Source organism: Kitasatospora sp. NEAU-69 (genome assembly GCF_057158765.1).
The window spans coordinates 56,099-111,836 of the sequence record NZ_JBWXUE010000027.1 but is presented as its reverse complement, the minus strand read 5'-3'; the positions used below and the strand labels follow the sequence as shown (position 1 = coordinate 111,836).

The 55,738-nt window shown below is 70.4% G+C and carries 40 protein-coding genes, 1 rRNA gene and 1 pseudogene (1 of these 42 only partly in view); 15 read left to right on the top strand and 27 right to left on the bottom strand.

The annotated features are described in order from the left end of the window. From AC060L_RS27860 to AC060L_RS27850, 3 genes are all read right to left on the bottom strand, one after another. A 16S ribosomal RNA gene (locus AC060L_RS27860) occupies positions 1-125 on the bottom strand; the annotation flags it as partial. Between the two features lie 630 nt (positions 126-755). After that, positions 756-2,021 carry a tyrosine--tRNA ligase gene (gene tyrS / locus AC060L_RS27855; RefSeq protein ID WP_483801692.1) on the bottom strand — a complete coding sequence of 422 codons (1,266 nt, stop codon included), beginning with the start codon at positions 2,019-2,021 and terminating at the stop codon, positions 756-758. Positions 2,022-2,172: 151 nt separating this feature from the next. After that, positions 2,173-2,772: a DNA-3-methyladenine glycosylase gene (locus tag AC060L_RS27850; RefSeq protein WP_483801700.1), complete on the bottom strand. Its 600-nt coding sequence runs from the start codon at positions 2,770-2,772 to the stop codon at positions 2,173-2,175. Positions 2,773-3,055: 283 nt separating this feature from the next. On the opposite strand from AC060L_RS27850, the gene AC060L_RS27845 reads away from it, so the two are divergent. Then, complete coding sequence (locus tag AC060L_RS27845) at positions 3,056-3,595, top strand: HNH endonuclease (RefSeq protein WP_483801691.1); 540 nt, start codon at positions 3,056-3,058, stop codon at positions 3,593-3,595. Positions 3,596-3,698: 103 nt separating this feature from the next. Here AC060L_RS27845 and AC060L_RS27840 read toward each other — a convergent pair whose 3' ends face one another. The 6 genes from AC060L_RS27840 to AC060L_RS27815 all read right to left on the bottom strand — a co-directional run bounded on the left by AC060L_RS27840 (position 3,699) and on the right by AC060L_RS27815 (position 9,669). Then, a complete protein-coding gene (locus AC060L_RS27840; RefSeq protein WP_483801690.1) occupies positions 3,699-5,675 on the bottom strand; it encodes an outer membrane protein assembly factor BamB family protein in 1,977 nt (658 codons plus the stop codon). Between the two features lie 109 nt (positions 5,676-5,784). After that, positions 5,785-6,084: a 4a-hydroxytetrahydrobiopterin dehydratase gene (locus AC060L_RS27835; RefSeq protein WP_483801689.1), complete on the bottom strand. Its 300-nt coding sequence runs from the start codon at positions 6,082-6,084 to the stop codon at positions 5,785-5,787. A 113-nt stretch (positions 6,085-6,197) separates the two neighbouring features. Further along, positions 6,198-6,956: a sulfite exporter TauE/SafE family protein gene (locus AC060L_RS27830; RefSeq protein WP_483801688.1), complete on the bottom strand. Its 759-nt coding sequence runs from the start codon at positions 6,954-6,956 to the stop codon at positions 6,198-6,200. A 162-nt stretch (positions 6,957-7,118) separates the two neighbouring features. Next, complete coding sequence (locus AC060L_RS27825) at positions 7,119-8,135, bottom strand: SPFH domain-containing protein (RefSeq protein ID WP_483801687.1); 1,017 nt, start codon at positions 8,133-8,135, stop codon at positions 7,119-7,121. 132 nt (positions 8,136-8,267) lie between these two features. Further along, positions 8,268-8,690 carry an NfeD family protein gene (locus tag AC060L_RS27820; protein ID WP_483801686.1) on the bottom strand — a complete coding sequence of 141 codons (423 nt, stop codon included), beginning with the start codon at positions 8,688-8,690 and terminating at the stop codon, positions 8,268-8,270. 187 nt (positions 8,691-8,877) lie between these two features. Further along, a complete protein-coding gene (locus tag AC060L_RS27815) occupies positions 8,878-9,669 on the bottom strand; it encodes an ABC transporter ATP-binding protein (protein WP_483801685.1) in 792 nt (263 codons plus the stop codon). Positions 9,670-9,938: 269 nt separating this feature from the next. Here AC060L_RS27815 and AC060L_RS27810 point away from each other — a divergent pair, with 269 nt between their 5' ends. Next, positions 9,939-10,715, top strand: coding sequence for a hypothetical protein (locus tag AC060L_RS27810; protein ID WP_483801699.1), 777 nt, complete (start codon positions 9,939-9,941; stop codon positions 10,713-10,715). 26 nt (positions 10,716-10,741) lie between these two features. Here the strand turns inward: AC060L_RS27810 and AC060L_RS27805 are convergent, their stop codons facing one another. Beyond that, complete coding sequence (locus AC060L_RS27805) at positions 10,742-11,386, bottom strand: response regulator (RefSeq protein WP_483801698.1); 645 nt, start codon at positions 11,384-11,386, stop codon at positions 10,742-10,744. A 46-nt stretch (positions 11,387-11,432) separates the two neighbouring features. Further along, a complete protein-coding gene (locus tag AC060L_RS27800; protein WP_483801697.1) occupies positions 11,433-12,578 on the bottom strand; it encodes a GAF domain-containing sensor histidine kinase in 1,146 nt (381 codons plus the stop codon). Positions 12,579-12,664: 86 nt separating this feature from the next. On the opposite strand from AC060L_RS27800, the pseudogene AC060L_RS27795 reads away from it, so the two are divergent. Continuing rightward, positions 12,665-13,078 (top strand): annotated as a pseudogene (locus tag AC060L_RS27795) (tyrosine-type recombinase/integrase); the annotation flags it as partial. Between the two features lie 204 nt (positions 13,079-13,282). Here AC060L_RS27795 and AC060L_RS27790 read toward each other — a convergent pair. The 6 genes from AC060L_RS27790 to AC060L_RS27765 all read right to left on the bottom strand — a co-directional run bounded on the left by AC060L_RS27790 (position 13,283) and on the right by AC060L_RS27765 (position 18,148). Then, on the bottom strand, positions 13,283-13,783 hold the full coding sequence (locus AC060L_RS27790) for an SUKH-4 family immunity protein (protein WP_483801684.1): 501 nt from the start codon (positions 13,781-13,783) through the stop codon (positions 13,283-13,285). A 73-nt stretch (positions 13,784-13,856) separates the two neighbouring features. After that, positions 13,857-14,225, bottom strand: coding sequence for a nucleic acid/nucleotide deaminase domain-containing protein (locus AC060L_RS27785; RefSeq protein ID WP_483801683.1), 369 nt, complete (start codon positions 14,223-14,225; stop codon positions 13,857-13,859). Positions 14,226-14,418: 193 nt separating this feature from the next. Then, positions 14,419-14,670, bottom strand: a complete 252-nt coding sequence (locus AC060L_RS27780; protein ID WP_483801682.1) for a DUF7848 domain-containing protein — start codon at positions 14,668-14,670, stop codon at positions 14,419-14,421. Next, positions 14,670-15,077 carry a hypothetical protein gene (locus tag AC060L_RS27775; protein WP_483801681.1) on the bottom strand — a complete coding sequence of 136 codons (408 nt, stop codon included), beginning with the start codon at positions 15,075-15,077 and terminating at the stop codon, positions 14,670-14,672. The genes AC060L_RS27780 and AC060L_RS27775 overlap by 1 nt, the downstream gene beginning before the upstream one ends. A gap of 134 nt (positions 15,078-15,211) precedes the next feature. Further along, positions 15,212-16,453: a helix-turn-helix domain-containing protein gene (locus AC060L_RS27770; RefSeq protein ID WP_483801680.1), complete on the bottom strand. Its 1,242-nt coding sequence runs from the start codon at positions 16,451-16,453 to the stop codon at positions 15,212-15,214. 606 nt (positions 16,454-17,059) lie between these two features. Continuing rightward, complete coding sequence (locus AC060L_RS27765; protein WP_483801679.1) at positions 17,060-18,148, bottom strand: GntR family transcriptional regulator; 1,089 nt, start codon at positions 18,146-18,148, stop codon at positions 17,060-17,062. Between the two features lie 195 nt (positions 18,149-18,343). On the opposite strand from AC060L_RS27765, the gene AC060L_RS27760 reads away from it, so the two are divergent. The 6 genes from AC060L_RS27760 to AC060L_RS27735 all read left to right on the top strand — a co-directional run bounded on the left by AC060L_RS27760 (position 18,344) and on the right by AC060L_RS27735 (position 24,083). Further along, a complete protein-coding gene (locus tag AC060L_RS27760) occupies positions 18,344-18,676 on the top strand; it encodes an SCO3933 family regulatory protein (protein WP_483801678.1) in 333 nt (110 codons plus the stop codon). Between the two features lie 97 nt (positions 18,677-18,773). After that, positions 18,774-20,183 carry a P-loop NTPase family protein gene (locus AC060L_RS27755; protein WP_483801677.1) on the top strand — a complete coding sequence of 470 codons (1,410 nt, stop codon included), beginning with the start codon at positions 18,774-18,776 and terminating at the stop codon, positions 20,181-20,183. Positions 20,184-20,224: 41 nt separating this feature from the next. Next, positions 20,225-20,977, top strand: coding sequence for a DUF2637 domain-containing protein (locus AC060L_RS27750; protein ID WP_483801676.1), 753 nt, complete (start codon positions 20,225-20,227; stop codon positions 20,975-20,977). 141 nt (positions 20,978-21,118) lie between these two features. Then, positions 21,119-22,567: a replication initiator gene (locus AC060L_RS27745; RefSeq protein ID WP_483801675.1), complete on the top strand. Its 1,449-nt coding sequence runs from the start codon at positions 21,119-21,121 to the stop codon at positions 22,565-22,567. Then, positions 22,564-22,773: a helix-turn-helix domain-containing protein gene (locus tag AC060L_RS27740; protein WP_483801674.1), complete on the top strand. Its 210-nt coding sequence runs from the start codon at positions 22,564-22,566 to the stop codon at positions 22,771-22,773. Before AC060L_RS27745 ends, AC060L_RS27740 begins: the two co-directional genes overlap by 4 nt. Further along, positions 22,773-24,083, top strand: a complete 1,311-nt coding sequence (locus tag AC060L_RS27735; protein ID WP_483801673.1) for a tyrosine-type recombinase/integrase — start codon at positions 22,773-22,775, stop codon at positions 24,081-24,083. Before AC060L_RS27740 ends, AC060L_RS27735 begins: the two co-directional genes overlap by 1 nt. A gap of 93 nt (positions 24,084-24,176) precedes the next feature. Here the strand turns inward: AC060L_RS27735 and AC060L_RS27730 are convergent, their stop codons facing one another. Further along, positions 24,177-24,467: a barstar family protein gene (locus AC060L_RS27730; protein WP_483801672.1), complete on the bottom strand. Its 291-nt coding sequence runs from the start codon at positions 24,465-24,467 to the stop codon at positions 24,177-24,179. Positions 24,468-24,470: 3 nt separating this feature from the next. After that, positions 24,471-31,928: an RHS repeat-associated core domain-containing protein gene (locus AC060L_RS27725; RefSeq protein ID WP_483801696.1), complete on the bottom strand. Its 7,458-nt coding sequence runs from the start codon at positions 31,926-31,928 to the stop codon at positions 24,471-24,473. 365 nt (positions 31,929-32,293) lie between these two features. On the opposite strand from AC060L_RS27725, the gene AC060L_RS27720 reads away from it, so the two are divergent. Continuing rightward, a complete protein-coding gene (locus tag AC060L_RS27720; RefSeq protein WP_483801671.1) occupies positions 32,294-37,099 on the top strand; it encodes a ricin-type beta-trefoil lectin domain protein in 4,806 nt (1,601 codons plus the stop codon). A gap of 84 nt (positions 37,100-37,183) precedes the next feature. Here the strand turns inward: AC060L_RS27720 and AC060L_RS27715 are convergent, their stop codons facing one another. Then, positions 37,184-39,964, bottom strand: coding sequence for an AfsR/SARP family transcriptional regulator (locus AC060L_RS27715; protein ID WP_483801670.1), 2,781 nt, complete (start codon positions 39,962-39,964; stop codon positions 37,184-37,186). 392 nt (positions 39,965-40,356) lie between these two features. On the opposite strand from AC060L_RS27715, the gene AC060L_RS27710 reads away from it, so the two are divergent. Then, entirely contained in the window at positions 40,357-43,368 is a 3,012-nt protein-coding gene (locus tag AC060L_RS27710) for an AfsR/SARP family transcriptional regulator (protein ID WP_483801669.1), read from the top strand. A gap of 66 nt (positions 43,369-43,434) precedes the next feature. Here the strand turns inward: AC060L_RS27710 and AC060L_RS27705 are convergent, their stop codons facing one another. Next, positions 43,435-44,127, bottom strand: a complete 693-nt coding sequence (locus tag AC060L_RS27705; RefSeq protein WP_483801668.1) for a sigma-70 family RNA polymerase sigma factor — start codon at positions 44,125-44,127, stop codon at positions 43,435-43,437. 198 nt (positions 44,128-44,325) lie between these two features. Continuing rightward, positions 44,326-44,805, bottom strand: a complete 480-nt coding sequence (locus AC060L_RS27700; protein WP_483801667.1) for a hypothetical protein — start codon at positions 44,803-44,805, stop codon at positions 44,326-44,328. Positions 44,806-45,105: 300 nt separating this feature from the next. Between AC060L_RS27700 and gltX the strand changes: the two genes are divergently transcribed. Then, a complete protein-coding gene (gltX, locus tag AC060L_RS27695; RefSeq protein WP_483801695.1) occupies positions 45,106-46,464 on the top strand; it encodes a glutamate--tRNA ligase in 1,359 nt (452 codons plus the stop codon). A gap of 62 nt (positions 46,465-46,526) precedes the next feature. Here gltX and AC060L_RS27690 read toward each other — a convergent pair whose 3' ends face one another. Then, on the bottom strand, positions 46,527-48,056 hold the full coding sequence (locus tag AC060L_RS27690) for a helix-turn-helix domain-containing protein (protein WP_483801666.1): 1,530 nt from the start codon (positions 48,054-48,056) through the stop codon (positions 46,527-46,529). A gap of 119 nt (positions 48,057-48,175) precedes the next feature. Then, complete coding sequence (locus AC060L_RS27685) at positions 48,176-50,770, bottom strand: FHA domain-containing protein (protein WP_483801665.1); 2,595 nt, start codon at positions 50,768-50,770, stop codon at positions 48,176-48,178. Between the two features lie 276 nt (positions 50,771-51,046). Here AC060L_RS27685 and serB point away from each other — a divergent pair, with 276 nt between their 5' ends. Both serB and AC060L_RS27675 read left to right on the top strand, forming a co-directional pair. Next, a complete protein-coding gene (gene serB, locus AC060L_RS27680) occupies positions 51,047-52,288 on the top strand; it encodes a phosphoserine phosphatase SerB (RefSeq protein WP_483801664.1) in 1,242 nt (413 codons plus the stop codon). A gap of 62 nt (positions 52,289-52,350) precedes the next feature. Beyond that, on the top strand, positions 52,351-52,917 hold the full coding sequence (locus AC060L_RS27675; RefSeq protein WP_483801663.1) for a Uma2 family endonuclease: 567 nt from the start codon (positions 52,351-52,353) through the stop codon (positions 52,915-52,917). 23 nt (positions 52,918-52,940) lie between these two features. On the opposite strand, the gene AC060L_RS27670 is transcribed toward AC060L_RS27675, so the two are convergent. The 3 genes from AC060L_RS27670 to AC060L_RS27660 all read right to left on the bottom strand — a co-directional run bounded on the left by AC060L_RS27670 (position 52,941) and on the right by AC060L_RS27660 (position 55,104). Next, positions 52,941-53,468, bottom strand: a complete 528-nt coding sequence (locus AC060L_RS27670) for a SixA phosphatase family protein (protein WP_483801662.1) — start codon at positions 53,466-53,468, stop codon at positions 52,941-52,943. 104 nt (positions 53,469-53,572) lie between these two features. Further along, positions 53,573-53,695 (bottom strand): SGM_5486 family transporter-associated protein, encoded by a 123-nt coding sequence (locus tag AC060L_RS27665; protein ID WP_483801661.1) that lies wholly within the window; start codon positions 53,693-53,695, stop codon positions 53,573-53,575. Between the two features lie 83 nt (positions 53,696-53,778). After that, positions 53,779-55,104 (bottom strand): CynX/NimT family MFS transporter, encoded by a 1,326-nt coding sequence (locus AC060L_RS27660; RefSeq protein ID WP_483801660.1) that lies wholly within the window; start codon positions 55,102-55,104, stop codon positions 53,779-53,781. Between the two features lie 105 nt (positions 55,105-55,209). On the opposite strand from AC060L_RS27660, the gene AC060L_RS27655 reads away from it, so the two are divergent. Next, a protein-coding gene (locus AC060L_RS27655) for a FadR/GntR family transcriptional regulator (RefSeq protein WP_483801659.1) crosses the window boundary here: on the top strand, positions 55,210-55,738 show its 5' portion. 173 nt of this gene lie beyond the right edge of the window; 529 of the gene's 702 nt are visible here — the first part of the coding sequence; the start codon lies at positions 55,210-55,212; its stop codon lies off the right edge, out of view.

The window sequence follows — 55,738 nt, the reverse complement described above, 5'->3', positions numbered from 1 at the left end:
CAGATTGCCCACGTGTTACTCACCCGTTCGCCACTGATCCACCCCGAAGGGCTTCACCGTTCGACTTGCATGTGTTAAGCACGCCGCCAGCGTTCGTCCTGAGCCAGGATCAAACTCTCCGTGAATGTCTGCTCGTAATCGAGCGAACACCCGCGTTGAGCGGCACGACGATCAGCGGAATAGGCCGACCCCGTGCACTGCGTCCTCGCTAGTGTTTTTACTACTAAAAGGAATCTCCAACCCCAGTCATAAGACCGAGGCCGGGGATGTCAACATATCTGGCGTTGACTTTTGGCACGCTGTTGAGTTCTCAAGGAACGGACGCTACCTTTGAGCTGCTCTCACAGTCTCTCCGGGCGCTTCGTTCTTACTTCGTAAAGCTTATCAGACGTTTTCCGTTCCGTTTCCGGCTCCGGAATTCATTCCGACTTGCTTTTCCGCCTTTCGCGGCGACCGCCACTCTACCGCATTTCCGGACCAGGTCCGGACCATGCCGAATCCATCAGGATTAAGCGAGGTGGTAAATCGGTAAATGTGATGGTCGCTCCGGTCGGAATCGGGCTTGCCTTGCGGCTTCCCTGGTGTCCGTCCGGTTCAGGCGACTCGGTCAACACTAGGCCAGTCGGGCGAGGGCGTCAAACGCCGAGGGGCCAGATCTGACCAGATCTGGCCCCTCGGTGGTGTCTGCCCAGCTCAAGGGCTATTGCGATCAAGCCAACTGACGTCTGTTCAACGTCGGCCGGCGTGAGGCGGCCTCAGTTCGAGGCCAGCTCCACGGCCGCGAGGTTGCGCTTTCCACGGCGCAGCACCAGCCAGCGACCGTGCAGCAGGTCCTCGGCGACCGGCACCGCGTCCTCGTCGGCGACCTTCGCGTTGTTCAGGTACGCGCCGCCCTCCTTGAGGGTCCGGCGGGCAGCCGAACGGCTGGGGGCGAGGCCGACGGCGACCAGCAGGTCGGCCATCGGAGCGAGCTCGGTGACCTCGGCGCGCGGGAGCTCGGCGAGAGCCGAGGCCAGCGTGACGGAGTCCAGCTCGGCCAGGTCGCCCTGGCCGAACAGCGCCTTGGACGCGGCGACGGCGCGCTCGAACTGCTCCGCGCCGTGCACCAGCGTGGTGAGCTCCTCGGCGAGCGCACGCTGGGCGAGCCGGGCCTGCGGGCGCTCGGCGGTCTCCCGCTCCAGCTCCTCGATCTCCGCCTTCGAGCGGAAGCTGAAGATCCGCAGGAAGTTGGAGACGTCCCGGTCGTCCGCGTTCAGCCAGAACTGGTAGAAGGCGTACGGCGTGGTCAGCTCGGGGTCGAGCCAGATCGTGCCGGTCTCCGTCTTGCCGAACTTGGTGCCGTCCGCCTTGACGATCAGCGGGGTGGCGAGCGCGTGCACCGACTTGCCCTCGGCCTTGCGGACCAGGTCGGTGCCGGCCGTCAGGTTGCCCCACTGGTCGCTGCCGCCGGTCTGCAGCGTGCAGCCGTAGCGCCGGTTCAGCTCCAGGAAGTCGTTGCCCTGGAGGATCTGGTAGCTGAACTCGGTGTAGCTGATGCCCGCGTCGGAGTTGAGCCGTCGGGCGACGGCCTCCTTGGCGATCATGTTGTTGACCCGGAAGTACTTGCCGATGTCGCGCAGCAGGCTGATCGCGGACATCTCGGCGGTCCAGTCGAGGTTGTTCACGATCCGCGCCGCGAACTCACCCTCGAAGTCGAGGAACCGCTCGACCTGGCCGCGCACCCGGTTCACCCAGCCGGAGACCGTCTCGGGGTCGTTGAGCACCCGCTCGGCGGTCGGCTTGGGGTCGCCGATCAGACCCGTCGCGCCGCCGACCAGGCCCAGCGGCAGGTGGCCGGCGTCCTGGATCCGGCGCATCGTGAGCAGCTGCACCAGGTTGCCGAGGTGCAGGCTCGGCGCGGTCGGGTCGAAGCCGCAATAGAAGGTGACCGGACCGTCCGCGAACGCCTTGCGCAATGCGTCCTCGTCGGTGGAAAGGGCGATCAGCCCACGCCACCGCAGCTCGTCGACGATGTCCGTCACGGTCACGCTTCTCCTTGGTCGGTCGGGCCGCCGGCCCGAAATGGCTCCTGTCGAGATCCAGCGTGTCTGAGGGTACGCGTTTCGCGCCACGGGGTTTTACCTGCGGCCTGCCCACGGCGCACCACCGGCGATACGACGGCTCCACGACTGCTCACCGGCGGCGCGGGGTGTGGGCACGGTACGGGCTGACGCTGGGCTCGCCCTCGGTCCAGAACCGCCACGGCGTGTCGGCGCCGGTGGACACGCCGGTGCGCGGGCCGCTGCGGATCAGCCCGGCCGGTGGCGGGGTGCCGGGCAGCAGTCGCAGGACCGGGCCGGCCACCAGGTCCGTGCCGTCCTGGCTCCGGTCCACGCCGAGCGCCTGGGCGAGCCGGGCCGGTCCCTGCGCCAGATCGCTGTCGCGGCGGCTGGTCGGCCGGCGCAGCCGGGCCTGCGGCGTCCCCCGGACCACCTCACCCGCTCGCAGCAGCACCCCGCTCGGGTGCTCCCCCGGGCCGCAGACCAGGTTCAGGCACCAGTGCATGCCGTAGGTGAAGTAGACGTACGCGTGGCCCGGCGGGCCGAACATCGCGGCGTTGCGCGTGGTGCGGCCACGGTAGGCGTGCGAGGCGGGGTCGTCCGGGCCCAGGTACGCCTCGACCTCGGTGAGCCGGATCTCGACCGTCCCGGCGGGCAGCGTGCAGCGCAGCACCCGGCCGAGCAGGGCGGGCGCGACCTCGTCGGCCGGGCGGTCGAAGAACGAGCGCGGCAGCGGACGGCCTGCGGCGACCGAGGCCGGACGGTCGGCGGCGGTCGGACGGTCGGCAGCAGCGGTCGGCCGGTCGGCGGCAGCGGCAGCGGCAGCGGCAGCGGCAGCAGTCGAACGGTCGGTGGCCGGAGTCTTCTCAGTGGCGTCGTTCGGCACGGGACCGAGCGTAGCCGCCTGGTCGGACAGCGGCGGGTCCGGCGAAATTCCGTTGTCCGGCCGGACTTTGGCAGCGACAGTGGACGGGTCCGCCATGGCGGCGGCGGTGGCCTGGAAGGTGTCCGGAGAAATGCGCAACACGCTGGTCCTGAACGCGAGCTACGAACCGCTCTCGACCGTTTCGCTGCAGCGAGCCGTGGTCCTGGTACTCCAGGACAAGGCCGTCGTGGAACAGGCGCATCCGCTGCGGGTGGTCCGGGCGAGCGGCCTGTCGCTGCCGGTGCCCCGGGTGATCAGACTCCAGCGGTACGTCCGGGTGCCGTTCCGACAACGGGCGCCGTGGTCGCGGCGGGGCGTGCTGGTCCGTGACCAGCACCTGTGTGCGTACTGCGGGCGGCGGGCCACCACGGTGGACCACCTGCAGCCGAAGTCGCGCGGCGGCGCCGACAGTTGGCTGAACACCGTGGCCGCGTGCGCCGAGGACAACCAGCGCAAGGCCGACCGCACGCCGGAGCAGGCCGGCATGGCGCTGCTGCGCCGGCCGTTCGAGCCGACGCCGGAGGCCTCGCTGATGCTGGCCCTCGGGCTGCGCGCCGGCGAGGTCGGCGAGCTGGCGGACTGGCTGCCGCAACCGGCCGCCCCGACCGGCGCGGCGGTGGCGGTGGCGTAGGCGTAGGCGAGCCCGGCCCGGCCCGTCCGCTCGGCCACATGCGCCGGGACGGCCCGCCCGCGGGGGCAGGCCGTCCCGGCGACGGCTGGTGGGCGGAGGGGGGTCAGCCCTTGGCCGCCTGGTAGGCGGCGGCGGTGCCGAAGACCGTCGAGTGCTGCGGGACGACGACCACCTTGTCACTGCCGATCAGCACCCGGCCGGAGCCGAGCAGCGAGCCGGTGTTCGGCGGGAAGCCGCCGCCGACCGCCTCCTGACCGTTCGCCAGCGCGAACCGGCTGAGGTGCGCGGGCTGGCCGAGCCGCTCGTCGGCGGCCAGCACCAGCGAGCCGTTGTCCAGGCCGACCGCGGTCACCGTGCCCTTCTCGGCGACGACGGTGTGCCAGAGCTGCTTGCCGGTGGTCAGGTCGTAGCCGACCACGGCCGGTGCGGCGCCGGCCGCGCTCGGCTTCAGCATGGTGACCAGCGTGTGGTCCTGGACGAACACGTCGGGCACCGGGTCGAAGCTGCCGTACGTGGTGTCCAGCGTGCCGTCGGGCGTCACCACCGGGATCTCCACGCCCGGGTCACCGCTCGGGCCCCAGGCGAGCAGCTTCTCGTCGGCCGGCTGCTGGCCGGTCACCAGCATCACGGCCGGTTCGGCGGAGAGCACGCTGACGGTCGTCGGGCTGTTCTTCACCTCGCGGTTCCAGAGCACCTTGCCGTCCGCGATGCCGAGCGCCACGGCCTGCTCGCCCGGCGTGCTGTCGGCACAACTGCTGTGCACCAGCACGGTGTTGCCGGTGGCGCTGCCGGAGAGCGTGCAGAACTTGCCCTGCCCGCCGTACTGCCAGGCGTCCGTGCCGTCCGCGGCGGACCAGGCGCTCACCTTGTCGTCGGCGACCGCCACCACCTTGTCGTTGCCGACCGCGACGTGCGCGGCGAACGGCTTGCTCCCGTCGGAGAGGCTCTTGTTCCAGATCCCCTTGCCGGCCTTGGTGTCCACCACGACGAGCGTGTTGCACGGGCTCTTCGGGTCGGCCTGGGTCCGGAACAGCACCCCGCCGATCCCCGCGGCGTTGACCGTCGGGGACGCGCCGCACGGGACGGCCCCCTGCGCGGGCGCGTCGACGCTCCAGGTCGGCTTGCCCGTCGCCAGGTCGTAGGCGTGCACGCCGTTGCTGTCCACCCGGACCAGCGCGCTGGCGGTCAGCCAGCTGCCGACCAGCGTGTCGCCGGCGCCCTGCGCCGTGGCGGCGGCCTGGTCGGCCCAGATCTTGTTGTGCGCGACGGCGAAACCGGCGTCCGAGGAGGGCGCGGGCGCGCTGTCGTGGTGCGTGCTGCCGCCACCGCCACCGCTGGTCGCGACTATGCCGGCGGTGACCAGGACGGCCAGCGCGGCGACACCGGCGCCGCCGCGGACCAGCAGTGCCCGGCGGTCCGGCGTGTGGCCGCCGGCCAGCACCGAGGAGGTGACACCGGTGACGGCGGCCTTGGCGCGGTCGGCGAGCGAGGCGCTGCCACCGTCCTTGCCGTCCTTGCCGCCCTTGGCTTTGCCACCCGCCCGGCGGCCGGTCGGCGCGGCGGACTCGGCCGTCCCGTCGTCCTCGGCCGGCTCCATGGACTCGGCGGACTCCGCGGACCCGTCGGGCTCGCCGGCCGTGCCGGGCTCGTGAGCGAACTCGTGACCGGGCTCGGGCGTCGAGCCGTCAGGAACGTGGCCCGGCTCGGCCGGCGGCTGCGCGTACGGGTCCGGGTACGTCACGGTGCCGTCCGGAGCCTGCTGGTACTCGGTGCCCTGGTACTCGGCGCCCTGGTAGCCGCCGTGCTCCTGCTGGCCGTAGTCCTGGTAGACCGGGTAGCCGGCGGTCTGCGCGTCGTGCAGCGGGACCTGGCCGTTCTCCTGCCACTGCCACGGCTGCTGCTCATGCGGTTGCTGCTGCTCGTACTGCGGCTGCTCGTGCAGCTGCTGCTGCTCGTGCTGCTGCGGGTGCTGCTGCTCGGTCCCGTACCACTGCTGCTGGTAGTCGTACCCGGCGGACTCCTGCCCGCTGTGGTCCTGGGGGTACCCCTGGCCAAAGGCTGGGGGGTTGTCCTGTGCCATGCGATCCGTCCGTCCCGACTGCGTGCAAACGAACGCCAGCATCTCACGACGAACGCACGCCCCTGCGGGCCCAAGGCCGTTCCAGGGTCCGGAACCGGCTGCCGGACGGTCAGGACTCGCGGGCCAGCGCCTCGTCGATCACGGCTGCCAGTCGCAGGTCCAGGCCGGTCAGCCCGCCCGCGCTGTGGGTGGACAGCGCGAACGTGAGCGTGCGCCAGCGGATGTCGATGTCGGGGTGGTGGTCCAGTTGCTCGGCCGCCTCGGCGACCGCCACCACGACCCGGATCGCGGCCGGGAAGTCGGCGGCGTCGGCGGTGCGGGTGATCGTGGCGCCCTGTCGCCGCCACTGCGGCAGCGCGGCCAGTCCGGTGCTGATCTCGGCCTCGGTGAGGAGGGTCCTGTCGGTCATCGGCTGGCTCCCGTGGTGGCTTCAGGGTGCTACGAGGTGGTCTGCGCGGTACGCGGTGGTCCGCGCCGGGGAGCCTACCGGGCCCGCTCCCCCACACCGCCGCTGACAGGCCGTCAGGCGAGGAGCAGCTTCGCCACCGCGATCAGGCCGACCACCACGATCAGCGCGCGCAGCGCTATCGGCGGCAGCCGCCGCCCGACCTTGGCGCCGAGCAGCCCGCCGAGCGCCGAGCCGACCGCGATCAGCAGCGCGGCCGTCCAGTCGATCGTGGTGGTGAAGCAGAAGAAGACCGCGGCGACGCCGTTCACGATCAGCGCCAGCACGTTCTTGACCGCGTTCATCCGCTGTAGCTCGTCGCGCAGCAGCATGCCCATCAGCGCCAGCAGCAGCACGCCCTGGGCGGCACCGAAGTAGCCGCCGTAGACGCCGGTCAGGAAGACGCCGCAGATCAGCGGCCAGCTGCCGTCCGGGTTGCTGGGCCGGCCGCCGCGGGCGGCGACCGCGCGGGCCACCCGGGGCTGGATCACCACCAGGACCAGGGCGAGCAGGATCAGCACCGGGACGATCGCGTCGAACGCGCTGCTCGGCAGCCGGGTGAGCAGTACCGCGCCGAGCAGTCCGCCGAGCAGCGAGGCACTGCCCAGGCGCAGCAGCCGGCCGCGCTGGTCGGCCAGCTCGCGCCGGTATCCGTAGGCGCCGCTGATCGAGCCGGGCACCAGGCCCAGCGTGTTGGAGACGTTGGCGGTGACCGGCGGCAGGCCCAGTGCGAGCAGGACCGGGAACGTGATCAGCGTCCCCGATCCGACGATCACATTGATGGTGCCCGCGCCTGCTCCGGCGGCGAAGACCGCCAGCCCTTCCCAAGGAGTCATGGACTCGTCCCTACTGTTCGCGTGTCCGCCCCCAGAAGGGTGGCGGCGCTCGCGATCATGCCCGAGATCCGGGAGGACGCCTATGGTGTTTTGCTATGAGAGATGCCGGTCTCATGAGTAGAGACCGGCACCTTTTCCTGCAGCTGGATCACTCCAGCTCGATCACTCCGGGTCGATCTTGGGGTACTCGCGGGCCGGGTTCACCCGCGGGCGGGCGGTGCCGTCGGCGGGCGGCGGCACCTGCTTGGTCAGGTCCGGGCCGGCGCTGCCGACCGACGGGCCGGCGCCCGATCCCGCGCCCCCGCCGCCGTTCATGCCGCCGAACGCGCCGCCGAGGCCCTTGAGCGCGTCGCCGACCTCGCTCGGGATGATCCACAGCTTGTTGGAGTCGCCCTGTGCCAGCTGCGGCAGCGTCTGCAGGTACTGGTAGGCGAGCAGCTTCTGGTCGGCGTCGCCGTCGTGGATCGCCTCGAAGACGGTGCGGATCGCGGCCGCCTCACCGTCGGCCTTGAGCACTGCGGCCTGCGCCTCACCCTCGGCGCTGAGCACGGCCGCCTGCTTCTCACCCTCGGCCCGCAGGATCGCCGCCTGCCGCTGGCCCTCGGCGGTGAGGACGGCGGCGCGCTTGTCACGCTCGGCGCGCATCTGCTTCTCCATCGAGTCCTGGATGGAGGTCGGCGGCTCGATCGCCTTGAGCTCGACCCGGTTGACCCGGATGCCCCACTTGCCGGTCGCCTCGTCCAGCACGCCACGCAGACCGGCGTTGATCACCTCGCGCGAGGTGAGCGTGGACTCCAGGTCCATCGAGCCGATGATGTTGCGCAGCGTGGTGACGGTGAGCTGCTCGATCGCCTGGATGAAGCTGGCGACCTCGTACGTCGCGGCCCGGGCGTCGGTCACCTGGTAGTAGATGACGGTGTCGATGTTGACCACCAGGTTGTCCTGGGTGATCACCGGCTGCGGCGGGAACGGGACCACCTGCTCGCGCAGGTCGATCCGGTTGCGGATGGTGTCGATGAACGGGACCACGATGTTGAGGCCGGCGTTCAGGGTGCGGGTGTAGCGGCCGAACCGCTCCACGATCGCAGCGCTCGCCTGCGGGATCACCTGGATCGTCCGGATCAGTGCGATGAACGCCACCACTACCAGAACGATCAGCACGATGAGGACGGGTTCCACGGTGTCTCCCCTGGACAACTGGACGGTATTGAGAATTGGCCGAAAGCTGACTTCACGACGGATCCGGCGGGCGCCGGATCACGACCCCGGATCACGACCTCCGGGTCCTGGACCTCTGACTCCCTGCCCCGGCTACATCACGAGCGCCGTCGCGCCCTTGATCTCGACCACGTCCACCTGCTCACCGGGCTCGTAGCTCTGCTCCGGGTGCAGGGCGCGGGCCGACCAGACCTCGCCGTTGAGCTTGATCCGACCGCCGTGCTGATCCACCCGCTCCTGCACGACGGCGGTCGCCCCCTGGAGTGCGTCGATGCCCATCCGGACCTGCGGGCCACGGTCCAGGCGCCGGTAGGCGATCGGCCGGACCACCGCGAGCATGGCGACCGAGACCACCAGGAACGTGACGAACTGCCAGACCACGTCGAGACCGAGGCCGGCGGCTATCGCGGCCGAGCCGGCGCCGAGTGCGAACAGCCCGAACTCCGGCAGCGCCGTGATAACCAGCGGCACTCCCAGAGCGACGGCGACCAGGAGCCACCAGACCCAGCTGTCCACAGAGCCATCCTAGGGAGGAAACAGGGTGTGGTGTGGTGGGTTCCCGCAGGTCGAGCAGCGGAAACCGGCCGCGTGTACGACCGGTCCCGACCGGCCATCCGGCGGCGGTGCCCAAGCGGCGCCGAAGCAGCGCCGCAGGAGTACCGCAGGAGTACCGAAGCGGTGGCCGTCCCCGTGCCGAGTTGCCTCAGCCGAGCGGCAGGCCCTGCGCCGACCAGCGGTCGCCGTGCCGCTCCAGGGTCAGCGGCAGGCCGAAGCAGAGCGAGAGGTTGCGGGCCGTCAGCTCGGTGTCGATCGGACCGGCGGTGAGCACCTTGCCCTGACGGATCATCAGCACGTGCGTGAAGCCGGGCGCGATCTCCTCGACGTGGTGGGTGACCACGGCCATGGCCGGCGCGTACTCGTCCTGGGCCAGCGCGCCGAGGCGGCGGACCAGGTCCTCGCGGCCGCCGAGGTCCAGGCCGGCGGCCGGCTCGTCCAGCAGCAGCAGCTCGGGGTCGGTCATCAGCGCGCGGGCGATCAGGGTGCGCTTGCGCTCGCCCTCGGAGAGGGTGCCGAACACCCGCTGCTCGTAGCCGCCCATGCCGAGCCGGTCGAGCAGCAGCAGGGCGCGCGACTCGTCGGTGGTCTCGTAGCTCTCCTGCCAGGTGGCGGTCATCCCGTACGCGGCGGTGAGCACGGTCTGCAGGACCGTCTGCTCGCGCGGGATCCGGTCCAGCAGCGAGGCGCCGGCCAGGCCGATCCGCTGGCGCAGCTCGAAGACGTCGACCGCGCCGAGCTTCTCACCGAGCACCGCGACCGTGCCGCTGGTGGGGTGCAGGTAGCTCGCCGCGACCTGGAGCAGGGTGGTCTTGCCCGCGCCGTTGGGGCCGAGGATCACCCAGCGCTCACCCTCCGCAACCGACCAGGAGACCTGGCTGATCAGCGCGCGGCCTTCCCGGACCACGGAAACGTCCACCAGCTCCAGCACGTCGCTCATGCCTAGCCTTCCCCAATGCAGATTCTCGGCCGTCCGGGGCCCTGCGCAGCGGGGTCCTGCGCGAAGGTCCGCGGGGTGCGGGCCACTCGTGTCGACAAGTCGGTGCGGGCGGGCAGCCTACTCCGCCGGCCGGGTGGGCAGGGAGGGAGTACGTCTGCACGAAACAGCACCGGGCCAAACCTACGCCACGCGGGTGGCCGCCTTGTCCGTAGGCTGGCGGGATGCCGCTCACTCCTGCCGAGAATCCGTCCGTCGATCCCTCCGCCGGTCTGTTCGCCGAGCCCCGCTCCGCCCGACTGACCGCCTGGGGGAACTCCTTCCTCGCCGGTTACGCGCCGCCGGACCAGGTGGTCGAGGAGGTGGTGCGCAGTGACGAGAGACACCGGGTGACCGGCCTGCCCGGCGACGCCGAGGGCGAGCAGCACGGTCTCAGCTGGGCGCTCGGGCGGCTGCGGGTGCTCGGTGCCAAGGGCCTGCGGCTGGCGCTGCCGGCCGAGGGCCATCCGCTCGGCCTGACCGGGCCCGCCGCGTTCAACGGCGCCGCGCTGGCGGCCGGCGAGGCGGTGCTGGCGGTCGGCCTGCCGGTCGGCCTGGTCCCCGAGGTCGAGGTGTTCGGGCCGCCCGGCGACCAGTCGGCCACCGTGCTCTGGCGCTGCCTGGAGGTGCGCGACGCGCCCCCGGCCGACGTCCCCTCGCTGCACGAGGCGGAGTACGAGCTGACCGCCGGGCTGCGCGAGACGACCGTGCTGCTCGCCCGGCTCGACGTGGCCGGCGCCGGCCCGGAGGCGCTGCGGGCGCTGGAGCAGTACCGGCGTCGCGGGCACAGCCAGCTGCTGGCTCCCGGCTACCCGCCGCGCGCGGTGCGGGTGCTGGAGTCGGCGCGCCAGGTCTCGGCGCTGCTCGCGATCGCGGCCGGCGGGCACGGCGCGGCGGTGAGCGCCGGTGAGATGGCCGCCCGGACGGCGGCGCTCGCCCCGCTGCGGCGCACGGCGCGCCGGGCGCAGGTGGCGGCGTACAACGCGCTGGTGGACGAGCCCGCGTCCTGAGCCCCGTGGCAGGACACCTGGGGGGCTCAGCCGTCCACCGCGCCGTTGCGGACGGCCCAGAGCGCGGCCTGGGTGCGGTCGGCGAGGTCCAGCTTCATCAGGATGTTGGAGACGTGCGTCTTCACCGTCTTCTCGGAGAGGTTGAGGCTGCGGGCGATCTCCCGGTTCGAGCGGCCGTCGGCGAGGTGGCCGAGCACCTCGCGCTCACGCTCCGTCAGCGTCCCGCCGCGGCCGTGGGAGGCGCGCGGCGAGTCGTCGGCGAGCAGCGCGCCGGCCAGCTCGGGCTGGAGCAGCACGTGACCGGCGTGCACCGAGCGGATCGCCCCGGCCAGCGCCTCGGGGTCGACGTCCTTGTACACGTACCCCGCCGCGCCCGCGCGCAGCGCCGGGACCACGGTGCGGTGCTCGGTGAAGCTGGTGACGATCAGCACCCGGGCCGGGTTGCCCTCCTCCTTCAGCAGGCGCAGCGCCTCGATGCCGTCGACCCCCGGCATCTTCAGGTCCATCAGGACCACATCGGGCGCCAGGCGCTGGGTCTCGGCGACGCCCTCGGCGCCGTCGGCGGCCTCGCCGACCACCTCGATGTCGTCCTGCACCTCCAGGAAGGTGCGCAGGCCGCGGCGGACCACCTGGTGGTCGTCCACCAGCAGCACCCGGATCGGCCGCTTCACCGCTGCTGCCCCTGCTGCCGCTGCTGCCGCTGCTCCCACGGTCTCGTCAGGCACCGGGCACCTCCAGTTCGATGACGGTTCCCCGGCCCGGCGCCGAGGTGAGGGTGAGCCGGCCGCCGACGGTCTGCGCACGGTCGCGCATCGAGACCAGCCCCAGGTGCCGGCCGGCCCGCCGGACGCCCTCGGGGTCGAAGCCACGGCCGTCGTCACTGACCGTCAGCAGCGCGCCCCTGCTGCTGGTGCCGCGCAGCGTGACCGCCACGCTCTTCGCCTCCGCGTGCCGCAGCGCGTTGTGCAGCGCCTCCTGGGCGATCCGCAGCACCGCCGCCTCCTGCGCGGGCGGCAGCGTGCGGACCCCGCCGTCGGTGTCGAACGCGACGCTGGCGCTGTGCGCGCGGTCCAGCACCTGCACCTGGCTGGCGAGCGTGGCGACCAGTCCGTCCTCGTCCAGCGCCGCCGGGCGCAGCTCGATCACGACCGCGCGCAGCTCGTCCGCCGCCTCCGCCGCCAGCCGGGTCACCTCGGCGAGCTCGGCCCTGGCCCGGTCGGGGTCACGGTCGATCAGCGTCGCGGCGGCCTTCGCGGTCAGGCGCAGGCTGAACAGCTTCTGCGACACGGCGTCGTGCAGATCGTGCGCGATCCGGGCCCGCTCGCCGGCCAGCGTCAGCTCCCGGCTGCGCTCGTACAGGCGGGCGTTGCCGAGCGCGATCGACGCGTGCGCGGCGAGGATGCCGAGCAGCCGTTCGTCGTGCGCGGTGAAGCCGCCGTCCTTGTTCGCCAGGAAGATCGCGCCGAGGATCTCGTCCCCGTCGAGGATCGGCATCCCGAGGAAGTCCTTCATGTCGGGGTGCGCATCCGGCCACCCCTCGAACGCCGGCGCCTGCCGAACGTCGCTCAGCCGGGTCGGCGTGAACTCGTGCAGCATCGTCGCGAGCACCCCGTGCTGACGCGGCAGCGGCCCGATCGCCTTCCACTGCTCATCGGTCACCCCGTCCACGACGAACTGCGCGAACCCCCCGTGATCGTCGGGCACCCCGAGCGCGGCGTACTCGGCCCCGAGCAGACTGCGCGCCGACGCGGTGATCCGCCGCAGCACCTCGCGCACTTCGAGGTGCCCGCTCATCGCGAGCACGGCCGCACTGACGGCTTCGAGGCTGTCCAGTGCCTGCCCGTCGAACGGCCCGTCCTTGATCCCCATGCGGCAACGGTAGCGCGGGGCCACCGGCCCCCGCGTGGGGCTCCGGACGGGGTGGGCGTAGGGCGCAGGGCTTAGGCCTCCTGGAACAACGCCGCGAGCAGCAGCGCCAGGAGCACGATGCGTCGGGCCCGGACTGGAAGGAGAGCGGCTACGTCTTCACCCGGCCCGACAGCCACCCCATCGAACCCACAACCCTCACCCGCCACTTCAACGCACTCCTCCGCCGAGCACACCTCCGCCAGATCCGCTTCCACGACCTGAGGCACTCGACCGCGACCCTCCTCCTGGAACAGGGCGTCGAACTCGTCGTCATCAAGGAACTCCTCGGCCACGCCCACATCGGCGTCACCGCCACCGTCTACGCACACGTCCGCCTCCGCCTCCAGCGCGACGCCATCGACCTCCTCGGCCGCACCCTCGGCAAACCCTCTGAGGCCGGCACCGACCCCGATGAAGACAACGGCCCACCGCTTTGTGCGGCGCCCGTCCGTTGACGTTGCCGTCAACTACTGCCGTCAGACACCCCGGAAGCCCCCTGCCAGAACCAATCTGGCAGGGGGCTTCCGGATTTCATTGGCACGGCTTGATCGCCATTCAGAAATGTCTTAGCCGCCCAGTCTCGACGGCCGACCCCGCCAGCCCCGAACCTCCCGAGGGTTCCCAGCTAGCCGACATAAGGCCATCGCAATGTCCTGCCACTACCCAAGGACATCTTCTGTAGAAAAATCCCCGATCTCAATATCATTCACGAGCGTTTCCCAAAATCCATCCCGAATGAAGGCATCTGGGTCGACATCCCGAACAATTCCTTCTACGGCTCTTGCGGCAGCCATCCACTCACTATCATCGCTGTCTGAGTCATAGAAGGGGAACCGCTCAATCACTGCCCGCACCAGCGCAACAAAGTTGGGGAGTGATGAACTCACGAGGCTCGCGTGGTTCGCGTCTTGCTCAAGCTTAACCACTGCACCCGTCACGGTATCGAGCAGAATGCTGCCAAAGAGCCCGGTCGAACCGAACCTCACAAGGCTTCCATGACCCCTCGTCAGGGCAGCCGCAGCCCGATACGTCGCCCCGACCATTGCCCTTGGGACCTCAAGCGTTAGATCAGGACCGTCCCAGTCGGGATTCCCGGCACTTGAACCATGGACCTGCGCCATGGCAAAGGACGGCCAGTTCTCGTCAGTCAGATCCACCATTGGAAACCCTCATCCGAACGTTACTTAGAGAGGCGGCACCCCATCCACCGGATGAGGTGCCGCTTCTGCCTAGCTACTTGAATAGGTTGTTGATCGTGTCCTTGATTTCCGAATTGACCGCTCCCCGGTCAACACCGTTCCAATTCCAGGACCAGCTAGTATTCATTCCAGCCGTTAGACCCTCACACTTATTCGCGCATGGCTGGCGCTCGGAGTATAGCTCCACGATCCTCCTGTCGCCAGCTTGCCTGATCAGGTCTTCCTCCGCATGGATACCCGCACTGGATCGCCCGACCAGAATTGTCCCGTCCTGTAGTCGGGCGGCAGCGTAGTTATTTCCCTTGTTGTTTTCTATCAGCCGCTGGAACGCAGTTGCCCTACTCAGATCTGTACTGCCGTATGGAACCAGTCCGCAAGCCGGCCCATCAGTATTGTGAACCAATACTGGCGTGGTGCCGGCGAGTACATAGTACGTGTGCTACGCGACCCCTATCTACCTGCTTTTTCGCAGGTCAACGGTGGTTTGACGGTCCGTCGGTGTCCGTGGATGTGCGCCGAAGTCCGTGGTTATTGCCGTCTCTGCTGCCGTCAGAGGTGTAGACCAATTGCCCTCGGGGACGGCTGCGCGCGTGATCCTACTGCCAGGCTCCGGGATCGGCGCGGACGCCGGTGCGCGTGGTCTGCTCGTACGACTGGTGACCGGTCTGCGCGCAGTGGCCGGCGATCCATCGCGTCAGCTCCTCGGGGGTGTGCAGCTCGCCGGACGCGGCAGCGCAGTTCCGTTCTTCGCCGGTGACGCAGAGCGCCTCGAAGGTCGGCAGCGCCATGGGGTCGGTCACGGTGGTCACGTGGTACTCGCGGAAGCGGTAGCGGGTGGCCTTGCCCATCAGGCTTCCGCCTGTCCGCCCAGGGGGCTGGCGTTCGCAGGTTCGCCCTCCTCGGCCGCCTCCTCCTGCTGCTCCGGGATGCGCTCTCCGCGCGACTGGGCGACCCTGAGCGCGTCCGACAGGGCCTCGGTCAGTCGGCAGGCGAGCCAGCGGTATTCGATGGCCGACTGCGCCTTGGTTCCGGGGGTCAGGATGCCCCGGGCGTACTCCAGCAGCTCGTGACCCATGCCGAGTTGCACGGTTTCGATGCCGTCGGCGAGCGTCGAGATGTAGCCCTTGCCGTCGGTGCTCAGGTAGCAGGGGCGTCCGTCCTCGGTGGTCCATGGCAGCAGGCGGGGTCCCGCCATGCCCGACGCCGCTTCGTGCAACTCCCTGCGACGCAGACGGTCCGCGTCGCTCCTCGGCATGCCCATAGTGGATCTCCGGCCTCGGTCGCTGGAACAGGACACGGCGACCGTAACGATCTGACCACGCATCAATCCACGGGCCCAGCAGGGCAGATCGCAACGCAAGGTTCGCGAACTGCCACGCTGCGTAGCACCTATCCGACGACGCCCAGGTAGCCGGCCATCTCGCGCATGTCGCTGGTCAGGGTGCGCTTGCGCTTGCTCAGGATCTCCTGCATGGTCTCGGCCGCCGAGTTCTGGTGCCTCAGCCACTCGGGGGCGGCTTCACGAGCGCGGGTCAGCTCGTCCATGGCCGCCGACAGGTCTCCGGTTCGCGTGTGGGCGCGCGCCATGTCCAGGGTGAAGCGGTTCCCGTCGTTCGTGCTGGGCCTGCCCAGCCGCTTCCACGCCTTCGGCGACAGCTCGACCTCTTCGCCGCCCTTGCGCACCACCGCGCGGGCGTCCCCGACGACCATGGAGTCTTCGAGCGCCTTGATGGCGGCGGTCACCGGTCCGAAGACGGACCAGTGCCGGGAGACGTTGCGGTGCGCCGTGCCGACGGCGGTTGCCGCCACCCGCGCCGCCTTGCGGTACTCCTTGGCCTCGTCCGGGCGGTTGTTGCGTGCCGCCGCGGCTGCGGCCTCCATGGCCAGACCGCCCCACACCGCGTAGTGGTCGGGCTCGGCGCCGGTGATCTTCGGCTCCACCACGTCCATGCTCTGGGCGGCGATCCTTTCCGCCTCCTCCAGCCGGCCTTGCCGCACCAGCAGCCAGCACATGCAGCCGACTCCGGAGCCGGCCGCGAGCAGGTCCCCGCCCTCCCGTGCGTCCGCGATGGCGCCGCGAAGGGCCGTGTAGGCGATGTCGTACTGCCTCACCTGCGTGAGGTAGGTACCGGCCAGGCGCAACGCCTCGGCGCGGGCGAGCAGGGCTTGCCGGTGCTCTTCGCCGCTGTCGTAGTGGGCGACGGCCCGCGCGGCGTCCCGCAACAGGCCGGGCAGTTGGGCGGCAACGCTCTTGTAGCTGTCGGAGAAGTACAGCACCCGCGCGTCTCGAACCGTTCGAGCGTAGGCGCGTAGGTTCGGTTCCTCGCCCACGGCCTGGGCGTCCTGGTCCACCAGCCCCACCGCCGGGGTGAGCGCGGCGCGAAGCTGGATGAGGTTGAGCCGGTTCGGCTCCTCCCCCCGTCCCACGGGCTCTGGTGCGTCGGACGCGACGAGTGCCGCCGTGGGGATGCCCAGAGCGCGGGCCAGCGCGTGAAGCGTCTCCATACGGACCGTTCCGCCCTGCTCGACCTTCCGGACGGTCGCCGGGGACAGACCCGCCGCGTGGGCAAGCTCCTCCTGACTCATCCCGGCCCGTCGCCGGTACTTCCGTACGTTGTCCGCGAGTTCCATCGTCATCTGCTCACCACCTCCAGCGCCACGGTACGCCTGGTGGGCGAACTGACCGGGCTCTCTGGGCAGATACCCACCCGAGACGGTGACCCACCGCCACGCTTAGCGTCGGGCACGCGGTTGACTGGAACGGCGCGGCGCCCGAGCCTCCAGCAGGCTGCGGGCCTGAGCGGGACGGGTCCCTCGTCGGTCGGGCAGCTTCGCCGGACCAGGGTTCTCCGGGGGCCGCCAAGGCTCACCAGGTGACGCTGGCGCTCGGCCTTGGCGGCCCCCGGGGGTTCCTGGTACGCCTCCGGGGACCGGCCGGCGAGGGGCATGACCCGCGACCCGCAGCCATTCACCACGACGGTGCCGCGCCAGTACTCGGCGCCTGGGTCCCTCGGAGGGAGGGCCTGGGGTGAGGTAGCGCTCTGCGGACTGCGCTGCTCTCGCTGGTGTTGCGCGCCCGGTTCGGCGGGGCCGTCGCTGAGCGGGGCGGAGACAGGAGCGGGCGGCGGCCCCGCCGGGCCGGAGCGCGGCCCGCGACAGCGGGCCGCCTTGATCCAGTAAAGAAACTCTGAACAGCTCGACAGCTCAGCCGTCGGCCCTGTTCGTCCTTGGCCTGGCCTACCCTCGCTGCTCAAGCTCCTTGGTCAGACGGCTGACTTCGGCCTCCAGTTGATGGCGCGTCTCCTGGAGCTGTGCCACCTGCTTCCGCAGGCGGACGAGTTCCTCGGCCTCGTCTCCGGCTGCGGGGGTCTCCGTGACACGTCCAACTGCTGTGTCAGGGTCCGGGGCCTTGCTCACCTGTGTCTTGCGGACGTAGCTGCCGCGGCCGAGGACCGAGTAGATCAGGCCCTCCCCCTTGAGGAGACGCAGGGCGTTCTGAACGGTGGAGCTGGCGACCCCGAAGCGCTCCTGGAGTGCGCGCGCGGCCGGCAGCTGGCTGCCTGGCTTCAACTCACCGTCAAGGATCTCCCTGCGCAAAATGTCGGCGACCTGAATGTAGGGCGGCCGGGAGTCCTCCTCCATGGGCTCATCGAGCGTGTAGTCATCGGCAAGGGTTTCTCCCTCGCGCTCGGCGGCTCGCTGGAGGGACTCGATGCGGGCTTTGGCGAGCATCGAGCGTCGCAGGTTGTTGCGCCCGCCGCCGGTGTGGGCGACTGTGAGGGCACCTCGGGGGGTGCGGTGGATGAGGTGCTCGTGTGCCAGGTGCCAGAGCGCTCGTTCGACGGCTTCGCTGTCGGTGGCGAACATCAGCTGGAGCTTGATGGGCTCGGGGAGCCTGTCCTCGAACTTCAGACGCCCTTCGACGATCGCTTCGCGGATGGCCCAGATCGCTTGGAGGACGGGCGGCTGAGCGTTTCCGGGGCCGGCGGGGTCGTCTTGAGTGTTGTGCTTGGCCTGCTCCCGCTCGGCCTTGGCCTGGTCGGCGATCTGCTGGATCTCCTCCAGGATGGCCTTCTCCCGGTACTCCTTGTCGTGGCTCCGGACATAGCTGCCGCGCCCTTGGACTGAGTAGACGAGCCCTTCGTCCTTGAGTACGCGCAGGGCGTTCTGGACGGTGGAGCTGGCGATCCCGTACCGCTCCTGGAGCGTGCGCGTGGACGGGAGCTTCTCCCCGGGACGGATCCGCTCTTCAAGGATCTCGGCACGCAGCACATCGGCGGCCTGGAGGTACGGCGGCCTGGGGTCCTCTTCGAGCGGCAACGTCATACACCGAGGGTAGCGGCGGGCCCGCACGGATGACACGCCCGTGCGCTCCTCCGTAGCGGGCGTAGTGGCCCAACAGGACGGGTGTATCGCATCACCAAACTGCGCGACTGTATGACTGTTGCGCGTGTGCGACCCTCGCGCTATGGTTCTGGCGGGTCGAACAAGCGACCCCCGAACAAGGGAACTGCCATGGCTATGACCAGGATTCGCGTCGGACTGCTGCCCTCTGCCGTCTGCATGACGGGCACCGATGCGACGCCGAAGATCAAGGACCCGCAGACCGGGGAAATCGCCGCCGACCGCGAGACGGGCGAGCACCTGTTCACGGTCACGGTGATGCTCATGGAGGAGGGGCGCGCGGAGGTCATGAAGCTCACCGTCCCCCAGTCCGGCCTTCCCGACGGGCTCAAGCCGGGCGTCATGGTGCGCCCGGTGGACCTGTTCGCCACGCCGTGGGCGCGGATCTTCAACGGCCAGCTCTCGGAGGGCATCGCCTACCGGGCGGGCCGCTTGGAGGCGGTCAAGTGAGCTGCGCTGTAAGGGCATTGGCTTGCCGACTTCCCGTTTCGACCGGTATCGGCAGCTGGTTCGCCCTCGGGTTCATCTACGACGTGGAAGGCGTGAAGTGAAGGACGTGAACGCGTTCGCCCCGGTCCTGATCGGGGCGGTCCTCGCCCTGGCGGCCCTGTGGGCCGTGGTCGGCCTGGTCCGGTACCTGCGGGTGGACTGTGAGACGCGGGCGAGCATCCGGCAGGGGATGCGCATCCGGTTCGGGTGGGAGCGCCTCGCCAAGATGGCGGGCCTGTCGGTGACCGACAAGACCCCGACGTGGCTCGCCGAGCTGGTCAGCCGTGAGGGCGAGACGCCTAAGCCCCGGGTCCTGGTGCCTCGGATCAAGGTGAAGCCGGACCGGTTCGGGGTGGTGGTGCGGGCCAGGTGCCTGCCGAAGGTGGGACTGGAGGAGTTCCAGCGCTCGGCGCGCTTCCTGGCCGACGCCTGGCGCTGCACGCGGGTGTCCGTGCTGCCGGACGGTCCTGGGCGGGTGGTGATCCGGGCCGTGCGCCTGGACCCGCTCATCACGCCGACCGAGCACGTCCCCACGGGAGCGGTGCCGGGGAGCCTGGACATGTGGGGGCTCGGGCTGGACGAGTACGCCGACGACGTCAGCCTGCCGATGGCGAACGTGCCCGGCGTGACGGTGGCCGGCCTGCCCGGCTTCGGCAAGACGTCGCTGATCAACAAGCTCATCTGCGACCTGGCCCCCTCCGACGCGGTCCAGTTCGCCGTGGCGGACGGCAAGGTCACCACCGCCCACGAAGGGGACTACGCCGATCTGACACCCCGCCTGTTCGCCTTCGCAGGGGACGACCTGGCGGAAGCCAACGCACTGTTCAAGCGCATGGTGAAGCTGCGACGGGGCCGCTCCTCGTCCATCCGCGCCGTGCTGGGCGTGAAGAACATGTGGCACGTCGGTCCGTCTCGCATCTGGCCGCTGACGATCCTGATCATCGACGAAGCGCACACCTACTTCCGCGAGTACAAGGGCAACGACGCCGAGACGAAGAAGCTGGCTGCCTTGTCGGCGGAGAACGCCCGACTCGTCGAGGACCTGGTGAAGAAGGGCCGCAGCGTCGGCATCATGGTCATCCTGGCCACCCAGAAAGCGACCGGCGACGCGATCCCGACGTTCATCCGGGACGTGTGCCCGCTGGGGCTGTCCTTCGCGCAGAAGACGGCGGAAGCCTCCGTAGCCGCGCTCGGGGACGACATTCGCAACTGGCCGGACGCGAACCCGGTCAACCTCCAGGACCCGGCCTACGTCGGGGTGGCCTCCATGGGAGTGCAGGGCCGTCCGGGCTTCACCCGCGTGCGCACCCCGTACGTGTCCGACGCCGACGCGGCCCGGATCGCCGACGACACCGCCCACCTGACCGAAAACCCGGCCGCATACCTCGACGTCTACCCGGGCCCGATCGACTGGAAGCCCGCCTTCATGGACGACGACGCCGACACCCTGATGACCGAAGCGGCCTGACGATTAATGTAACTCGCTATCAAGAAAGGAGAGTTGGCCTGATGGCCGAGGATCGCCTCACACAGCGCACCGTGACCGTGGTCATGGCGGTCATCGCCCTGCTGGCGTTCGTGTTCTCCTTCGGCAACGTCTGGGCACTGGCTCTGCGGCTCGGGGTGCCCCACCCGGTCGCGCCGCTGATCGCCCCCATGGTGGACCTGTCCGTGATCGGGCTCCTCGTCGGTCTGCGCTCGCTGTCTCTGCGCGGTGTCCCGCAGGAGGAGCTGACGGCCGCGACGCGGTTGATGCACCTGTGCGGCCTGCTGACCCTGGCTCTCAACGTCGCCGAACCTCTGGTAGCTGGACACTACGGCCGTGCCGCCGTCGATGCGGTCGCCCCGCTGCTGCTGCTCGGCTGGGGCCAGGTTGGCCCGCAGTTCCTCCGCCACTTCCACATCCTGAGCGCCCCGAACCCGACGGAGGCCCCAGTCCCGGTTCCGGCCGTGGAACACCTGCCAGACCCGCTCGCATCGCTCGACCCCGCACCGGGGCCCGTCCTCGCACCGGCCTCCGAGCCGGCGCCTGCCCCGGCCGTGATCCTCGCCGCTGAGCCTGAGCCTGCTCCCGTGCCGGCCAAGACGGCCAAGCTCGCCGCGCTCCCGGCCGTTCCTGAGGCCCTGCTGATCGCTGCCCGGCGTATCGCCGAGACGCACCACGCCGAACAGGGCGAGCACATTACGCCCGGTCAGCTGAAGACTCGCCTGGGCGTCACGCTGCCGCTGGCCACCGCCGCACACGCTCAGCTCTCCGCCTGAGCCCCGCCGGCCCCTTCCCCATCTGACCGACCCGCCCGACCGGGCTCGGTTCACCATGCCCCGAGCAGCACCAACACGCCTTCCTGACTGGCTGGTTGCTGCTCGGGGCAACCCCACCCGACAGAAGGGACACGCCCCGACATGGTCACCCTGGACCTGCGCCACGTGGCAAGCCCCGCCGTGCGGGACCTGATCCACCTGGTCAACCTGCCCGACTTCGACCGCGCGCACCAGCAGATCGACCGCCTCGGCGGCTGCACCGAACCCGTGCGCCTGCTCGGCCAGACCACCACCATCGACACGGCAACCGGCGAGGTACTGCGCTCCTACACCACCGCCGACGAGCCCACGGGCAGCCTGCTGACGTCCTGCGGCAACCGCCGCGCCTCGCGCTGCCCGGCCTGCTCCCGCGTCTACGCCGCCGACACGTTCCAACTGATCCGGGCGGGCCTGACCGGCGGCAAGAGCGTGCCGGACACCGTCCGCACCCACCCCCGCGTGTTCGCCACGCTCACCGCGCCCTCCTTCGGCCCCGTCCACAACCGCCCCACCGACACGAGCGGCGCCCTCCAGCCCTGCCGCTGCGGCAAACGCCACGAACCCGCGGACGCGCTGCTCGGCACCCCGCTGGACCCGAAGACCTACGACTACCCGGGCGCAGTGCTGTTCAACGCCCACGCCGGAGCCCTGTGGGCGCGCTTCACCATCTACCTGCGCCGCGAGATCGCCGCCCGACTCGGCCTCACCCAGAAGGCGGCCCGCGCGGTGCTGCGCGTGTCCTTCGCCAAGGTCGCCGAGTACCAGAAGCGCGGCCTGGTCCACTTCCACGCCGTGATCCGCCTCGACGGCCCGGACGGCAACACCCAGCCCCCACCACCCTCCGCCACCGTGACCCTGCTCGCCGACGCCATCCGGGCCGCCGCCGCCCGCGTCTCGATCAGCTTCGTCTCGGACGCCGTCGGGGAACGCGAACTCACCTGGGGCGAACAGCTCGACGTGCTCGAGATCGCCGCCTTCGGCACCGACGCCGAACTGACCGATCACGCCGTCGCCGCCTACGTGGCCAAGTACGCCACCAAGTCCGCCGACTCATCCGGCGCTCTCGACCGCGCCCTGTTCTGCCGCCCCTGCCAGGGACGCGGCATGACCCTGACCGCACACGGAACCCCGCTCACATGCACCACCTGCGGCGGCACCGGACAGGCCCGCCCCCTGCCCCGCCTCGCCGCCGAACGCCACGTGCGGCAGATGATCCGCACCTGCTGGGAGCTCGGCAAACACCCTGAGTTCGCCGACCTCAAGCTCTGGAAATGGGCGCACATGCTCGGCTTCCGGGGCCACTTCTCCACCAAGTCCCGCTGCTACTCCGTCACCCTCGGCCAACTGCGCGACCACCGCCGCGCCTGGCGCACCGAACAGGCCCGAGCCCACGCCGGCCTGCCCGACCTCGACCCGAGCACCACCCTCGTCATCGGCCACTGGGCCTACCACGGCTCGGGCTACAGCCCCGGCGCGGAACTCCTCGCCGCCACCGCCTGGCACCGCAGAGAACTGGAACGGCAGTTCACCGCAGAAGGCGGCCCCTCATGACCACTCTGCTCCCCGGACCGGGCATGAGTGAAGACCTGCTGACAGTCCCCCAGGTCATGGCCCGCCTCCAACTCGGCCGCTCCGCCGTCTACGACCTGCTCCGAACCCGGCAGCTCGCCTCCATCACCCTCGGCCGCTCCCGCCGCATCCCCACCCACGCCCTCACCGACTTCATCCGCACCCGACTCGAACAGGACGCCGCCTGATGACCACACCCCGCGACACCCCCGCCCCCTCGCGCCGCGTTCGCGCCAACGGCGACGGCACCGTCTACCAGCGCAAGGACGGCCGCTGGGAAGCCGCCGGCTACGTCCTCGCCCCCGGCGACACCCGCAAGCGCGTCCGTGTCTACGGCATCACCCGCAAGGAAGCCCTCGCCAAGCTCACCGAGAAGATCGCCACCAGCAACCGCGGCGTCCCCGTCCCCACTGCACAGGGCAGCGTCGCCGCCTACCTGACGTACTGGCTGGAGAACGTCGCCGTCCACCAGCTCCGAGAGAACACCCACACCCGCTACACCGCATGCACGAACCGCTACCTCATCCCCGGCCTCGGCAAAAAGAAGCTCGCGAAGCTAGCCGCCAAGGATGTCCGCACCTGGCTCAACCAGCTCCGCACCACCTGCCAGTGCTGCGCTCGCGGCCTCGACGCCGCCCGCACACAGCCCCGCTGCTGCGCGACCGGCACGTGCTGCGGCAAGCGGCTCTCCCCGCTGACCCTCGCCTACATCCACTCCGTCCTCAAGTCCGCCCTGGAGCACGCCGTCCGGGAGGAAGAGATCCCGCGCAACGTCGCCCGCAACGTCCGCACCGGCACACCCCGCCCCCGCCGCTTCGAACCCCTCACCGCCGACGAAGCCCGCACCCTCCTCACCGCCGCCCAGGGCCACCGCCTCCACGCACTGTTCGAACTCGCCCTCCGCACCGGACTCCGCAAAGGCGAACTCCTCGGCCTGCGCTGGGAAGACCTCGACCACAGCGGCGGCACCGCCAGCATCCGCCGCACCCTCCAACGCACCCGCACCGGCGGCCTCACCACCCTCCCCACCAAGACGGTCAGCTCCGAACGCCGCATCGCCCTCCCGGCCCCCTGCCTGCTCTCACTCCGCGCCCACCGGAAACAGCAGGCCCAGGAGAAGGAGAAGGCCGGCGCGAGCTGGGTGGACAGCGGCCACGTCTTCACCCGGCCCGACGGTCACCCCATCGAACCTGCCACCCTCACCCGCCACTTCAACGCACTCCTCCGCCGCTCCCACTTGCGGGCGATCCGCTTCCACGACCTCAGGCACTCAACCGCGACCCTCCTCCTGGAACAGGGCATCGAACTCGTCGTCATCAAGGAACTCCTCGGCCACGCCCACATCGGCGTCACCGCCACCGTCTACGCACACGTCCGACTCCGCCTCCAGCGCGACGCCATCGACCTCCTCGGCCGCACCCTCGGCAAGCCCTCCGAGGCCACCACCGACCCCGACGACAGCGACGACCCACCGCTTTGTGCAGCACCCGTCCGCTGACGTTGCCGTCAACTACTGCCGTCAGACGCCAAGAAGCCCCGCTGGATCAGTATCCTCCAGCGGGGCTTCTTCGAATTACGTCCCGGCTATCCGCTATTCAAAGCGCACCGTGAATCTTTCATCTAGCCCGAAAGACTCGTCTTGATCCATGACTCTGACCAACACCGAGGAAACCCTCTCAAATACTTCAACACTCAAGAGGATCTTACTAGCCTCGGAGTTTTTCCAGATGATCTCAACGGGACGCTCCACATCCGTGGAGAGACGATCCCACAAGGCGTCGAGATTCCTCCCGTAGTATGGGCCGAAATCCAGCTTCGTTGCCAGAACATCATGCAGCTCCGACTCGGATCGGATCAGCGACCCATCGATGGTGACCCGCACCTCTTACCTCCAGTTCGGCAGCTGATAGGCGGTGTCGTAGTGATCGGATGTCACATACGCTAGACCGTCATTCGAATAGAGAAGCCGCCAACCGGGCTGCTTCGCCCTCGTCATCATGGGGTTGATACCCAGGTCTGCCTCTTGCCAGGTGCGACCCGGAGCCCTAGGAACAACGCCATTCGTATTCTCGAAAACATCGCCACCTATCTGCCCACCAGGAATGCTGTTGCCTAGCGCCTTTCCTGGTTTCCAGCCCGCCGCCTGCGCCTGAGCCTTGGTCACATAGTTGGAGGGAAGCTCACCCGTTTGCTGGAGGCTCTCAATCAGCGGATTTGCAGCCTCTCCGGCAGCAAGATTGTTCCCCAGCTGAATGCATGTCGAGTTATGAACCAGCACCGGCGTGTTGCCCGCGAGTACATAGTACGTGTGGACGTCGCTGATGGTCAGGTCGTAGGTGATCTGCGGCCGTGTGTAGGACTTGGTGGCCGACACCGTCACAGTCACGCCGCTCGGCGTCTGAAGGCGGTCTCCCACGCGGAGATCGCCAGCGTCCTTGAACTCGTGTGCAGTGACGTCGTAGTACGGGTGGTTCGACGTGGAGGAGATGACACTGGGTCCATTGGGCGTGGCCACCGTGACGTCCGTGAAGTCACGGTCGGTGGTGGTGACGTGGACCGCCTCCACCGCGTGGGTCTGCGTACCACTTTGGTCGGGCAGTGAGTTTTTGATCAGGTCGCCCGGCTTGACATCCTCGATCTTCTTCGTCGATCCGTCGGCCATAAGGACGGTGGTGCCCGCGACGAAACTATGGGTGGCGGCTAGGCCCTTGCAGGCACCAGCAAGATCCTTTGCCGCATCGTCGGCCTTGCTGCCGTCGGAGAAAAGCTTGGAAAGGAGCTTCGAGCCGCCCTTTTCGGCTTTGGCACCAGCCGCATCCTCAGCGCCGACGAGGAGACCTCCGGCCCCTCCGATGACCTTGCCGGAGTGGTAACCATCAGTGTTCGTATGAGCGCCGAGCTTCTTCGCCGCCCAATCGATCACCTTGCCAGCCTTGCCAGTTGGATCGATCATGCTCACGAAGCCCGAAGCAGACCCAGCGGCGACATCAAACCCGTTGCCCGAAGGCCGCCCCTGGGTGAAGACAGATCGTCCCTTGTAGCAAGCCGAGGATGCCCCGCAATTCCCCAGGTTGTCTTCCTGGGGGATCATGAGCCCAGAAGGATCACTGAGGTTGACGGGGTCGTCGTTGCTGTAGGCGTACCCGTTCCACTGCTGTGGGTCGCCACCGGCCAGGAGCGGGTCGACGCTCAGAAACCGGCCCGTACTCGGTTGGTACTCCCGAGCACCGATATTCGTCAGGCTGGTCGTCGTGTCCTTCGTGCCGCCCACGAAGCCCTTGTCGCCGGCCCAGTTGTTGGTGGCTGTGTTGGTGGCGCGCGGGTTGCCGAAGGGGTCGACCGGGTTGCGGGTCTGGAAGAGGGAGGTCGCGTCCATCGACAGCGTGTTGGTGCCGTGCTGGTCGGCGATCTCGTAGGTCTCGGTGCCGGCCGTACGGACCAGGGTCACGCCGCCCGGCATCGGGTAGTAACGGGTTCCGGTCCTGGCCTTTGTCGCCTGGGTGTAGGTGAGTTCGTCGTTGCCGTCGTCCAGGATGACCGTGGTCTTGTCCGGGCTGCGGCGCAGCAGCAGGTTTCCGTCGGCGTCGTAGAGGTAGGTCGTCGTGCCGCCGCCCTGGGTCTGGCTGGCCAGCTTGCCCTCGGCATCCCAGGTGAAGGTCATCGGGTTGCCGTTGGCGGTGGCGTTGTCGGTGCCGTTCCAGGTGTAGGTGTTCCAGATCGCGTTCTGACCCAGGCTCTGCGACGACTTGTAGACGACGAGGTTGCCGTCGTCCTGGACCGCCAGGTAGGCGCCGGCGTTGTTGTTGGTGCCGGTCGCCCAGAGCGGGTTGTGGTTTCCGTCGTAGACCACGAAGTTGCCGTCGGCCTGCATCGTGGCCCAGGCGCCGGGGTGGCCGTTGGTGTGGCTGCTCCAGGTGACCGCGCCGGTGCGCAGCGAGGTCAGGACCAGGTTGCCGTCGTACTGCATGGTCAGCCGGGAGCTATTGGATGTGGCGCTCTGGCCCATTCCGAGGCCCATGCCCGCGAACAGGTTGCGGACTCCGGACGGGTTCACGATCTTCGTCGTGTTGCCGGTCGCGTCGTACTGGTCGCTGCCGGCCGGGGAGGTGACTCCGTTCACCGTGGTCTGGCTGGAGGTCAGCGCGTGCGGACCGCCGGTGCCGTTGCCGTTGTTCACGGTGCCGGCTGCCGGGAAGAACTGCGTGCTGGTCTGGTCCCGGGTGGTGTCGCCGCCGGGCTCGTGCTGGACGAGCTGGGTGCGGTTGCCGGTCAGGTCGTAGCTGTACGACTGCCAGTACGCCGCGGGACCGCCGACGGTGGTCTTGCTCGGCGCCTGTGCCCCGCTGGTCGGGGTGGCGTTGTTGCAGTTGCCGAGCGAGCCGACGTTCGGCATCGGGGCCATCGCCACGCCGCCGCTGTCCGACCAGGCCGTGGTCAGCCGCCCCAGGTAGTCGTACGTGAAGCACTGCGTGTCGGTCTGGGACGGGGTGTTGTCCGGGATCGAGGTGATCGCGGTGACCTGACCGGCCGGGTTGTAGGCGTAGCGGGTCTGCTGGACCGCGCCGGTCGGGTTCGGCTGGGCGTCGACGAACTGGTAGACCTGACGGCCCGTCGGAGCGTCGTAGGAGTTCGTGACGACGATCTGCGTGCCCCACGGGTTGACCGTCGTGCGAGTCGGGCGGCCGAGCTCGTCGTACGCGTTGGTCAGGTCGTACGTGACGTCGCCGCCGTAGTCGGCCAGCGCGCCATAGGTGTCGTAGTAGTAGGCCAGCGGCTCCCCCGGGATGTCACCCACGTTGTCCCGCGGGTCGTGCTTCATCACACCGGTGATCGGGTCGAAATCCGGCTTCTGGGTGTACGTGAACGGCGTGCTCAGGCCGACCTCGCTCCCCGGGATCGACTGCGTGATGGTGGTCGGGTGGTAGGCGGCGTCGTACGAGCTGATGGTCTTGCTGTAGACCGCTCCGCCGGCTCCCCCCACATAGCGGATCGAGGCGGCCGGCTGCCCCTTGCCCCCTGACGCGGTGTCATAGGTGAGCGCGGTGAGCTGCTTGCTCGGGTCAGTGGTGGACGTGCCGCTGAACGAACCCGTCCGGCGGCCGAGCAGGTCGTAGCCGTAGGCGATCGACTGCCCGCGCGCGTCCGTGCTGGTCGCCAGACGGCCGTCGCCGTCGTAGCTCTGGGTGGTGGTGCCGGTGTCCGGGTCGGTCGCGGTGACCTGGCGGTTGCGCTGGTCGTAGCCGTAGGACCATGTGTTGCCCGCAGCATCCGCCCGGGTGGCCGGCTGTCCGGCCGAGGTGTAGGTGTAGCTGGTCACATCGGCGTCACCGGGACGCCCGGTGGCGGTCGGCGTGTGGTACTGCCACAGCTGCGAGGTTCGGCCGCGGGCGTCCAGGACGGTGCTGGTGGCAGTACCGCCCTGCGGTGGCGAGACGTCGGTCCGGTCCACGCCCGGGTAGCTGATAAGGGTCGAGTTCTGGGGCACGTTGTAAGCCCGGAACTGCGTCGAGACCGGACGCCCCATGCCGTCGAAGGTGGTCAGCGTCTGGCTGGGCACCTTCGTGACATCCGGGTTGAACCACGTCGTCGACGGACCGCCGCCGGTCTCGGTGTAGTAGGTGCCGTTCGTCTGCCAGGCGCGTCCCTGCGAGTCGTAGAACGTGTCACTGGACAGACGGCCGCTGTAGCCGGAGACCGCGGCCGTGGTCTGCGTCTGGATCGTCCGACCGAGGCCATCCAGGATGGCGATCGACGGACGGTAGGTAGGCTGGTCGTCCTCCAGCGTGTTGCTGGTGACCGTCGAGGCGCCGTTGGTGCCGTTGACCGCGTACGTGAAGGTGGCGGACGCGGCCTGCGAGGTGGTGCGGCCCGGCTGCCACGCCGCGCTGAGGCGCCCCAGCGCGTCGTACGACTTGGTGACGGTCAGACCGTTGGGGTCGGTCACCGTCAACGGCAGCGCGCGGGCGATGTCGAGCGTGGTCGAGGTGGTACGACCGGTGGCCGCGTCCGGTGCACCGGCCGGAGCGGGTGCCGTGACGGTGACCGAGTTCGGCAGCTCGCCCGAGTTCGCCGCGCCGTAAGCGGTGGTCGTGGTGGCTCCGGCGCCGTGGGCGCTGTCGGTGGTGTTGGGGTCGGTGACCGAGGTGGTACGGCCGTAGCCGTCGTAGGTGCTGGTGGCGGTGGTGGTGAACTGTGCGTTTCCGCTCGCGTCGTAGCGGTCCAGTACCTGAGTGCCGGAAGCCTCGCCCGTCGCCCCGGCGCCCCCGTAGGGCTGGCCGTCGAAGAGGGTGCGGCTGCCCGAGACGGTGTTGGCCGCGGTCGGCGTGGCCGTGCAGGCTCCGGCGCCGGAGACGGTCAGGGTCTGCGCGACCAGACCGGTCAGCATCGGGTTGCTGCTGGTGGCGTAGCTCGGCACGGTGCAGACGTCCGGAGTGCCGTCGGCTGTGCTCAGCGACGTGAGCAGGCGGTTGGCATGGGCCGGGTCGGTGGTGCTGACGGTGCTGGTGGTCTGCCAGGAGCTGCCGTCCGCCTTCAGCGCCTTGTTGACCGTGCTGCCGGTGGTCGCGGTGTAGCGGGCGACCAGGTCCGGCAGGCCGGAGCGCGTGTGGGTGGCCGTGGTCACCGGCGCGCTGCTCGTGTGAACGGTGAAGGCAGCGATCGACCCGCCGGCACCGGTGTAGGTGTCGTTCTCCAGCGTCTGGCCGGCCAGCCAGTCGTCGTCACTGATCTGCGAGGCGACCTGACCGCTGTCCGGGCCGGCCACCGTACCGGTGTACGCCGTGTCGCCCTTCATCCCCTGGTAATAGGTGGTCGACGTCTGGCCCTGCGTGCCGTCGTTGCCGGTGCCGGTCACCGCGGTGACCGAGGCGTAGCCGCGGAACTGGTCCCAGGTCCGGGACTTGGGGTCAACAAGGGTGGCGTCGTTGTGGTGCCAAGCCGCAGCACCGTAGCTGTAGCTGGTGACCTGTGGCTTGTCACCGGCGGCGAGCTTCGGATCGACCGTGACCGTGCTGACCGGGTAGCGCTGGAACCAGTCGTCCGTCGGCGCGGTGTCGGCGGTCGAGTTCGGCGGATACCACTTGACGTTGAAGCAGCTCTGATGGTCGCCGTCGGCCGGCGGCAGCTGCAGATGCTGTGCCGAACCGGAGCACCATGCCGGCTGGTAGGTCACCCCGATGGTGCCGCCGGTCTCGTTGGTGATCACGGTCAGCCGGGGCCGGTTGAAGTCGGGGCGGGCCGGGCTGTTGCCGTCGATCCGGTTCTGGAGCAGCTGCCAGGTGAAGGAGACCGCCGGCAGGGTGATCGCGGACTGGCCGCCCTGGTTGTCCTGACCGGTGTGCTGGATCGAGGCCAGCCACGGGATCTGGGTGTTCTCGGAGAGGTTCTGCGCGTTCACGAACACGTGCGACAGCTGGTAGCCGTCCACCGTCCGGTAGGAACCGTTGCTCCGGACCTGGCTGTTGATCGAGTTCAGCCACTTGGTGGTCCAGAACGTCGGACCGGTGTTGGTGCAGCCGGACTGGTCGCACTGCTGGTCGAGCGGCACGTCCGGCCAGTTGGCCGCGTTGGCAGAGGTTCGCTGGCCGGGGTCACAGGCCGCCGTCGAGGTCACACAGCGCTCGCCGGAGTTGAAGACGACCTTCGCGGCGCTCTGGTAGTTGCCGTTCGCGGCGAGCTGGTCGGAGAGCAGCTGGCCGTAGTCGATCTCGGCCAGGACACCGGCGCGGGTGTACGAGGAGTTCACGGCCGGCCCCTGGTTCTGGCCCGACCCGCGCATGTAGTAGTTGGCCTCGGCGTTGTACCGGTAGGTCGACAGGTTGCCGTGGACGTCCACCACCGCGTCGAGGTTCCACCGCCAGGCGCTCTGGCACCAGGCCTGCGCAAGCGTGGAGTTGTAGCACGGGTCACCGGGGTTCGGCGAGTACACCGGAACCGTCCAGACCGACTGGGCGTCGGGGCCGAGCGTGGTCGGCTTGCCGTCGGCGCCGGGCAGGTGGTCGAGTCCGAAGTAGTAAACAGTGCCCGTGGTGTCGGTGACCTTGAGGTACGAGCCGTTCCAGGTGCCGTTGCTGGCTCCGGTCAGGTACTCGATCTTGGTGCCGTCGTCGTTCTTCAGGTGCCAGGAGCAGTTGGACTGTTCCTCGGTAGCGACGAAGGTCTTGTTGCAGCTGCTGTCGTCGGGGACGAGCTCACCAGAGTGGCCAGCCAACGAGAGGGTCAGGTTGGCTCCGCCCCAGCACTCGTCACCGGACCCGGTGATGCCATCCCGGTTGCACGGTTGATAGGACCGCTCGACGAAACCTGTACCGAGGCCCCAGCCGTCACCGCCGACCCAGGATGCCTGGGAGTTGGTGGAGGAGGTCATGCCGTCCACCGAGGAGGAGTCGTAGGAGAGCGCCAGGGTCGGGGCGCTTCCCCCGAGCGACGGTGGGACCGACACCGGGTAGTTGTACGTGAACGCGCCGGAGGCGTCGCCCTCGGTCCAACTGCTGCTGGGATTGAGCGATGTCGCGTTGTAGGTGCCTGCACCGCTGCTGCTGTTGGAGACCACGCCGACGACCGCCGGAGCGGCGGCCGCTGCCTCGGCACCGGCCAGGGCCTGCGGGTGGACGCCGCCGGCCGGCGCGGTGGCGGGAACCGTCAAGTCCGCCACGAGGCGCTTGCTTGCCGCGTCGTAGTGCGAGGGAATCGGCGTACGCGTCAGGCAACCCGGTACCTGGGGCGTCGTCAACGAACAGGACGGCAGCAAGACCAGGGCGGCTCGCGCGGCGAAGTCACCACCGAAGGAACCGAGCTGATCGATCGCGACACCGACCCGCAGCTTCGAACCCGGCTGCGCGCCGTCACCGGAGAACGAGATCAAGCCGGCCGGCGCCCCGGCCGCAGTGGCCTTCGTCTGGTCGGCGAGCGACACCTGCACCGTGCTGGCCGCCGGAGCCGCTGCGGAATCCGTCCTGGCCTGCGCGGCGTTCGGCGTGGCGCCCTGCTCTGACGGGACCGGCGCGACCGGCGCGAGCCAAACCGGTAGCGAACCGGCCTGGACGTCCGCCCCGGCTGCCGGCGCCTGCTCCACGGCACCCGACAGGGCGGCGCGCGGAGCCGTCGCACCGGCGGCCGGCGCTGCCGACAGCGTCACGGCCGCCTGCCCCGGCGTGGTCCTGTGCCCGCCGGCAGCCGGCGGCGTCCAGAGCTGGCCGGCCGGGAAGACCGGCTTGGTCGCGGCAAGTGCGGGCTGGCGCTTTCCCGGCACCGAGGCGGTGCGTGGGAGTGGCGTGTTCGGCGGGGACCAGATCCGGTCCTTGTCATGCGTCGCGGTCGCGGCGAACGCCGGACCGGACAGCATTGCCGTCACCACCGTTAGTGCACTGGCCATCGCCAGCCGTGGACGAAGAGACCGCCATATGCCGCCGGAAGACGAGCGGGCAGCGGGTACCGACACCAGAACCCCCCAGGTGACACTCTGTCACCGCATGTGTAGCCATATGTTCACAGATGATCTGGGCGACCGTAACGCCTGCCGATGACAAACAGGGGGGTCCCATAAGAATTGGATAAAGTGATTCATCTCACGCCCAGAGCAATTGTTCTGATGTCGTCTCATATCGGACGTTCACGTTTGCTTCACCCTCGATCGATCGCGCAGCGTGTCGGCGCGCATGCGCACGATGCATGTCGGAGGCACCACGCCACGATTTCGAGGGGGGACCTGTGCCCAACCCACCATCTCCACGTCGACGACGCGAACTGCGCGGCAGCGCGCAACGCTGGGCGGCCACCGCAAGCGTTCTGGCGCTCGCCTCGGCAACCCTGGCCGCTCAGACCGGGCTTGCCAGTCACGCCAGTGCCGCTGCTGCCGTTCCCGCCGCGGCCGCCAGTCCGACCTTCCCCGATGCCACTGCGTTCGCACAGGCCAAAGCGAGCGGGAACAACGTCCAGATCGACCCGCTCACCACCGAGTTCAGCGAGACGTACGCGACTCCGCAGGGCCACTACCAGCTGACCGGTCACCCGGATCAGCAGCGGATGAAGACCAACGGCCAGTGGCAGCCACTGGATGCCACGTTGAAGCCGCAGGCGGCCGGCGGTTTCGCGCCGGTGAACACACCGTCGGGCGTGGTGCTGTCCTCCGGCGGCTCCGGGCCCCTGGCGACGCTCACCAGCAAGGACGGCAAGAGGCTCGCGCTCTCGGCCCCCTTTGCGCTGCCCTCGCCGCAGGTCACCGACAACGTCCTGGTGTACCCAGGTGTTCTCGGGCCGGACACCGACCTGAAGGTCACGGTCGGCAGGGACGGCAGTGTCAGTACCGTCCTGGTGCTCAAGACAGCCGCTGCGGCGGCGAATCCCGCAATCAGGTCGCTGCACTTCGCCACTACCACCGACGGCGTCGCGGTCACCAGCGCCCCTGACCAGACACTCACAGTGGCGGCTGTGGACGGCCCCCGATGGACCGCTCCCGCGCCCACCATGTGGGACAGTTCGACCGCGCCGAGCAACCCTGCCGAACAGCCGAGGATGACGCTGCGAAGCATGTCCGACGGCCCGTTGGCCTCATCCGGGGCAGGCGATGTCATCTCGCCGCCGGCCGCGCCGACCCCTGCGCAGGAGCCGGTCGCCAGCACCGCCGAAGCTCCGGGCGGCATGGCCAAGGTCGCGAAGCTGGCGGTCAGCACCACCGCCGCCGGCATCGACCTGGTGCCCGATCAGCAACTGCTCAGCACCGGCCAGGCCCCGTTCTACGTCGACCCGGCCTGGATCCCGTGGAGTGGGACCAGCAACGGCAACACCTTCGTCCAGTCGTACTACAACACCGAAAGGCACTTCAACGTCAGCAGCGACGGCGAACGCAACGGCGTCGGCGTCTGCGGTACCTACGCGAACGGCGGCAGCTGCGCGAACGCGAGCACGTACCGCTCGTTCTACCAGTTCGACACCAGTTCCCTGCAAGGGGCGGTGATCAACGACGCCTCCGTCATGGTCTCGGAGACCTACGCGGCCAACTGGGACTGCACCAAGGCCTACAACGTCAACGTCTACCTGGAGAACGGCCAGATCGGCCCGAGCACCGACTGGGACAACCAGCCCCAGCCCGTGGGCGGCAGCGTGGGCAGCGCCTCGGTGCTCTCCGCCGGCAACCCGAACGCGAGCTGCCCCAACGCGGTCCCGGTCAAGTTCGACAATCTGGGTTCCGCACTGACCCAGGCCATCAGCAGCAACAGGACCGTCACGATCGGCCTGCAGGGCGACGAGAGCGACGTCCTCGCATTCAAGCGATTCGACTACAGCGCCAGTCTGTCCGTCGACTACGACCTCGTGCCGAACGTACCCACCGACCCGCAGGTCAATCCCAGTCCGACCTCCATCACCGGCGGCGTCACCCAGGCCTGCAACGCTCCGTGGAACAGCTGGGGTTGGCTCGGCACCGGAACGGACGCCGCTGGGGCGGTGACGATCAGCACGACCGTCTCCAGCCCGGCGCAACAGCAGACACTGCTGTACAGCAACATCAACATGTGGGACTACAGCAACAACATGGCCGGGCCGTCCGGCAGTCTCATGTCGCCGGTGACCGCCAACGGCTCGCGCGCGACCTACACCGTGCCCGGCGGATACATCAGGGACGGCCACGTCTACGGCTACCACCTCCAGACCACCGACAACCTCTCCGGTACCACCTGGTCCGGCTTCGGCCCGACCTGCACCTTCGCCGTGGACCAGACGCCACCGGTCGTCACGCTGCCGACCTCGGTGCCGGATCTCGCCCACCAGTTCCCGCCGTCCGGCAACGGGCAGAACACCCAGTTGTTCGCCGGCCAGTCCGGCTACCTCGTGGTGAACGCGACCGACCCCGCTCCCGGGGCCGGCCTGGTCTCGTCGGGCCTCGCGTGCATGCGCTGGAGCCTCGATCCGCAGCTGGCCAACGCACAGTGGCAGTGCGGGAATTCGCTGCCCAGCGGCAACCAGATCCCGGTCACCCCCGGGCACTGGGGCACCAACATCGAGTACATCCAGGCCATGGACAACGCCGGCAACGTCTCGGCGATCGCGCAGTACCCGTACTACGCCCCGTGGAACCCGAACGGGCCGCCGCCGGTCTTCGGCGACGTCACGGGTGACGGCGCACCCGACATCCTGACCCCCGACACGAACGGAAACCTGCGCACCTACAGCGTGCCCGGCAACGCCGTCGCCTCCGGCCCCGCCGTCGCCATCTCCGCGTCCAGTGCCGCCAGTCCCGGCGGGGATTCCTGGGCCAAGTACCAGATCACGCACCGCGGCAGCACGACCGGCGGCAAGAACGACGATGACGTGATCGTCCACGGCCCCGGCAACAAGATGCTCTACGTGTACCCCAACAACTCGACAGCCAGTGGGATACCGGGCCAGCTCGGGCTCAAGGTCGTGATTGACAAGCCCAACTGCGTGGTCACCGCCATCAACCCGGACTGCACGGGCTATGCCCAATACTGGGACACCACCCAGCAGGTCGCGGCCATCGGCGACATCACATCCGCCACGCTGAATCCGGCCAACTTCCACAAGACCGGACTGATCACCGAGGAAACCAGCCCCGACGGGAACGCCGCGCTCTGGTTCTACCCGACCAACGTCGATACCCAGCTCGACCAGCCGGTCCGCCTCGCCGCCACCGGCTGGAAGGGCATGGACCTCATCTCCCCCGGCGACTGGGCCAAGACCGGCAAGCCGGGCCTGTGGGCGCGCAACCGCGCAACCGGTGCGCTCACCGGCTACACCTTCACAGTCGGCACCCAGGCGGGCAGCATGTGCACCGACGCGAAGGGGAACCCCCTCGGCCCGTGCCCCACGCTGACCGCGATCAGCGCGCCAGTGCCGATCGGGAACGTCGCGGTCTCGGACTTTCCCATCCTGCAGTCCGATGGCGACCTCAACGGCCAGGGCAACCCGTCGCTGTGGGGTGTCACTCCCAACGGCACCCGGATCTCGACCTGGTACGGCCAGCCGATCATCAACAACGGCACCGCCACGGGCTACAACTGGACCGGCGGGGACTGGAGCATCGGCAGCCTGACGTCGGTGCCCGACCAGTGGCTCGGCCAGGTGAAGGCCGAGCCCACCAGTACGGCCGACCGGGCCGGCCTCAACAACCTCGTCAGCAGCGCCCCCAACGCGGTGACAATGAACACGGACCACCCCGGCGGCACCACGCTGTCGGGATCGGCCGGCCTGAGCGGCAACGGGGTCCTCAGCACTCCCAGCACCCAGTACTCGAACGCGAACTCCACCAAGCTGACCGCCGGCAACGGGCTCTCCTCCGGACAGCGGATCACCTCCAGCACCGCGGCACTGACCATGCAGCCGGACGGCAACCTCGTCCTCTCCATGATTAACTCCCCCGCAGTGCTGTGGAGTTCCAAGACATCAGGACACCCGGGCGCAACGGCCGCGATGCAGGCGGACGGGAACTTCGTCGTCTACGACACCGCGCACAACCCCCTGTGGAGCACCGGTACGTTCGGCAGCAACACGCTGTGGCTACAGACCGACCGCAATCTGGTCGTCTACGACAACACCAGCACGGCCAAGTGGAACAGCTACACCGCCAACAGCACCTACAACACCGTGCCGGTCGGCGCCAACGGCCCTGCCGTGGACACCAGTCAGAGCTACAGCGTCTCAGCCTGGGTGAAGATCAACCAGAACACCGGCAACGACCAGGCCGTCATGTGCCAGCCCGGTAACTCGGTTCCCTCCCTTGCCCTGGTCTACCGGCAGTCCATGGAGGCCTGGGGCGTCTTCGCCCCTTCACAGGACGACGGCAACGCCGGCTGGGTCTACACGGGAGCGGACTCTAACACGGGCTACACCGGCACCTGGACGCACCTCACAGCAACCTACTCCGCCGATACGCACGTGCTGAGCTTCTACATCAACGGCTACTTCGTGAGCTCCACCGTCATGTCGACGCCGTGGGGTGAGAACCGGCCGATGAGCATCGGCGGCTGCTACGTAAACAACAACTACGGCAGCATCACCGATCAGCTCAACGGATCGGTCTCCGACGTGCGCAGCTACCCCTACCAGCTGACCAGTCAGCAGATCGCCGCGCTCTACAACCTGCCGCACCAGACGATCACCAGCGGCGCGGCACCGGGTGCCACGAAGTGCATGGACGACAGCGGCAGCAACACCGCCAACGGCAACAAGATCCAGCTGTGGGACTGCAACAGCATGTCGTCCCAGGCGTTCTCCTTCCCCGGGGACAGCACCATCCACGTCCTGGGCAAGTGCCTGGACGCCAGCAACGGCGGCATGGTCAACGGGACGCTGGTCCAGCTCTGGGACTGTAACGGCACCGGGTCACAGATGTTCGTGCCCCGGAGCGACGGAAGCATCTTCTTCCTAGGCAGCAAGAGCGACAACCCGCTCTGCATCTATCTGCCGGGCGGAAAGACGGACAACGGCCTGTCCCAGTTGCAGCTCTACAGCTGCAACGGGACCGCCTCACAGCAGTGGTCCGTATCGAAGCCGAGTTGATCAAACCCTTCTGAGTAGGACATCCGTGCCCTGGTCCGAGGCAGCTGCCTCGGACCAGGGCACGGATGTGTGCGCCGGGGGCCGTCAGCGGGCGCGGGGGGTCGGGGGGAGGGCGCCGGCGAGGCGGGCTTCCTCGGCGGCCTCGGTGGTGCGGCCCAGGGAGTGCAGGATGCCGCTGACGAAGGCGCGGCAGTGCGCTTCGATGCGCAGGTTGCCCTGGGCGCGGCCGAGGGCGAGGGCGTGGCGAGCGGTGGCGAGGGCGGCTTCGTTGCGGCCGAGGGCCTGGAGGGCTTCGGCGCGGGTCTGGGTGGCGAGGATGATCTTGGGGTCGTCGGCGTACGGGGCGAGGACCCGGACGGCCTCGTCGGCGTGGGTGAGCGCGGGTTCGGGGCGGTCGGCCAGGTTGAGCGCGTTGGCCAGGTTGTTGAGGGCCTGGGCGAGCAGGCGGGGGTCGGCGAGTGCGCGGGCGGCGGTGAGGATCTCGGTGAGCAGCGGGAGGGCGCGCTCGGGCTCGCCCGCGCGGACCAGGCTGGTGGCCAGGCGGGTACGGCACTGGTGGCCGAGGACCGGGTCGCCGATTTCGTCGGCCAGGGCGATCGCCGGGGTGAGCTGGTCGGCGGCGGCGCGGTGGTCGCCCAGGTGGATCTCGACGGTGGCCAGGGCTGCGAGCATCCGGACCTCGCCGGCCGGGTCGGCGGCGGCGCGGGCCGCGCGCAGGCCGGCCTGGATGGTGCTGCGGCTCTCCGCCCAGTGGCGGTTCTCGTTGTAGTAGAGGACGCCGGCCTGGTGGGCCAGCCGCCAGGCGGCGGCCGAGCGGCCGTAGCGTTCGGCGCACTCGACCAGGCCGCGCACCGCGCGCTCCTCACGGCGGAACCAGGCGACGGCCAGGCCGGGCGTGTCGAGCGGCGGCAGGCCGCCGGGCGAGGTGGCCGGGCCGGTCTGGCAGAGGCTCGGGGTGCGCAGGCCGGTGCAGGCGGCGGCGGTCGCGGCCAGGTAGTGCGTGATCATCCGGTCCATCGCCGCCTCCCTTTCCTCGCAGGTGAGTTCGGCGGCGAGCTGGGCGCTGTAGAGGCGGACCAGGTCGTGCCGGGCGAACAGGCCGGGCGCGGTCTCCTGGACCAGGTGGGCGGCGTCCAGCAGAGCGAGCAGCGAGCGGGCCTCGGGCAGCGGGACGTCGGCGAGGGTGGCGGCGGCGTGCGGGTCGACCACCGGGCCCGGGTGCAGGCCGAGCAGCGTGAGCAGGTGGACGGCCGGGGCGGGCAGCGCGCGCCGGGTCAGGTTGAGCGCGGCCGTGATGCCGAGCGCGCCGCCGCCGGTGGTGGCGAGCGCGGCGAGTCTGGCCTGCTCGTCCGCGATCTCCTCGGCCAGGTCGCGCAGTGCCCAGTCGGGCCGGGCTGCCAGCCGGGCGGCGGCCAGCCGCAGCGCGAGCGGGAGGCGGTCGCAGCGTTCGGCGAGGTCGGCGGCGGCCTGCGGTTCGGCGGCCACCCGGGCCGGGCCGAGCAGCCGGGTGAGCAGTTCGAGCGCGTCGTCTGGCGGCAGCACGTCGAGGGTGAGCGGCGCGGCGCCCTCCTGGACCAGCAGGTCGCCGAGCCGGCTGCGGCTGGTGACGACGGCGAGCGGGCCGTCCGGCCCGGCCGGGTCGGGCAGCAGCGGCGCGAGCTGCTGGTAGCTGCGGGCGTTGTCGAGGACGACCAGGATCCGGCGCCCGGCGAGCAGTTCACGGAAGCGGTGGGACCGGTCGGCCAGCGGGCGCGGCGGTGCGGACTCGGGCTCGCCGAGTGCGTGCAGGAACCCGGCCAGCACCTCGAGCGGGTCGCACGGCTCGGTCTCGTCGAAACCGCGCAGGTCGGCGTGGAGCACACCGTCGGGGAAGTGGTCGGCGACCCGGTGCGCCCAGTGCACCACCAGGCTCGTCTTGCCGACGCCGGCCGGGCCGGTGACCAGGATCGGTCCGCGTTCGGACGGGCACGGGGTGAAGGCGGCCGGGGCGTCGAGCTGGGCGATGGCGTCCAGCCAGCCGAGCTCCCGGGCCCGGCCGATGAACCGGCGGCCCTGGCGCGGGAGTTGAGCGGAGTTCGGGAGCACGACGGTGGTGGGGGTGGAGGTGGGGATGGCCGGAGCGATGTCCGTGGGAAAGGCGGCGGGCGGCGCCAGCTGCTCGTGGGCCGCCCGCAGCGCCGGGCCCGGCTCGGCGCCGTGCTCACGGAACAGGTGCTCGGCGGCCCGTCGGTACGTGTCCTGCGCCTCCTCCGCGCGCCCGGCCTGGTGCAGACAGCGCATCAGCTCGGCGACCAGCGGCTCGCGGGCGGGGTCGGCCCGCACGGCGGCGGCCAGCTCGTCCACCGCCTCCGCACCGCGCCCGAGGCGCCGCAGCCGTTCGGCGAGCCGGTGCAGCGCGCTCAGCCGGTCCTCGGCCAGCTGCAGGCCGGCCGTCTCGCGCAGCACGGCCGAGCCGCAGTCGGCCAGCGCCGGTCCGCGCCACAGGTCGAGCGCGGCGCGCAGCAGCCGGGCGGCCGAGGCGTCGTCAGGCACCGCCTGTGCCTCGGCGCACAGGCGCGCGAAGCGCAGCACGTCCAGCTGGTCCGGATCGCCGCTGAGCAGGTAGCCGGGATCGCGGGTGACCAGCGCGAGCCGCCCGTCGAGCAGGCGGCGTAGCTCGGCGACGTGGCCCTGCAGCGCGGACCGGGCGGTGGGCGGCGGGCGGCCGTCCCAGACCAGGTCGAGCAGCCGGGCGGTCGGCACGACCCGTCCGAACTCCAGCGCCAGCACGGCCAGCAGCGCACGGCGCTTGGGCGCCGACAGAGTGACGGCCTCGCCGGTGTCGTGCTGGACACCGAACTGGCCGAGCAGGTTGATCCGCATCATGCTCCCCGGGTCGATCGCGCAGAGGATAACGGGATGACACGGCGCTCCGGTGGCAGCGGGGAACCCGTCCGGCCGGGCGGCACGCGTCGAACGGCCCGGATGGCCGGGATGGCCGGGATGCGGCAGGGCCCTGACGAGGTCATGAGCCCCAGGGCCTGTCGTCGAACCCCCTTCTGCTCGGCGACGCCATGCACGCACTCTCGCCGCACCGGGCACAGACCCAAGTACGACCCAGTACGAGGGCCTGCGCCCGGCACGCCGAGAGCCCGCACCTGACGCCGCCAAGCCGCCCTCCGGGCGACGAAGGGGGTTCGACGACAGGCCCTAGTTAAACTTCTGCTCCGAGCTCGGGCCCGGTGCGCCGCAGCCCGCGAGAGTCCGAAGGGGGCGACATGGGGGACCACTGGGGCATCCGCCTCCTCGGCCCGGTGGAACTGCGCACCGCGGACGGCCGGCCGGCCGAGCTGGCCGGCGCGCAGCGGCGCGCGGTGCTCGCACTGCTGGCGCTCGATCTCGGCCGGATCGTCCCGGTCGCGCAGTTCTTCGAGCTGATCTGGGGCGAGCACCCGCCCGCCCAGGCCAAGGCCGCGCTGCAGGGCCACGTCGCCGCGCTGCGCAAGGCACTGGCCGGCACGCCGTTCACGCTGCAGACCCGGGCACCCGGCTACCTGCTGGTCGGCGCGCCGGACCAGGTGGACGTCCGGCGCTTCGAGGCACTCGCGGCGCAGGCCGAGGGCGGTGCCGACGACGCCGAGTCGGCCGTGCTGCTGGAGCGGGCGCTCGGCCTGTGGACCGGTGCGGCGCTGGCCGACCTGCCGGACACCGGGCTGCGCCGGGCGCTGGTGGACCAGCTGAACGAGGCCCGGACCATGGTGCTGATCGCCTGGGCGGAGCGCCGGCTACGGCTGGGCAGCGGCTCGGTCGCCGTGCCCGCGCTGGAGCAGAGCGTGCGGGCGAACGGGCTGCGCGAGCCGGTGGTGGCGCAGCTGGTCCGCTGCCTGTACCAGGCCGGCCGGCTCTCCGACGCGCTGACGGCCTACCACCAGGCGCGCGAGCGGCTGGACCGCGAGCTGGGCGTGCTGCCGGGCGCCGAGCTGCGGGCGGCGCTGGACGAGGTGCTCCGGAGCACCGGCGAGGCGTCGGCGCAGCGCGGCGGCGAGGCATCGGCGAGTGCGAACCCGGCGGGGTCGGCCTCCGGATCGGCGGCCGGGTCGACGGCCGTGCCCACGGCCGCAGCGGCGATCGCCGAGACGACCACCGAAGCGACCACGGCCACCGGCGCGCCACCGACCTGGGCACCAGCAACCCGGGAACCCGCGACCGCCACCGGCGGCTCGCCAACCCCGCCGGCCACGCCGGTCGCGGCGCCGGACATCGAGCAGCCCGCCGGGCATCTCCCGCCGCACCTCCCCCGCCAGCTGCCGCGCCAGCCGTCCGGCTTCGTCGGCCGGGAGCGCGAGTCGCGCTGGCTGGACGACGAGTGCGGCCCGCAGCGGACCGGCGACGGCCTGGCGCTGCTGGTCGGCCCGGCCGGGGCCGGCAAGAGCGCGACCGTGATCCGCTGGGCGCACACCGCCGCCGCCGGCTTCCCGGGCGGCCAGCTCTTCACCGACCTGCGCGGCTTCGACCCGGCCGGGCCCGCCGACCCGGCCGAGGTGCTCGGCCGGTTCCTGCTCGCGCTCGGCCTGCCGGAGGCGGCGATCCCCGAGGAGCCCGCCGCCCGGGCCGCGCTCTACCGCGCGCAGACCGAGCACCGCCGCCTGCTCGTGGTGCTGGACAACGCCGCCAGCGCGGACCAGGTCACCGCGCTGCTGCCGGCCGGCCCGCAGTGCGCCACCGTGGTCACCAGCCGCAACACGCTGGAGGACCTGGTGGTCACCGAGGACGCCGCGCTGCTGCGGCTGGAGGCGCTGCCGGACGACGACGCGCTGCGGCTGCTCGAACGGATGCTGACGCCGGACCGGGTCGGCGCCGAGCGGCCGGCGGCCCGGCAGCTGATCGCACTCTGCGACCAACTGCCGCTCGCCCTGCGGATCGCCGCCTCCCGGCTGGCATCCAGACCGGGCTGGACGATCGCCGACCTGGTCGGCGAACTCGCCGACGAGCGCACCAGGCTGTCCGCACTGAACACCCAGGGCGCGGTCAGTGTCGGCTCCGCACTCAATCTGACCTACCGTCACCTCTCCAGCGGGGCGGCCCTGCTGATCACGCTACTGGCCGCCGACCCGGGCCGCGAGGTGGACGCCTACGCGGCGGCCGCGCTGCTCGGCTGCGAACTCACCGAAGCCCGGGCGGCATTGGGCGATCTGGCCGCCTACCACCTGCTCACCGAGAGCACTCCCGGGCGATACACCCGGCACGACCTGATCCGGCTGTTCGGCATGGAACTGTTCGCCGCGCAGCCGGCCGAGGTCCAACGCCTCAGCACCGAGCGGCTGTTGGACTACTTCATCGAGGCGGTCCGGCAGTGCTCCTGGCTGCTGGAACCGGGCCTGGCCGAGTACGGCGAGCGCGCCCACCCGCCGCGCGCACTGCCCCGGCCCGTGGATGTCCGGGCCGCGCTCGCCTGGTTCCGCGCCGAGGAGCCGACGATCCGCGCGCTGGTCACCGCCTGTGCCGACAACGACCCCGAACGGGCTTGGCGGCTGGCCGAGTTGGCCGGTGCGCTGTACTACGGTTCGAGCCGGCTGATCGACTGGCTGAGCTCGCTGCGGGCCGGCCTGCGCGCCGCGGTGCGCTGCGGCGATCCGCAGGCCGTCGCCGCACTGCGGGCCACCCTGTCGAACGCGCTGGTCGGCGTCGAGCGACCGCACGAGGCCCGGGAGCTGGCCGAGCAGGCGGTCGCCGGCACCGCACCGGCGGACGGCTTCGCGCACGTGCGGGCGCTGTTCACACTCGCGCTGGTGCACGCCGTCTTCGGCGACCCGCAGGAGGCCTGGCAGCTCTCCGAGCGAGCCGTCGCGCTGAGCCGGCGCGGCGGGCTGCCCGGACAGACCGGCGCCGCGCTCGCCTACGCCGCGGCGACCAGCATGATGGGCGGCTGCCCGCGCACCGCGCTGCGCCACGCCCGCGAGGCGCGCCGGCTGCTGGCCGGCCACCCGGCGGCGACCGTCCACGTCTGGGCGATGATCACCGAGGCGCAGGCGCTGCAACAGCTCGACGAGCCCGGCGAGTCCGAGGCGGTCTGGCGGCAGCTGCTCGCGATCTGCCGCCAGACCGGCTTCCTGCACCTGCACGCGATCGCCGAGCAGTGGTTCGCGGACTTCCTGCACACGCACGGGCGCGGCGAGGAGGCCGCCGAGCACCTGCGCTCGGCGATCGGCCTCTACCGGCTGCACGGGCACCTCGCGGACGAGGTCACCGAGCTGCTCGCCAAGATCGAGCAGTCGCTGGAACCGCGCTGACTCCGTCCCCATACTCGGCTGCCCGGACCGGACCGGCCCGGCCCGCCTCGCCCCGCCCCGGCCCGGTCAGGAGACGGCCGCGCGCCGCGCCCGCGGCCGGTAGTCGGCGTGCTCGTCCAGGACCGGGCGCAGGGCCCGGATCGCATAGAAGTTGCGTGACTTGACCGTGCCCGGCGCCACCCCGAGCAGCTCGGCGGTCTGCTGCACCGAGCGGTCCTTCAGGTGCAGCTCGACCAGCACCTCGCGGTGGTGCGGCGGCAACTGCATCAGCACCGCCGAGAGATCGCGCGAGGCCAGCACCTGCTCGTACGCGTCGTACGGCTCCGCGGGTTCGTCCAGCAGCTCGGCGGCCACCTCCTGGGCCCGGGCGGACGCGCGGCGGAAGTGGTCGATCGCGATCCGGCGGGCGACCGTGAAGAGCCAGGAGCGGCTGTGTTCCGGCCCGCGCGCACTCGCGTCGGGGTGCTGCCAGGCGCGCAGCAGCGTCTCCTGCACGATGTCCTCGGCCTTGCCGCGGTCGCCGTTGGTGACCCGCAGCAGGCCGCGCAGCAGGTAGCCGCCGTGCAGGCGGTAGAGCTCGGCGAGCGTCTCCTGGTCCAGCGTCGGGCGCGATCCGACGGGCTGCTCGGCGACCGGCTGCTCGGCGACGGACGCATCGGCAACGGGCTGCTCGGCAACAGCGGTGTGTTCGGGAGCCGGGTTCTCGGTGGCGACGTGCCCAGTGGCAACGTGCTCGGTGGCGATGGAAGGCTGCATCATCACGCTTACCTCTTCAGGTCCGGCTGGTGCTCGTGCCAGGGGCCGTGTGGGGTGGCCCCGCGAGGTTGCTGCTTGGTCCCCCGACCTCGCGCTCAGCAGGCTGCCGGACGCCGCCAAGGTTGCGCCAAGAACGCGCCAATGCCCTCCAACGCCCGGCCCTGACCAGCCCCGATGCCCGCCACAACCGGCCGCCGGCGGTTAACGGCCGTTCAGCCCGGCGATCAGCGCCTGCACCCCGTCCTCACCGAAACGCTCGATCAGCAGCGCGACCCACGCGGTCGCCTTCGCCCGCTCGCCCGCCGTCCAGGTCCGGGCTGACGGGTGCTCGTCCACCACCAGCACCTCGGCCAGTGCGAGCAGCTCGGCGAGCGGCTCGGGCAGCTGGGGGGTGACCGGCATGCCGCGCTCGCCGGGTGCGGCGGCGAGCGCGATCCGGCGGGCCGTCTCGATCACCTCGGCCGCCGTGGCCTCGGGGACCGCCAGGCCGGTGCGGTGGCCGTCCGGCGGCGACTCGGCGGGGTCCGCGGGGCCCGCGGCCCAGGCGGCGCGGCCGAGGTCGAGCTCGAAAGGATCGGCGGTGTCCGGGAGCGAGGCCGGCTCGGCCGCCAGCCAGCCGGCGATCAGCCGCCGTGTCTCGTCCACCTGCTGGTCTGCCGCTCGTCCGGCTGCGTCGTACACAGCGTCGAGGATGCCATGGCACCCCCTGGGAGACAGCGGACTTTCCCCGAACACCCGACCTTCTCCCCGTCCCCGTCCGGCCGTCCCAGCCGTCACCGGCCGTCACTGATGGCACGCGGCGCACCGGCGCGGGGGTTCAGCGGCAGCGGGTCCGACGGTGGCGGACCCGGCAGCCAGGGCTCAGCAGCGGGCCGGTACCGGCAGGTCGATAACCGGTACCGGCAGGTCGATAAACTGCCCACCATGTCCTCTCCTGTCAGCACCCCCACCCGTGTCCGCTTCGCGCCCTCCCCCACCGGCATGTTCCACGTCGGCGGCGCCCGTTCCGCGCTCTACAACTGGGCGGTGGCGCGACAGCAGGGCGGCACCTTCGTGCTCCGGATCGAGGACACCGACGCCGCGCGCAACCAGCCCGAGTGGATCGACGGGATCATCAACGCGCTCGCCGCGATCGGCATCCACAAGGACGACCCGACCTTCGAGGGCCCGTACTTCCAGTCGCACAACGCCGACCGCCACCGCGAGGCGGCCCAGCAGCTGCTCGCCGCGAAGCGCGCGTACTACTGCGACTGCACCCGCGAGCAGCTCAAGGAGCGCACCGGCTCCGAGCACCTCGGCTACGACGGCTTCTGCCGCGACCGCGCCTTGACGCAGGAGCCCGGCCGGGCGCTGCGGTTCCAGACGCCGGACGAGGGCGAGACGGTGGTCGTGGACCTGGTCCGCGGCGAGCCGGCGTTCCCGAACAGCGCGATCGAGGACTTCGTGATCGCCCGTGGCGACGGCTCGCCGGTCTTCCTGCTCGCCAACGTGGTGGACGACCTCGACGAGCGGATCACCCACGTGGTCCGCGCCGAGGAGCACCTGTCCAACACGCCCAAGCAGCAGCTGCTCTGGCAGGCGCTCGGCGCCGAGCCGCCGGTCTGGGCGCACCTGCCGGTGATCGTCAACGAGAAGCGGCAGAAGCTCTCCAAGCGCCGTGACAAGGTCGCGCTGGAGGACTACCTGGCGCAGGGCTTCCTGCCCGCCGCGATGATCAACTACCTGATGCTGCTGGGCTGGGGCCCGGGCGAGGACCGCGAGATCGCGCCGCAGAGCGAGCTGGAGCAGCTGTTCCGGCTGGAGGCCGTCAACACCTCCCCCGCCTTCTTCGACGTGAAGAAGCTGACCGCGTTCAACGGCGAGTACCTGCGCGCGCTGAGCCTGCCCGAGTTCGTCGCGGCCTGCGCGCCGTACCTGGCCGGGGATGCCGTGCCGTGGGCGCCGGAGGCGTTCGACCAGCAGCTCTTCGAGACGGTGGCGCCGCTGGCCCAGACCCGGCTGACCGTGCTCTCGGAGATCGTCGAGTACGTGGACTTCCTCTTCCTGGACCAGCCGGTCGAGGACGAGGCCGCCTGGCAGAAGGCGATGAAGGGCGAGCCCGCCGCGCTGCTCGGCGACGCACGGGCCGCACTGGCCGACGCCCCGTGGCAGGCCGAGGAGCTGAAGGCGGTGCTGCTCGCGGTCGGCGAGAAGCACGGGCTGAAGCTCGGCAAGGCGCAGGCCCCGGTCCGCGTCGCGGTGACCGGCCGGACCGTCGGCCTGCCGCTCTTCGAGTCGCTCGAGGCACTCGGCCGCGAGCGGGTGCTGACCCGGATCGACGCGGCGATCGCCAAGCTGTAGCCGCCCCTACGCCGACGGGGTGGGACCGGCGAACCGGTCCCACCCCGCACGGCTTTGACGACTCAGATGTCGCGGAAGGTCTCGATCTGCGCGCCGATCGAGTTGAGCCGGTCCGCGAGGTCCTCGTAACCGCGGTTGATCACGTAGACGTTGCGCAGCACCGAGGTGCCCTCGCTGGCCAGCATCGCGAGCAGCACGACCACGGCCGGGCGCAGCGCCGGCGGGCACATCATCTCGGCGGCCCGCCAGCGGGTCGGGCCTTCGACCAACACCCGGTGCGGGTCCATGAGCTGGACGTTCGCGCCGAGCCGGGTCAGCTCGGTGAGGTAGATCGCGCGGTTGTCGTAGACCCAGTCGTGGATCAGCGTGGAGCCCTGCGCGGTGGCCGCGATCGCCGCGAAGAACGGCACGTTGTCGATGTTGATGCCGGGGAACGGCATCGGGTGGATCTTGTCGATCGGCGAACGCAGCTTCGAGGGACGGACGGTGAGGTCCACCAGCCGGGTGCGCTCGTTGTCGGCGAAGTACTCGGGGCCGCGGTCGTAGTCCAGGCCCATCTCCTCCAGCACCGCGAGCTCGATCTCCAGAAACTCCACCGGCGCGCGGCGCACGGTGAGTTCGGAGCCGGTGACGACGGCGGCGGCGAGCAGGCTCATCGCCTCCACCGGGTCCTCGGACGGTGCGTAGTCCACGTCGCAGTCGATCACGGCCTGGCCGTGCACGGTGAGCGTGGTGGTGCCGATGCCCTCGATCTTGACGCCGAGCCGCTCCATGAAGAAGCAGAGGTCCTGCACCATGTAGTTCGGGCTGGCGTTGCGGATCACCGAGATGCCGTCGTGCCGGGCGGCGGCGAGCAGCGCGTTCTCGGTCACGGTGTCGCCGCGCTCGGTCAGCACGATCGGACGGTCGGGGCTGACGGTGCGGTCCACCTCAGCGTGGTAGACGCCGGTGGTCGCGGTGACCTCCAGGCCGAACCGGCGCAGCGCGGCCATGTGCGGCTCGACGGTGCGGGTGCCGAGGTCGCAGCCACCGGCGTACGGCAGCTTGAAGCGGTCCACCCGGTGCATCAGCGGGCCGAGGAACATGATGATCGAGCGGGTGCGGCGGGCCGCGTCCTGGTCCATCGCGTCCAGGTCCAGCTCGGCCGGCGGGGTGATCTCCAGGTCGGCGCCGTCGTTGATCCAGCGGGTCTTCACGCCGATGCTGTTGAGGACCTCCAGCAGGCGGTAGACCTCCTCGATCCGGGCGACCCGGCGGAGCGTGGTGCGGCCGGTGGTGAGGAGCGAGGCGCAGAGCAGCGCGACGCAGGCGTTCTTGCTGGTCTTGACGTCGATGCTGCCGGAGAGCTGCCGGCCGCCGACCACCCGCAGGTGCATCGGACCGGAGTGGCCGAGCGAGACGATCTCGCTGTCCAGCGCCTCACTGATCCGGGCGATCATCTCAAGGCTGATGTTCTGCCCGCCGTTCTCCATCCGGTTGACGGCGCTCTGGCTGGTGCCCAGAGCGGCCCCGAGTTCCGCCTGCGTCCAGCCACGGTGCTTGCGGGCGTCACGGATGAGCTTGCCGATGCGCGAGAGATAGTCATCTGCCATGGGCGAGACGATATCTCATCTATGAGATACGAGTGCGGGCGGCTCCCCCGAATGGGGGAACCGCCCGCATCACCGCAGCTTGAAGGCCCGTCAGCGGTCGATCACCGCTCGGCGCGCCGTCAGCCCTTCTGCATGACCTCCGGCTCGTGGCGGCGCAGCAGCCGCAGCACGGCGAAGGCCAGCCCGACCGAGATGACCACCAGCATGCCCGCGTCGATCGACCACTGCAGCACGCTGTGCGCCCACAGGCCGTCATGCTCGTTCATGTGCGCCGGGTCGAGCACCATCATGTGCCCGAGATCCAGCGTGGTACCGACCACGGCGACGCCCCAGCGAGCCGGCATCAGCCAGGCGAACTGCGCCAGGCCCGCCTTGTCGAAGAGCTGGAACAGGCAGCCGGTGAAGACGACCTGGATGATCGCGAACATCACCAGCAGCGGCATGGTCTTCTCCGCGGTCTTCACCAGCGCCGAGATCACCAGGCCGAACATCATCGAGGCGAAGCTGAGCAGGATGATGCCGATCGCCATCTCGATGGCCGGCGCACCGGGGATGATCAGGCCCTTGGTGGGCAGCTGACGGGTCGAGAAGCCGACCCCCGCGATGATCGCGCCCTGCAGCACGCTGAAGATGCCGAGCACGATGATCTTCGACATCAGGTACGCGCTGCGCGACAGTCCGGTCGCGCGTTCGCGTTCGTAGATCGCTCGTTCCTTGATCAGCTCACGGACCGAGTTGGCCGCACCGGAGAAGCAGGCGCCGATCGCGAGCACCAGCATGATGGTGCCGGCCGCGTTGTTCGAGCCGCCCGCCGGGTTGGGCCGCAGGCCGTGGGTGGCCGGGACCACCGTGGAGACCAGGCCGAGCACCGCCGGCAGCAGTACCGAGAGCGCCAGGAAACCGCGGTCGGAGGCGATCACCGACAGGTAGCGGCGGATCAGCGTCCACAGCTGGGAGCCCCAGCTCTGCGGCTTCGGCGGGCTGGCCATCGGCGCGGGCGGCTGCTGGTTGACCTGCGCCTGCGGCCCAGTGGCCCCGGTGACCCCGGCCACGTCGGCCGAGTACTGCTGGAAGTGCACCGAGCCCTTGTAGCGGCCGGCCCAGTCGTGCTCCGGGTAGTTCTCGAAGGCCTGGAAGACGTCCGCCCAGGTCTCGTAGCCGAAGAAGTGCAGCGCCTCGTCCGGCGGGCCGAAGTACGCCACCGAACCGCCCGGGGCCATCACCAGCAGGCGGTCGCAGATCGCGAGTTCGGCCACCGAGTGGGTGACCACCAGGATCGTGCGGCCGTCGTCGGCCAGGCCGCGCAGCATCTGCATGACCTCGCGGTCCATGCCCGGGTCGAGGCCCGAGGTGGGCTCGTCCAGGAAGATCAGCGAGGGCTTGGTGAGCAGCTCCAGCGCGACCGAGACGCGCTTCTGCTGGCCGCCGGAGAGCGCGGTGATCCGGTTGTCGGCGCGCTTGTCCAGGCGCAGCTCGTACAGCACCTCGTCGATCCGGCGCTCGCGCTCGGCCGGCTCGGTGTCGCCGGGGAACCGCAGCCGGGCCGCGTACTTGAGGCCGGTGCGGACCGTCAGCTCCTTGTGCAGGATCTCCGACTGCGGCACCAGGCCGATCCGCTGGCGCAGTTCGGCGAACTGCTTGTAGAGGTTGCGGCCGTCGTAGAGCACCTCGCCCTTGTCGGCCGGACGGTAGCCGGTCAGCGCGCGCAGCAGCGTGGACTTGCCGGAGCCGGACGGGCCGATCACCGCGATCAGCGACTTCTCCGGCACGCCGAAGCTGACGTCGTTGAGCAGGACCTTCTTGCCGCCCTTGTGGTCCACCTCCACGGTCAGGTGACGTGCGGAGAAGGAGACCGGGCCGTTGTCGATGAACTCCTGCAGCTGGTCGCCGACCAGCTGGAACGACGAGTGACCGACGGTCAGCCGGTCCTGCGGGCCAAGCAGCTGACGCTGCACCGGCTGGCCGTTGACGAAGATCCCGTTGTGCGAGCCGAGGTCGACGATCTCGTAACGGCCGTCCGACAGCTGGCGCAGCTCGGCGTGGTGCCGGGAGACCTGGAGGTCGGAGACGACGACGTCGTTGTCGAGCGCACGGCCGATCCGGACCGTGCGCGTCCCCGCGCTCAGGTTGCGGATCATCGTGGGGTTGCGCTCGCCGAGCGCGCCGTGCGACACCCCGTCGGGGTAGGGCTGCTGCTGGGCCTGGCCGCCCTGCTGCCAGGCCGGCGGCGCGGCCGGGTTGGCGTGGTGGCGGCTGGTCTCGGCGTCGTGCACCGCATCGGGCACATAGGCGTTGACGGGCGGCTGCGCGTGAACGGGCTGTGCCTGAACGGGCTGTGCCGCCACCGGCTGTGCGTGGACGGGCTGCGCCGCCACCGGCTGCGCGGCGACCTGCTGCGCGGGCACCACGGGTTCGGCCACGACCGGGGCGCTGAAGTTCAGCCGGGGCCCGTTCTCCGGGTTGCCCAGGTTCAGCGCCGTGCCGGGCGCGAGCTGCGCGTGCAGGGTGCGCCCGCCGCCGGCGTACGTGCCGTTGGTGCTGCCGTGGTCCTCCAGCTGCCAGCCGGAGCCGTTGAAGGAGATGGTGGCGTGCCGCCAGGAGACCCTGGCGTCGTCGAACGGGAAGTCCGACTGCGGGTCCCGCCCGATGGTGTAGGACCGTCCCGGCTCCAATGTCCGGTACTGCCCGTTGATCTCAAGTACGAGTTGCGGCACTGTCCGCCTGCCCCGCTCTCTCGGTCCCCCGATGGTTTCCCCTTTTGCGGGGAGGTGAGGAATATCGCGTCTGACGGGGGGTAATCATTCCAGCTTGTCCTGGTCGCCGAAAAGTCGGGCCCACCGACTGTGACCTGGCGGCAACGTACTCACCGCACACCGGTGACGCCCGCTCCGCACTGGGTGAACGGGACCCTTTACCAGGTGAACGCAGGACGTCCAGAGACCGGACGCGCCGTCTTCGCGAGACCCGCTCCCGGTAGCGTGGACCACACCATGAACACCACGCCTTCGCAGCCCCGGACCGCCGACGACGAGCGCACTCTGCTGGTCAAGGTGTTCGGCAAGGACCGCCCCGGTATCACCACCGGCCTGTTCGCCACGCTGGCCGACTTCGGCGTCGACGTGATCGACCTGGAGCAGCTCGTCACCCGGGGGCGGATAACGCTCTGTGCCCTGGTCACCCCGCCGGCCGCCGGCGCACCCGACGTCGAGGGCGCCCTGCGCGCCACCGTGCACCGGTGGGCCGAGGACCAGCACATGCAGGCCGAGATCATCTCCGGCCGCGGTGACAACCGTCCGCGCCGTGAGGGCCGTTCGCACGTCACGGTGCTCGGCCATCCGCTCACCGCGGCCGCCGTCTCCGCACTGGCCGCCCGGATCACCGCGGCCGGCGGCAACATCGACCGGATGTTCCGGCTGGCCAAGTACCCGGTGACCGCCGTCGAGCTGGCCGTCTCCGGCGTCGCCACCGAGCAGCTGCGGGCCGACCTCGCGGTCGAGGCGGCCGCCCGCCGGGTGGACATCGCGGTCGTCGCGGCCGGGCTGGAGCGCCGGGCCAAGCGGCTGGTCGTGATGGACGTGGACTCCACCCTGATCCAGGACGAGGTGATCGAGCTCTTCGCCGCCCACGCCGGCTGCGAGGCCGAGGTCGCCGAGGTCACCGCCGCCGCGATGCGCGGCGAGCTCGACTTCGCCGAGTCGCTGCACGCCCGGGTCGCGCTGCTGGCCGGGCTGGACGCCGGCGTGGTGGAGAAGGTGCGCACCGAGGTCCGGCTCACGCCGGGCGCGCGCACGCTGATCCGCACCCTCCAGCGGCTCGGCTACCAGGTGGGCATCGTCTCCGGCGGCTTCACCCAGGTCACCGACTACCTGGTCGAGCTGCTCGGCCTCGACTTCGCCGCCGCCAACACCCTGGAGGTCGAGGACGGCCGCTTCACCGGCCGGGTCACCGGCGAGATCGTCGACCGGGCCGGCAAGGCCCGCTGGCTCACCCGCTTCGCCGAACAGGCCAACGTCCCGCTCGGCCAGACCGTCGCGATCGGCGACGGCGCCAACGACCTCGACATGCTCAACGCCGCCGGCCTCGGCGTCGCCTTCAACGCCAAGCCGGTGGTCCGCGAGGCCGCCGACACCGCCGTCAACGTCCCGTTCCTGGACACCGTCCTCTACCTGCTCGGCATCACCCGCGAGGAGGTCGAGGCGGCGGACGACCTGCACGGCACCTGGGAGGAGTGAGCGGGCGGCTCCCTGTCGGGGAACCGCGCTATCGTCGAGCGAAGACTCCTTAGGAGGTACGCATGACTGCCGAGATGGTCGCACCGGCCTGGATGCACGCGCAGGTCACCGCGGAGGAGTACGACTCCTGGTCCGAGGAGCAGTGCGCGGACATCGAGATCGTGGACGGGATGGTCGTCTTGAGCCCGAGTGCATCGAGGCTGCACAATCGCCTGGCCAAGATCCTCGCGATCGCGCTGGAAGCCGCTGGTGCTCCCGAGTGGTACGCCGATCTCGACTTCGACGTCCGCCTCCAGGATGTCCCGCTCACCAACCGGCGGCCCGACGTCGTCGTCTACCGCGCCGACACGCTCGACATCATGCCGGCCCGACCCGAGCACATCCTGCTGGTCGTCGAGGTGGTCTCCCCCGGCTCGGAGACCACCGACCGGGTCACGAAGACGAGCCAGTACGCCAGGGCCGGGATCCAGTACTACTGGCGCGTCGAGCAGGCCACCAGCGGCGTGCCGCTGGTGTACACCTACGTGCTCGACGCGACCACCCAGGGCTACGGCGAGGCCGAGGTCTTCACCGGCGTCGTGAAGGCCGTCGCCCCGTTCCCGGTGACGGTCGACCTCACCGTGCTCTGATCGGCGACGAACGAGTCGGCGGCTCAGTCCTGCGGCGGGACGAAGTACGACACCAGCTTCGCGATGCCCGGCTCGACCGACTTCCACGGGCCGTCGAAGGTGAGGACGGCGATGCCGGCGGTCGGGAAGCCGTTCTGGCGCAGGCGGTCGAGTTCGTCGCCGATGCTCTCGCCGCCGGCCAGGATCTCGGTGAGGTTCTGCACCCCCGGGTTGTGGCCGACCAGGATCACGTCCAGGACGTCCTCGGGGGTCTCCTGGAGGACCTCGATCAGCCGGCCCGCGACCGCGTCGTAGACCCGGTCCTCGTAGACCGTGCGGCGGGTCCGCTTGGGCAGCTCGTGCTGGGCCAGCTTCCAGGTCTCCCGGGTGCGCAGGGAGGTGGAGCAGACCACGTACTCGGGGTTGAGCCCCGAGTCGGCCAGCCAGCGGCCGGCGGCCGGCGCCTCGTGGCGGCCGCGGTCGGCCAGCGGGCGTTCGTGGTCGGCCACCGGAGGCCAGTCGGCCTTGGCGTGCCGGAGCACAATGATCCTGCGGGACGTTTCGACGCTCATGGCGCCAGCTTGGCAGAAAACCGGGTCAGGGGCGCGGCGCTGGCGTTTTCAGGTGCACTTCGGATGCACGTCAGTCGCACTCCGGCTACGTCCCGGGTACGGAGTCAGCCCATCGACTGCGCGACGATGGCGACGATCGAGATCACCACGACGACGAGCAGGATCAGGCCACCCAGCTGCAGGAGCTTCTTGTGGCTGTCCGGGGGATTGGGTTCCAGAACGGGCATGGAGCGAGTCTCGCATCCTTTGCGGAGTGCGCGAAGCCCGGGGTCCCCCGATTCGGGGGTCCCCGGGGACGGTCGCGGACCGGTCAGCCGGCCGCCGCCGCGCCGGTCCCGTCAGCGGCCCCAGCGGCCTCGCCGACCTCGTCCTCGATGTGCCGGGCCATCGCCGCCCGCAGGCCGATCAGCAGCTGCGGCACCAGCAGCACGGTCAGGAAGCCGAGCGGCAGGTACCAGCCACCGGTGGACTGGTAGAGCGTGCCGACCAGGATCGGGCCGGGGATCGAGATCAGGTAGCCGATCCCCTGGGCGAAGGCCGAGAGCTGGGCCACCCCGCCGCTGGTCCGGGCGCGCAGGCCGATCATCGTCAGGGTGAGCGGGAACGCGCAGTTGGACAGGCCCACCAGCACCGCCCAGAGCCAGGCACCGCCGGCCGGCGCGAGCATCAGCCCGAGGTAGCCGGCCATCCCGCAGCAGGCCAGCGCGACCACGAAGGCGCGCTGGTCGCCGCGCCGGGCCGCCCAGTTCGGCAGGATGAAGGAGACCGGCACGCCGATCGCCATGATGACCGCCAGCAGCACGCCGGAGCCGCTCGCCGAGATCCCGGCGTCCTGGTAGATCTTCGGCACCCAGCCCATCGTGGCGTACGCGCTGGTGGCCTGGCAGCCGAAGAACACGGCCAGCGCCCAGGCGGTACGGCTGCGCAGGATCGGCATCCGCTGCTCGGCCGCGCCCCCGGCGCCGGTGCTCGGGCGGCCGTCCCGGCGCAGCACCAGGGTGACCAGCCAGAGCAGCACCGCGAAGGCGCCGGCCGCCGCCCAGATACCCAGGCCCAGCCGCCAGCTGCCGCCGAGCGCGCTGGTCAGCGGCACGGTGACGGCGGCGGCCAGCGCGGTGCCGGCCGACAGCGACATCGAGTACAGGCCGATCATCGGACCGACCCGCTCCGGGAAGTACCGCTTGATCACCACCGGGATCAGCACGTTGGAGACCGCCACCCCGGCCAGCGCGAGCGCGGTGAGCAGCAGGAAGACGGCGGTACCGCCGGCGAACGCGCGGGCCGCCAGGCCCGCGGTGATCGCGCCCATGCCGGCGGCGACCACGACGGTCGGCCCGAACCGGCGGGCCAGCGCGGGGGCGGCGAAGCCGAGCAGCCCGAAGCAGACCGAGGGGACGGCCGTCAGCAGCCCGGCCATCGTCGCGCTCATGTGCAGGTCGGTGCGGACCCGGTCGAGCAGCGGGCCGAGGCTGGTGACCACCGGACGCAGGTTGAAGGCCGCGACGGCGATCGCGGTGGCGAGCAGCCAGCCGAGGTAGCGGGGCTGCGGACGGGTGGTCACCCCCTCGGCGGCACCGGTGGGAGTCGTGGGAGTGGTGCCGGCGGGGTCGTCGATGGTCTCTGCTGCGGTGGGCATAGGCAGCATCATAGAATGATGGGATGAATTGGCACAGTCGAGAAGGAGGAAAGATAGTGACTCCCCGGCCACGACTCCGCTCGGCCACCCCCGGATAGGAGCACCATGACGCTGTCCTCGCCCCGGCGCACACCGCTGGCAGACCAGGTGATCGCCCAGTTGCGGGCCCAGATCACGTCGGGCGAGTGGCCGGTCGGCTCCCGGATCCCGACCGAGGCCGCCCTGGTCGAGCAGCTCGGGGTGGCCCGCAACACGGTGCGCGAGGCCGTCCGGGCGCTGGCCCACAACGGCCTGCTGGACATCAGGCAGGGCTCGGGCACGTACGTCCTGGCCACCAGCGAGCTGGCCGGCGTGATGCACCGCCGGTTCTCCTCGGCCGAGCAGGAGCAGGTGGCCGAGCTGCGCTCGGTGCTGGAGGCCTCGGCCGCGGCGCTCGCCGCGACCCGGCGCACCGAGCGGGACCTCGACCTGCTGGAGACCACGCTGGCCCGCCGCGAGGAGGCCTGGTTCAGCGGCGACGCCGAGTTCTTCGTGCAGACGGACGCCGCGTTCCACCAGGCGGTGGTGGCCGCCTCGCACAACGAGGTGCTGGCCGCGCTCTACGCCGACCTCGGCGAGGTGCTCCGGGCCCACC

Excerpts from the sequence above, each read along its gene's own strand:
- AC060L_RS27845 (WP_483801691.1), top strand. The coding sequence starts at position 3,056 with ATGCGCAACACGCTGGTCCTGAACGCGAGCTACGAACCGCTCTCGACC.
- AC060L_RS27840 (WP_483801690.1), bottom strand. The coding sequence starts at position 5,675 with ATGGCACAGGACAACCCCCCAGCCTTTGGCCAGGGGTACCCCCAGGAC.
- AC060L_RS27835 (WP_483801689.1), bottom strand. The coding sequence starts at position 6,084 with ATGACCGACAGGACCCTCCTCACCGAGGCCGAGATCAGCACCGGACTG.
- AC060L_RS27830 (WP_483801688.1), bottom strand. The coding sequence starts at position 6,956 with ATGACTCCTTGGGAAGGGCTGGCGGTCTTCGCCGCCGGAGCAGGCGCG.
- AC060L_RS27815 (WP_483801685.1), bottom strand. The coding sequence starts at position 9,669 with ATGAGCGACGTGCTGGAGCTGGTGGACGTTTCCGTGGTCCGGGAAGGC.
- AC060L_RS27790 (WP_483801684.1), bottom strand. The coding sequence starts at position 13,783 with ATGGTGGATCTGACTGACGAGAACTGGCCGTCCTTTGCCATGGCGCAG.
- AC060L_RS27780 (WP_483801682.1), bottom strand. The coding sequence starts at position 14,670 with ATGGGCAAGGCCACCCGCTACCGCTTCCGCGAGTACCACGTGACCACC.
- AC060L_RS27775 (WP_483801681.1), bottom strand. The coding sequence starts at position 15,077 with ATGCCGAGGAGCGACGCGGACCGTCTGCGTCGCAGGGAGTTGCACGAA.
- AC060L_RS27770 (WP_483801680.1), bottom strand. The coding sequence starts at position 16,453 with ATGGAACTCGCGGACAACGTACGGAAGTACCGGCGACGGGCCGGGATG.
- AC060L_RS27765 (WP_483801679.1), bottom strand. The coding sequence starts at position 18,148 with ATGACGTTGCCGCTCGAAGAGGACCCCAGGCCGCCGTACCTCCAGGCC.
- AC060L_RS27760 (WP_483801678.1), top strand. The coding sequence starts at position 18,344 with ATGACCAGGATTCGCGTCGGACTGCTGCCCTCTGCCGTCTGCATGACG.
- AC060L_RS27750 (WP_483801676.1), top strand. The coding sequence starts at position 20,225 with ATGGCCGAGGATCGCCTCACACAGCGCACCGTGACCGTGGTCATGGCG.
- AC060L_RS27745 (WP_483801675.1), top strand. The coding sequence starts at position 21,119 with ATGGTCACCCTGGACCTGCGCCACGTGGCAAGCCCCGCCGTGCGGGAC.
- AC060L_RS27740 (WP_483801674.1), top strand. The coding sequence starts at position 22,564 with ATGACCACTCTGCTCCCCGGACCGGGCATGAGTGAAGACCTGCTGACA.
- AC060L_RS27735 (WP_483801673.1), top strand. The coding sequence starts at position 22,773 with ATGACCACACCCCGCGACACCCCCGCCCCCTCGCGCCGCGTTCGCGCC.
- AC060L_RS27725 (WP_483801696.1), bottom strand. The coding sequence starts at position 31,928 with ATGCTGTCCGGTCCGGCGTTCGCCGCGACCGCGACGCATGACAAGGAC.
- AC060L_RS27715 (WP_483801670.1), bottom strand. The coding sequence starts at position 39,964 with ATGATGCGGATCAACCTGCTCGGCCAGTTCGGTGTCCAGCACGACACC.
- AC060L_RS27710 (WP_483801669.1), top strand. The coding sequence starts at position 40,357 with ATGGGGGACCACTGGGGCATCCGCCTCCTCGGCCCGGTGGAACTGCGC.
- AC060L_RS27705 (WP_483801668.1), bottom strand. The coding sequence starts at position 44,127 with ATGATGCAGCCTTCCATCGCCACCGAGCACGTTGCCACTGGGCACGTC.
- gltX (WP_483801695.1), top strand. The coding sequence starts at position 45,106 with ATGTTCCACGTCGGCGGCGCCCGTTCCGCGCTCTACAACTGGGCGGTG.
- AC060L_RS27690 (WP_483801666.1), bottom strand. The coding sequence starts at position 48,056 with ATGGCAGATGACTATCTCTCGCGCATCGGCAAGCTCATCCGTGACGCC.
- serB (WP_483801664.1), top strand. The coding sequence starts at position 51,047 with ATGAACACCACGCCTTCGCAGCCCCGGACCGCCGACGACGAGCGCACT.
- AC060L_RS27675 (WP_483801663.1), top strand. The coding sequence starts at position 52,351 with ATGACTGCCGAGATGGTCGCACCGGCCTGGATGCACGCGCAGGTCACC.
- AC060L_RS27670 (WP_483801662.1), bottom strand. The coding sequence starts at position 53,468 with ATGAGCGTCGAAACGTCCCGCAGGATCATTGTGCTCCGGCACGCCAAG.
- AC060L_RS27665 (WP_483801661.1), bottom strand. The coding sequence starts at position 53,695 with ATGCCCGTTCTGGAACCCAATCCCCCGGACAGCCACAAGAAGCTCCTG.
- AC060L_RS27660 (WP_483801660.1), bottom strand. The coding sequence starts at position 55,104 with ATGCCCACCGCAGCAGAGACCATCGACGACCCCGCCGGCACCACTCCC.